We start from the raw sequence: 55,005 nt of genomic DNA on the forward strand, positions 1-55,005 counted from the left end.
CGAGGTGGCCGCCCGCCTCACGCGCTCCTGATCGCGCACCCCCCGGGGGACCCGTCCTTGTGCCCCACGTCGGACGTCAGCGCGCGGGCGGGCGCACCGTGAGGGTGCCGCTGCCGGTGTCGAGGTCGGCCACCGTGCCCAGCGGGACGGCGCGGGGATCCGGGCCGTGCCCGAGTTCGAGGCCCCCGAGCACGGGGATGCCGAGCGGGACGATCCGGTCGCGAAGAACATCGACGCAGCCGGGTGAGGTCTTCGACCGCGGCGAGGTCGGGGAAGCCGGCCGGAGAGACGAGGGCGACGTGGTCACCGACCCGTAAGCGCGGCCAGGTCGTTTCCGCCGGCTGGTTCGACGTGGTCATCATCGCACTTTTTCATGCCTTGCCCGGACGCGTCTCGTCCGTCACGCCATCGGTGCAGGTGACAGGCCCATCCCCTACCAAAGTCGGAGCCGCTCCCCACCGGGGAAGGGCACGGCGCGACCGCGCGCCCGATGTGGCGGACCGGGCCGGCGGGAGAGGCTGACCGACATGAACACCTCCCCGAACGCCCCCGTGCACCCCGCCCCCTCCATGAACACCCCCGTCAGAAGGATCCTCACCGTGATCGGCGCGTCCGCGGCCGCCCTGGCAGGCTGGGTCCTGGCGGTCCCGGTGGCCGGAATCGCGCTGACCGCGCGGATGGGCGGCGGCGCCGAGCAGGTCGGACCGGCGGCGGTCGTGGTGGCGAGCCTGGTGGCCGGGCTGGCTGGCTGGGCGCTGCTGGCCGTTCTCGAGCGGTTCGTCTCCCGGGCCGGCCGGCTCTGGACGATCGTCGCCCTGGCCGTGCTCGCCCTGTCCCTGCTCGGCCCGCTCGGCAGCGCCGTCGGCGCCGCCTCGACGCTGGTGCTGGTGCTGCTGCACCTGATCGTCGGCGCCGTCCTCGTTCCCGGCCTGCCACGGCGATGACCGCACCCCTGCCGGCCCCACGACACAGGAGACCCGACATGACAGTCCTCGCCAGGGCGATCGACGCCACCCGCCGCTACGGCGACGTGCTCGCACTCGACCACGTCTCGCTCGACATCAGAGCGGGGGAAGTGGTCGGCCTGCTCGGCCCGAACGGCGCCGGCAAGTCCACCCTCATCAACCTCTTCGTGGGGCTGCGCCGGCCCACCTCCGGCACGGTGGAGCTGTTCGGCGGCTCGCCGCTGGACCCGGCCATGCGGCGCGGCATCGGCATGACCCCCCAGGAGACGGGCCTGCCCGAGTCGCTGCGCGTCGGCGAGATCGCCGGCTTCGTCTCCGCGCACTTCCCCGACAGCGTCGGGACAGGCGAACTGCTCGACAGGTTCGGCCTCGGCGACCTGGTCAGGCGGCAGGTCGGCGGCCTGTCGGGCGGGCAGCGGCGGCGGCTGGCGGTGGCGCTGGCGTTCGCGGGCAGGCCGCGGCTGGTGTTCCTCGACGAGCCGACGACCGGCCTGGACGTCGAGGCCAGGCGGGCGCTGTGGGAGGGCATCAGGTCCTTCCACGAGGAGGGCGGCACCGTCCTGCTCACCAGCCACTACCTGGAGGAGATCGAGGCCCTGGCCGAACGGGTCCTGGTGGTCGGCAACGGCCGCGTCCTGGCCGACGACGGCGTGCGGGCCGTACGCGGCATGGTGGGCACCCGGCGCGTCTCCCTCGTCGCCGAGCACCTGCCGCACCTGCCGGGCGTGCTCGGCGCCGAACGCTCGGGCGACCGGATCGACCTGGTCGTCAACGACCCCGACCGGCTCGTCGTGGAGCTGGTACGCAGCGGGGTGCCGTTCTCCGGCCTGGAGATCAGGCCGGCCACGCTGGAGGAGGCCTTCCTCACCCTCACCTCGAAGGAGCCCGCACATGTCTAACCTGGTCCTCGCCCACACCCGCTACCTCGTGATCGAGCAGATCCGGGTGCCGATCGCCATCCTGGCCAGCGCGTTCTTCCCGGCCGTCTCGATGGTGGCGTTCGTGGTGCCGTTCGCGGGCCAGGACCCCGTGGCCGCGACGACGGCGACGGGCTCGCTGATGTTCTTCGGCGCCATGTCGGCCGCGCTCATGGGGCTCAGCAGCGCGGTCGCGCAGGATCGCGACCTGCCGTGGAACCCGTACCTGCGCACGCTGCCCGCGGGCCCGTTCCCGCGCTTCGCCGGGCGGATCCTGTCGACGCTGGTCGTCATGCTGCTCTCGGTGATCCCCGTGCTGGTGGTGGCGGCGCTGTTCACGCAGGCCACGATCACGCCGGCCGGGCTGCTGCTGGGGATCGGCGCGCTGGTCGCAGGCGTGGTGCCGTTCATGCTGATGGGGTTGTGCGTCGGCTTCCTGCTGGCCTCGAAGGCCGCCATGGCGGTGTCGCAGCTGCTGTTCTTCCCCATGGCCATCCTCGGCGGGCTGCTGCTGCCGCCGCAGGTCCTGCCGGGGTTCGTGCAGGCCGTCTCGCCGTACGTGCCCACCAGGGGCGCGGCCGAGCTGATCTGGTGGGCGATCGCCGGCGCCCGGCCGGGCGTGGTGCCGCTGGTCATGCTGGCCGTCTGGACCGGCGCCATGGTGGCCGCCGCCGCCTGGGCCTACCGCCGCGACGAGGGCAGGCGCTTCACCTGACCGGCCGGCCGGGAACGGCGAAGGAGGCCGGCCGGGGTCCGCTCCATCGGGCGGCGCGAACACTTAGCCCTTGCGCTAACCATGACGGCACGCAATACTTAGCCGCATGGCACAGTATTCGGCACAGCTGGACGGGGTGTTACTCGCCCTCGCCGACCCGACCCGGCGCGCCGTCGTCCAGCGCCTCGGGCACGGGCCCACGAGCGTCGGCGACCTCGCCCGCGACTTCCCCATCACCCTCCCGTCGTTCATGAAGCACGTACGGACCCTCGAATCGAACGGGCTCATCCGCACGACCAAGACCGGCCGGGTACGCACCTGCGTGCTCAACCGCGAACGCCTCGCCCTCGTCGACGACTGGCTCGGCGAGCAGCGCCGGATCTGGCGGGAACGCACAGACCGCCTCGAACAGTTCGTCACCGACCAGCAGGAGGACACGCCATGAACCCCGACCTCGACCTCGGCCTGGAGCGGATCATCCGCGCCCCGCGCACCACCGTGTGGAGCGCCTGGACCGACCCGTCCAAGCTGGAGCAGTGGTGGCTCCCCGCACCCTCCCGCTGCCAGGTGGAGCGCCTGGACCCGCGGCCCGGAGGAGCGTTCGTGACGCGGATGAGCGACGGCGGGCCGGAGTTCGTCCCCCACCTGGACGCCTGCTTCCTCGCCGTGGACGAGCCCGAACGGATCGTGTTCACCAACGCCGTCACCAGCGCCTGGCGCCCCGCCGCCCCCGCCCCCGTCGCCATGACCGCCACGATCACGCTGAGCGACCACCCCGACGGCACCGACTACCGGATCGTCGTCCGGCACGGCGACCCGGAATCCCGTGCCCACCACGAGAAACTCGGCTTCGCCGACGGCTGGGGCTCGGTCACGCGCCAGCTGGCCGCCTTCGCCGAGAGCATGGCACCGTGACGAGCGGCCCGACCGCCGATGAACGAGCGCTTGAGTTGCGGGAATCGTCCGCCGAAACGCGCAGTCACGACGATCGACCGTTACGGGGCGCCTAGCCGGCTTCGAGAACGAAGAACAAGAAGCACAGGAACCTCGTGCGGGTGGGCTCGATCTCACGGAGCTCATCGGGGAACAGCTCGCGGGCTTCCGGCACGAAGGGCGGTTCGCTGACGACGCTGATGCGAAAGCCCGCCGCGGTGAAGGCTTCGGTCATCGCGTGCAGCGGCCGGTCCCAGAACCTCATCCGGACGGTCTGCCCACCCATGACCCATTCGTCGGTCCGGCTGCGGGTCTCGAAGTACGTGGGCCTTTCCCCGGCCATGTGCTGGAAGAGAGCGACGGAGAAAGGATGGTCGACCGAGACGAGGAGTCTGCCACCAGGCTTCAGCACGCGTCTCAACTCGGCCAGTGTCGGTCCCCAGTCTTCCAGGTAGTGCAGCACCAGCGACGCGACGACGTCGTCGAACGCGCCATCGGGAAAGGGCAGCGGGCCGGCCAGGTCGGCGACCTGCAGATCCGCGTCGGCGCCCAGCCGCTGCCGGGCCTGCTCCAGCATCCCGGCACTCGCGTCGACGCCGGTCACGATGGCGCCTCGATCGCGCAGCTCGGCGAACAGGGGACCCGCGCCGCAACCGGCATCGAGGATGCGCCTTCCGGTGACGTCCCCGGCAAGCTCCAGCATCGCGGGCCGCTCGTAGTACGCGTTCAGGAGGCTCGTCTCGTTCTCGGCCGCGTACCCCTCAGCCATCCTGTCGTAGTCGTTGATCGGGGAGGGCTGTGCGGTCTCGACGTGATCCTCGGGCATGGTAGGCATGCGGGCCATTGTGGCCCAGCGATCTCGGCGGCACAGACATACGGCAGATCCTGACCAAGGCGGACACGCAGGGCCAACTGTCGCGCCGTTCGGACCGCCGCCGTTTGGCTTCACATTTCGTCAAATGGCTCGATGCCGGACGGGCTCGGCGAAGCCTGGTCAGGCAGCGACAGTGCTGCGGATGGAGCGTCCAGCAACCCGTGATCCAGCCGGACGCCGCTTTCCAGCTCGACCACGGTTAAGCAGGCCACGAGCATGTCCACTGCGGCCTCGGCCTCCTCGCTGTCGTAGCCGCTTGCGAAGAAGTCGGCGTAACCGATCAGAGGGCCGAGAAACCCAGTCCAATGGGCGAAAGGCAGGTTGGCCGGTTCGGGATGTTCAACCCAGCCCTCGTCAGGCCCGTAACGCACAAACATCGAGGTGTTGCACGCCATGTCCAAGGTCACGCGCCAGTGCCGGAAGCCCTCGCCGGCCAGCCGGTCAGTCACCTCCTGGCGCGCCTCTGTCGGATTGATCCAGTCCAGGGTGACGATGCCTGCGCCGACTTGGTGAAGGGAAAGACTGCCCAAGCTGTGCGGCTGCCCAGGACCGCGCAACGCGGCCGGATCGAGTCCCATGCGCCTCACCGCGTCCTCGATGGTGAGGACGCCGGAGCGGGGCATCGTCACCGTGTAGGCGATGGTGTCCAACCCGAGGTCCTCCAGCATGTCGGCGTAGCGCGTAACGATCTCATCGAGCACGATCGAGTCACCTTTCTGAGGTCGACTGACAAGTAGGCGCGCTTTCACCGGGGAAAGCGCAGCTCGATCTTGGCATCAAGGCGGGGGGAGAGATCATGCGGGATCGCCAGCCCTCGCCGGTCAGCAGTGCCTGCTCGGAGCACCCGGCTATCCCATCGGGTAGGGGCCAGATTCCCAAGGGCGTCATCCTTCGCCAGCCAGTCGTGGAAGGTCCACCCAAGGTGGACGTCGGTGCCGGTGGGGAGCATCTCCGGGGTGCCGAAATAGATCGCCAGGCGGAACAGCAGCTCATAGAGGTCCCAGAACGCCTTGGTGGGTTCGATGGGGACATCGCGGGGGCGGCGTAGCCGGGCCAGGAGGTCCTGCTGGATGCACGGATCTCTCGCTTCCGACCGGCTGGCTGGGGAGTTGGGCGTTGCCGGCGGCAGTTGCGGGCGCCGATGATGCGCCCTTGAGGGCCGAACGGTCCGTTGCATTCGCGCCGGTAGGGGGTGTCGCCGACGCTGATCCGGGTGTGGCAGGTCGGGTACCAGCCGGTCAGACAGACGCGATGCTGGGGGCAGACCACGCAGAGCAGCAGGTGCCAGGAGATGCGCCAGATCGGGTCGGGTCCTGCCGGGCAGCGGGGGCAAATAGCCGCGGTGTCAGCGCGCCAGGGCCAGGGCCGGGTGGCGGTGGTGCCGGTCCAGCTGTAGGTGATGAACTGGCCGCCTTGACCGGACAGTGCCATGCGCATCATGGCGCGGGCGCGCAGGCCGGTGGCGTCGCGACACGTTCTCGAAGACGTACTCGCCGTCGAAGATGGTGAGGAAGTCCTCGCCCAGGGTGTAGCGCGGCGGGGTGTAGTGAGGCAGACCGAGCAGGGACGCGACGGTGTCGCGGCGACCTCGGAGCTCACGCCTGTAGCCGCCTCGATCGCCCTGCGCATCTCCGGCGTCGCGACGATGCCGTACGCCAGTGTACGGACGTCACCTGACGTCCGTAGATCGAGCCCCAACGCCTCGACCATCGACCACGGCGGGCATCCGTTCAGTTCTCTGACATCTCCCGTGCCGTTCTGACATCTGCAAGCGCGCCAGACAACAGCTGTCCAAAGCCACCGAACATGACAGTGGGGCCCGCGGTTGACCTCGGCACTGCCATTTCGACGAGTGTCGAAATACCAGGCTTCGCGTCATCGAAGTTGACAGTACCCAGCCGAAGATCACGTTTCCTGACCGTGGCGACGCCGCATCCGTCTTGGATCCCCTGGCATATTCGTCGCCCCTACGATCGCCGTTGGGCGGGTGGCGATCGCTCTGCTGCGTGACGCCGTTGCTGTGATCTAGAGATTCCCCACGTAGATCCTTTGCTGGCGTTCGTTATAGGTCGCATGCCGTTCCAGACTGAGCCCGAGCTTCTCCGCCACCCGTTGAGAGGGCACGTTGTCCGGATTGATGATCGCAATGAGCTTGTCGAGGTGAAGGACGTCCCGGGCGTAGTCACGGCAGGCAGCCGCAGCCTCGGTGGCGTAGCCGTTGCCTTGGAGCTCGGCTCGGACCAGATAGCCGATCTCGATGTGAACGGTCCCCTCGACGTCCTGCGGCGTCAGGCCGCAGTTGCCGACGAACTCGCCGGTGTCCCGGAGTGTGATCAGCCACAATCCATGGCCGTACTTGCGGTAGAGACGCTGATTCCCTTCGATCCATCCCGAGGCTTCTTCACGTGTCTTCGGCCGCGGGTAGTACTGCATGACCTCGGGGTCGCCCAGAAGAGCCGCCATGTCATCAAGGTCTTCCCCAGTCATCTCGCGGAAGCTGAGTCTCTGAGTTGGACCTGGGAGGGAGTGCTGGCTCACCATGTTCCTTTCGTCAAGATCGCTTAGCTCATGAACGGATGTCATGTGGCAGGGCAAGGTTCTCACCGGTGGCTCCGAACGGTGGAGACCTGTCTGGGAGCGACATTTGCTTCATCGCTTTAGTGGCTGCGGCTCAGCCACCAGTGCGAGACGCCGGGGAAGATCAACTATCACGTTAAGTTCTCACTATCAGGTCAACTATCAAGTACCGCGCCGAACTGTCAGGTTGAGCGACGCCAGACAGCCACGCCGGTGCCGGGTGCCCTTGACGAATGAAATGAACGACTTTTTAATTCGCATATGGGGCGCATCGCCGGTGTCACCGCCGCGGAGACACGGGAGCGGCTGCTGCGCGCGGCCGCCGACGCCTTCGCCGAGCGCGGATACGACGGCACCCGCGTCGCCGACATCGCGGCCGCGGCCGGGGTGAGCAACGGCGCGCTCTACGCGCACTTCGGTTCGAAGGCGGACCTGCTCGTGGCGGCCCTGCGCGCGCACGGCCGCAGCATGCTCGCCGACCTGCTGGCCGCCGACCCGAACCGGCCGGTCACGGAGCTGCTCCTCGTCATCGGCCGCCGGCTCCCCCGTAGGCCCGACGTCCGTGGCCGGCTCATCGTCGAGGCGCTCGTCGCGGCCCCCCGTGACCAGGACGTCGCCCTGCCGATGCGCGACTACATCGGCGAACGCGCCGGGCAGATCTCCGGGCTCGTCCGCGGGGCCCAGGACGACGGCGAGCTCGATCCCGCGCTGTCGCCCGACGCGCTGGCGCACTTCTGCCTCCTGCTGGCGATGGGCAGCGTGCTGGTCACGCCGGACCTGCACGCGGTCGCCGACGAGGAGTGGGCCGAGCTGCTCGCCCGTGTCGTGACGGTCCTCGGCCCCGCGGGCATCACAGAGAAGAAGGAGTCGACCCCGTGAAAGTACAGATCAACCCCGAACGGTGCCAGGGGCACGGGCGCTGCTACGACCTGGCTCCGAGCCTGTTCGGCGAGGACGACGAGGGTTACGGGCAGGTTCTCGGCCACGGCATCGTTCCGCCGGGCGAGGAGGAGGCGGCGCGCCTGGCGGTGGCCAACTGTCCCGAAAGGGCGATCGACGCGCACGAGGAGACCTGACATGGCCGTTGACGAGCGCTTCACGCAGGACTACCGGGACGGGCAGGACGACGAGTTCGTCGGCACCCGCAGCGAGATCGTCACCGGTCCCGTCTCCGACTGGACGACCGACTTCTCCCATCTGGAGCCCGAGTGGGCCGCCGACCCGTACCCCATCCAGGACGAGCTGCGGCAGGGCTGCCCGATCGCGCACACCGGGCGGTTCGGCGGCGGCTGGCTGCCGACGCGGTACGAGGACGTCGCCGCGATCGCCTACGACACCGAGCACTTCTCCTCGCGCGCGATCGTCATGAGCAACTACCGGCCGCCGCTCGACCTGGCGCCGGTCGGCGGCGTGCCCCCGATCTCCTCCGACCCGCCGTTCCACCGCGACGCGCGCAGGCTGCTGCTGCCCGCGTTCACCAAGAGCGCCGTCGCCAGGCGGGAGGCGGCCACGCGGGCCTACTGCCACTCGCTCATCGACGCCTTAGAGGGCCGGGGGGACGTCGACGCGGCCCGCGAGTACGCGCAGCACATCCCGGTACGCGTCATCGCCGACATGCTGGGCTTCCCTCCGGAGGACGGGCCCCGCTTCCGCGCGTTCATCGAGCATTCGCTCGAAGGCGTCAACCTGCCGCCCGAGGAGCGCATGGCGCACATGGGGGAGCTGTTCGACTACCTGCTGGAGCAGATCCGCGACCACCTCGACAACCCGCGCGACGACCTGACCACCTACCTCATCGAGGCGGAGCTGTACGGCCAGAAGCTGCAGCCGGCGCACGTGTCCGGCACGATGGCCCTGCTGCTCATCGCCGGCATCGACACGACGTGGAGCGCGATCGGCGCGTCCCTGTGGCATCTGGCGAAGACGCCGGCCGACCGGGAGCGCCTGGTGGCCGAGCCGGAGTTGTTGCCGACCGCGATGGAGGAGTTCCTGCGGGCGTACGCGCCGGTCACGATGGCGCGGCTGGTCAAGCAGGACATGCACTGGCGCGGCGTCGACATGAAGGCCGACGACTGGGTGCTGCTGTCGTTCCCCGCGGCCAACCGTGACCCGGCGCACGTCGAGCGGGCGGACGAGGTCGTCATCGACCGCGAGGTCAACCGGCATGTCGCGTTCGGCCTGGGCATCCACCGCTGCGTGGGCTCCCACCTGGCGCGCATGGAGTTGCGGGTCGCCCTGGAGGTGTGGCTGGAGCGGATCCCGGAGTTCACCCTGGCCGACCCGGCGGCGGTGACCTGGGCGACGGGGCAGGTCCGCGGGCCGCGGACGCTGCCTCTGCGCGTCGGGCGGGTGTGACTCCGGACGCCTGCGCGTCCCGGGACCGCTCAGCCGGAGAAGAGCTGGGTGAGCTTGAGGAACAGCTGGTAGACGCCGTACGTGAACGGCACCCCCACCCACGCCCATGCCAGCACCATCAGTCCCGTCCGCCGGTTCGCCGTGTCCGCGGCGCCCGCCGTGGCCGTCGTGTCCGTCATACCGCCTGCCCCTTCTCCGTCACGTTCTCCTGCCGTGGCCGCTCGTGGTACCTCTCGTGCACCGGCCGGATCAGCTCGTTGGCGACGAAGCCGACCGCGAGCAGGCCGATCATGATGTAGAGGGACGTGGTGTAGAGCGCGGGTCCCGACCGCCCCGCGGCCTCCTGCCCGTCGGCGATCGCGTTGATGATCAGCGGGCCGAGCACGCCCGCAGTGGACCAGGCGGTGAGCAGCCTGCCGTGGATCGCCCCGACCTCGTACGTGCCGAACAGGTCCTTCAGGTACGCGGGGACCGTCGCGAAGCCGCCGCCGTAGAAGGACAGGATGCCCAGCGCGCAGATGATGAACAGCGGCTTGGAGGTGTCGCCCGCCAGCGCGATCGCGAGATAGAGCACCGCGCCCACGCCCAGGTAGACGCGGTACATGTTCTTGCGCCCGATCAGGTCGGAGGTGGACGACCAGCCGAAGCGCCCCGCCATGTTCGCCAGCGACAGCAGCGCGACGAAGCCCGCCGCCCCTCCCGCCGCGACGGGCGTGGAGGTGCCGGAGAAGAAGTCGGCGATCATCGGCGCGGCCTTCTCCAGGATGCCGATCCCTGCGGTGACGTTCAGGCACAACACCAGCCACAGCAGGTAGAACTGCGGGGTGCGGACGGCGTTGCGCGCCGAGACGTCGGCGGTGGTGACCAGCCGGCGCGTGGCCGCCTCGCGCGGTTGCCACCCTTTCGGCGCCCACCCGTCGGCGGGAACGCGCACCAGCAGCACGCCCATGGACATGAAGACGGCGTAGACGACGCCGTGCACGACCAACGTCGTGGCGATCCCGCCCGTGCCGGTGCCGAACGTGCCGAGCATCTGCGCCGACCACGGCGAGGCGATGAGCGCTCCCCCGCCGAACCCCATGATCGCGATGCCGGTGGCCATGCCCGGCCGGTCGGGGAACCACTTGATCAGCGTGGAGACCGGCGAGATGTAGCCGATCCCCAGCCCGATCCCGCCCACGAAACCGTAGCCGAGGACCACCAGCCAGTACTGTCCCGTGGCCACGCCCAGCGCGGACAGCAGGAACCCGGAGGAGAAGCAGGCCATCGAGACGAACATCGCCCAGCGTGGCCCGTTGCGCTCGACCAGCGTGCCGCCGAAGGCCGCCGACAGGCCGAGCATGACGATGCCCAGCTGGAACGGCAGGGCGCTCTGGGTGCCCGACAGGCCGAGGGAGGATTCGAGGGGCGGTTTGAACACGCTCCACGCGTACGCCTGCCCGATCGCCAGATGCACGGAGAGGGCGGCGGGCGGCACCAGCCACCGGCTCCATGTGGGCGCCGCCACGGTACGGGAACGACTCAGGAAACCTGTGGGACTCGCGAACCTCGTACTGATTGCCACGAAGATACGGGTAACACATACGGTATGCCGTATTTCGCATCCGGAGCGGGTTTACGGCGAGCGGTCAAAACTGGTCGGCGAACGGCGTACGAAGCCCTCGCACGGGCGGCGGTCGGAGCTGTGATCAGCATGGGGAGAAAATGGGCGGCATGTCGTGATCTAGCCGAGTAAGGTGCCGGACAGGCGGCTCCTGGGCGTGCTTCCTTCTCCATCACCTTGGCTGAACAGCGCGCCCGCTCTCCGCCTCGCAGGCCGCGCGGGGTGCCCCCGCGCGGCCTCACTCACGTCCCGGGGGAGGTCACGTGAACGGTCCTGGCGAGATCCTGCTGCGCCGCCGCCGGACGGTCGCGCCCGGGCTGCTGGCCGCCGGATCCTCCATGCCGCCACCGGTCGGCAAGCTGCCCAGGCGGCTCGGCATGGTGCGCGCGGACGTGCCGTCCGGAGTGGCGGCGCTGGAGTTCGAGCTGCTGCAGCTCGGGTTCCTGATGTCGGCGGAGCTGTACCGGGCGCTGGCGGAGCTGGAGATGGCGGAGCTGGCGCGGGTGGGGCGGCGGTTGTTGCACTGCCTGCGCGACGAGGTCGGGGCGAACGCCACGCACGTGCCGTTGTTCCGGAAATTTCCGGACAGTGTGCCGGCCGACACCTCGGACTTCTACGTGCGCCGGGTGTTCAGCCTGCTGCTGCAGGACCCGGCCCGTCCCTGCGTGCTGTGCGGCGAGACCGGGACCGTGCGCCCCGTGTCGCCCTGTGCCCATCTGGTGTGCCGTACGTGCTGGGACGGCGCCGACTTCAGCGCCTGCCCGATCTGCCACCGGCGGATCGACCTGGACGACCCCTTCCTGCGCCCGTCGGAGAGAAGCGTCTCCATGCACCGGGAGGCCGTGACCACCACCGTGCTGCTGGGGTCGTGCCCCGACCCCGGCGCCGCCTGCCGCGAGCTGGCCACGGCCATGCTGGCGCGGCGCACCCCCATGCCGGCGCACGAGCGGGCCGAGCTGGAGATCCTGCTGGACGCCTGCTGGCCCGCGGCGCTCTCCTGGCTGCCGGAGACGATCCCGGTGAAGGAGACCAGAGCGGTGGTGCTGGCGCACGCGCTGCGCAGGGGAGCCGGCGAGCTGCTGCCCCGCCACGCCGGCACCGCCACCGACGTGCTGCGGATGCTGTCCACGCTGATGGGGGGCGACCCCGGGCTGCGGATCCGGCCGGAGCGCCGCACGTCGCTGCCCCGTGCGGTGCGGCGGGCCGTGCTGGCGTGCCTGGACGGGATGCCGTACCTGCTGGAGGACCTGCTGCGCCACCGGGAGCGGTGGAAGCACATGGCCGAGGTGCTGCACCCGCACGAGCAGCACGCCCGCTTCCCCGGCGCCGCGCTGGCGTTCGCGGCGCTGCGCGGCACCAGGCTCGACCCCGGCACGGCGTTCGGGCGCTCCCTGCTGGAGCGCGCGGCCGGCCATCCCGAGCTGGAGGTGCTGGACGGGCGCGTGCGCGCGAGGACGTTCTCGTCCCGCGTGGAGACGGCACTGGCGGACGGCCGCCACGCCGACGCCGTCACGCTGCTCTCGCACCGTCCGGGCGAGCTCCTCCGCCGCCTGTCCCACCTGCTGCGCGTGACGTACGCCCGCGGTGACGCGGCCGGCGAGCGCGCGACGTACGCCGGCGACGGCCCCGCGGACGGGCCGCGCGCCGCCGGGACGCCGCTGGAGACGCTGGAGGGCGCCGTGCGCCGGGTCGCGCCCGGGGTGCTGCTGGCCGCGCTCGGCCAGATCAGGACCCCGCCCGGCGGGACCAGGCTGTTCCTGCCGCGCGGCGGCACGGCGCGGTTCTGGACCATGCCCGACCGGCGGCCCGCACTGCCCGACGAGGTGGTGCTGGAGGCCGAGCGGCTGCTGTCCGGAGAGCTGCTGCGGCGCGCCGGCGAGCTGCCGCCGCTGCGCCGGGCCCTGCTGGACGAAGGGCTGGCCGACCTGGTCGCGCCCACCTCCGAACGTACGGCGGGCGCGGCGCTCGTCCGCCTGGCCCGCGGCAGCACCCAGCCCATCCCGCGCACCGAGCGGATCCGGTTCTTCCTGCACTGGGCCGAGCCGCCCGGCACCCGGGTGGACCTGGACCTGTCGGTGGCGGTGTTCGACGAGGACTGGCGCTTCGCGGGCCTGTGCGACTACACGCGCCTGCGCCTGGGCAAGGGGCTGGTGCACTCCGGCGACCTGACCTCCGCGCCGGAGCCGCTCGGGGCGTCGGAGTTCATCGACGTGGACGTGCGCGCCCTGCCCGCCCGCTACCTCGTCCCGGTGGTGTTCAGCTACAACGACGTGCCGTTCGAGGAGCTGCCGCGGGGCTTCGCCGGGTTCATGGAGCAGCCGGACGGGCTGTTCGACCCGCTGGCGGTGCGCCAGAAGTTCGACCTGGCGGGGCCGGCGAAGATCCTCGTGCCGCTGGTGGCCGACCTGTGGACGCGCACGATGCGCTGGACCGACCTCAATCTGTCCGCCGCCGGCTACGGCCACAACGTGGCGGGCAGCGCCGACGAGGTGGCCGCGCTGGGCGCCGCGATGGAGAGCGCGTTCGCCGGCCGGGTGACGTTGTGGGAGGTGGCCTGCTGGCACGCCGCCGCCCGCGCCGCCGACGTCGTGGTGCGCCGCCGCGACGGCTCACTCCGCCGGTACGAGCGCCGCCCCGGTGAGGACGTCGAGGCGTTCGCCGCGCGGCTCACCGCCCGCGCCGCCGGGCAGCCGTTCGCGCAGCCGTCGGGGTGCCCTCCGGAGGGCACCGACCTGGCGGTGCTGGTCTCCGGCGATCTCGGGCTGCCGGGCGCGCAGGTGTACGCGCTGCACCCGTACGGGCTCGGCGCGGCCCGCCTGCTGGACGCCGCCGACCTGCTGAGCGTTCTGGCTCCGGCGCCGGCGGCCGTCACGGCCCGTCACTGATCGTCCGGCGGGCCCTGGTCGGGGCGTCCCAGGCCTTCGAAGAGCAGCAGGAGCAGGCGATCGCCGGGGACATCGGCCCCCGCCATCTGCTCGCGCGCCCATGAGGTGCCCGCGACCAGGGCCAGGAACTCCAGCGGCGCGACGTCGGCGCGGACCTCGCCCGCCCCCTGCGCGCGGGTCAGCAGCGCGGTCGCCGCGCCGCGCATCGTCTCGCAGGATGCGTGCAGGGCGGAGGCCGGGTCATGCAGCGTCGCCGTCACCGCCGCGGTCAGCCCCCGGTAGACGGTGGTGGTCCGCACGAAGTCGAGCGTCCAGGTGATCAGCGCCTCGCGGGGCGACGGGTGGGCGGCGAGCTGCCGCGCGCCGGCGGCGAGGGCGTCGAACCGTTCGCGCAGCAGCTCTGCCAGCAGCGCCTCCCGCGTGGGGAAATGCCGGTAGAGGGTGCCGACGCCGACCCCGGCGCGCGCGGCGACGTGCTCCAGCGAGGCGTCGGTGCCGTGGTCCAGGAACGCGGTGCGCGCCTCGGCCAGCAGCCGGTCGCGGTTGCGCCGCGCGTCGGCCCGCATGGCGCGCCGGGTGGTGGTGTCGCCCATATCCGCCTCCTGGGGTTCGCGAACCGGAGCCTCCTTCCGTATCGTAGACTCCAGATAAGCGGAGGCTGGCTCCGCTAAGGCCCCGGACAGGAGTGACGATGACCCCGACACAGGACCGCCTCGGCCGCTTCGGCGTGTGGATCGCGCCGATGACGCTGCTGCACACGCCGGTGGTTAGGCAACGGGAGCAGTTCGCGCGGATCGAGCGACTCGGGTACGGCTCGGTGTGGACGGGCGAACCTCCCGCGGCCTCCCCCATCGCCGGGCGCGACATCCTCACCCAGCTGGCCGTGGTGCTCGCCGCCACCGAACGGCTGGTCGCCGGCGCCGGCGTCGCCAACATCGCGATGCGCGACCCGCGGGCGGCCCACAGCGGTGCGGCCACGCTCGCCGAGGCGTACCCCGACCGCCTCATCCTCGGCCTCGGCGGCCACGGCGGCGAGCGTCCGCTGGCCGGGCTGGGCGCCTACCTGGACGCCATGGACGAGGCCGCCACCCGCATCCTGCCGGAAGCCCGCTACCCGCGCGTCCTCGCAGCCCTCGGCCCCAAGGCGCACCGGCTGGCCGCCGGACGGGCCGGCGGCGTCCACCCCTTCCTGCAACCCGTCGAGCACACCCGGGCCGCGCGCGACGCTCTGGGCCCCGGGCCCCTGCTGATCCCGCATCTGGCCCTCCTCCCGGACACCGACGAAGCCCGCGCCAGGGGACGGATCCGCGCCCTCTTCGACGCCGGCGGCCGCGAGAACGCCTACACCGCCAACTACCGCAGGCTCGGGTACGGCGACGCCGATCTCGACGGCGGGTACAGCGACCGCCTCGTCGACGCCATCGTGGCGTGGGGGGACGACGAGGCCATCGCCGCCAGGGCAGAGCGGCACCTGGCCGCCGGCGCCGACCACGTCCTGCTCCACCCGCTGGCCGACGACCTGACGGCCACGGTCGACCAGCTGGCGCGGCTCGCCCCCCGCCTGCTCCCCCGCGCCTGACCACGGGCGGTCGGACGGGGCGGTCGGACAGGCCCGTCAGGCAGGGCCGTCAGACAGGGCGGGCGGCGCGCCGGTCGGCTCGCTGGGCGAGTTCCTCGTCGTCCACCAGGGTGAGCATCGGCTTGCCGGGCTCGCACAACATCGTCACGAGGAACCGGAGCGGGATGTCGTCGCGGTTGTTGCCGTCCTGGTAGTGGATGACGTCCCCGCCGGGCTCCCAGAACGCCTCGCCGGCGCGTACGACCCGCTCCGGCTCGCCTTCGAGCTCAAACAACATCTCGCCTTCCAGCACGTAGCCGAAGGCTGGTCCGTAGTGGCGGTGCGGCGGCGCGCCGGGGTCTCCGGGCGGATATTCGACGACCAGGGTCGTCTCGTGCGCCCCCTCGGGAATGTACGGCGGTTCCGCCTCCTGCACGATGGTGATCGCCGTCTGCCAGGCGTTCGATCGGTGTTCCCCCATGACGGTTTCCTCCTTGACGGGATGGGCGGGCTACTCGCCGAGCCAGCCGTTGTAGGTGATGTCGCCGCGGATCATGTCCTCGACGGGCACCAGCGTGTCCTGGTCGAGGTGGAGGCCGAAGTAACGGGCCTCCGGGTCGGTGACGACCTGGCGCGGGTCGTTCCAGGCGGCCAGGGCGTCGCGGAAGAAGTCGTCCATCAGCACCCGCTCGGGCCCGGCGACCTCGAGGCCGCCGTTCAGCGGGGCGCTCTCCGCGACCCTGCTGACCGCCGTGGCGACCTCCTCGCCGGCGATGGGCTGGAACCACACCGGCGCGATCCGTACGGCGCCGTCCTCGGTGGCGCCGTCGGCGATGCCACGGGCGAACTCGAAGAACTGCGTGGCGCGCACGATCGAGAACGGGATCGAGGACTTCTCGATCAGTTCCTCCTGGGCGGCCTTGGCCCCGAAGTAGCCCTGGCCCGGCCGCCGCCGTGCGCCGACCACGGACAGCGCGACGTGGTGCCCGACTCCGGCCGCCGCCTCGGCGGCCAGCAGGTTACGCGTGGAGGTCTCGAAGAACTCCCGCACGGCGGTGTCCTCGAACGACGGCGAGTTCGACACGTCGACCACCACCTGCGTGCCGGCCAGCGCCTCCTCCAGCCCTTCCCCTGTGAGCGTGTTGACGCCGGTGTTCGGCGAGGCCGGCACCGCCTCGTGACCACGTTCGCCGAGCTTGGCCACGACTTTCGACCCGATCATGCCGGTCCCGCCGATGACCACGATCCTCATGACGTTCCTCCCTGTCCGCCGGGAGCACAGCTCGCCCCCGCTCGCGAGCTAAGACAGGGCGGCGCACCCGCCTGTGACGCCCTCGCGGAAGATTTTGCGTTCCCCTGACCTGCTGTGCCCAGGCGCACACAGGCGTCACGAGATTCGCTAAAGGGGGTATACGGGTGCAGATCACATCAAGCCTCCCCTTACAGTGAGGAGCGCATGCAGTGAGCTGAGGAGTACGTGTTGCACGAGAAGCTGTCGTCGATCTACGACAACGTCCTTCGCCGCAACCCTGGTGAGACGGAGTTCCACCAGGCTGTGCGCGAGGTGCTCGAGAGCATCGGCCCGGTTCTCGGGAAGCACCCCGAATACGCCGAGTCGAAGATCATAGAGCGCATCTGCGAGCCCGAACGGCAGATCATCTTCCGGGTGCCGTGGGCCGACGACCGTGGCGAGGTGCAGATCAACCGCGGCTTCCGGGTGGAGTTCAACGGCGCTCTGGGGCCGTACAAAGGCGGGCTGCGTTTCCACCCGTCGGTCTACCTCGGCATCGTCAAGTTCCTGGGGTTCGAGCAGATCTTCAAGAACAGCCTGACGGGCCTGCCGATCGGCGGCGGCAAGGGCGGCTCCGACTTCGATCCGAAGGGCCGTTCCGACCGCGAGGTCATGCGCTTCTGCCAGAGCTTCATGACGGAGCTCTACCGGCACATCGGCGAGTACACCGACGTGCCCGCCGGTGACATCGGCGTCGGCGGGCGGGAGATCGGCTACCTGTTCGGCCAGTACAAGCGCATCACCAACCGCTACGAGTCCGGCGTCATCACCGGCAAGGGCCTGGCGTACGGCGGCGCGCAGGTCCGCACGGAGGCCACCGGCTACGGGTGCGCGTTCTTCGTGGACGAGATGCTCAAGGCGCGCGGCACGTCGTTCGACGGCCGGCGGGTCACGGTGTCCGGCTCCGGCAACGTGGCGGTCTACACCATCGAGAAGATCGAGCAGCTCGGCGGCCGGGTCGTCGCGTGCTCCGACTCCTCCGGCTACGTCCTCGACGAGAAGGGCATCGACCTCGACCTGCTCAAGCAGATCAAGCAGGTCGAGCGCGGCCGCCTGAACGCCTACGCCGAGCGCCGCGGCAACAACGCCACCTTCGTGGCGGGCCGCAGCGTGTGGGAGGTGCCGTGCGAGGTGGCGATGCCGTCCGCCACGCAGAACGAGATCACCGGCCGCGACGCCGCCGTCATGGTCGGCAACGGCTGCATCGCGGTCGGCGAGGGCGCGAACATGCCCACCACTCCGGAGGGCATCAAGGTGTTCCTGGACGCCGGCGTGGCGTTCGGGCCGGGCAAGGCCGCCAACGCGGGCGGCGTGGCGACCAGCGCGCTGGAGATGCAGCAGAACGCCAGCCGCGACTCCTGGACGTTCGAGTTCTCCGAGCACCGGCTCGAGGAGATCATGCGCGACATCCACGACCGCTGCCTGCAGACCGCCGACGAGTACGGCATGCCGGGCGACTACGTGGCCGGCGCCAACATCGACGGGTTCCGCCGGGTCGCCGACGCGATGCTGGCCCTCGGCCTGATCTGAGCGGGCCCCGCGGGCGAGGCCACGAGCCCGGGGACAGGAGGAACGCCTCCCTCGTGCGCGGCCAGGGCTCGCAGTAGTGCGTGGTGACGGCCATGTGCGACTGCCCCGGGAAATAATCCGTGCCGCCCAACAGGAGGTTCCACACCCGCGCGGAGTGCGGGACGGTGGTGTCGACACGGGACCGGCCCGGCGTGGCGTCGTCGTGGTCCGTCACGGCGCTCCTGTCCGGAGGTTCATCGGACGGTTCGCCACGACACCCGCGGCGAACCCGGGTCCGTACGCCTCCCCGTTACATTGGACCTGTGTTCGACGACCAGCACGGCCTGGCGATGAGCGGGGCGGGCGCCGCCGCGGCGCGGCACTACGATCGGGCCGTCCACGAGCTGCTGCACTTCCGGGCGGAGGTCGCCGCGGAGGCGAAGGCGGCGCTGGCCGGCTCCCCCGGCTTCCCCATGGGCAACGTCCTGTCGGCTTACCTGGGGCTGCTCACCACCGAGGCCGGCGACGCGCGCAAGGCCAGGGCGCGGTTCGGGGCGTTCCGCCGCACGGTCGACGAGGCGTCGCTGCTCCCCCGCGAGCGCGCGCACGTGGCCGCCGTGCAGGCGCTGCTCGACGGCGACTTCCTGCGGTGCGGCACGCTGCTGGCCTGGATCACCGTGGAGCACCCGCGCGACGCCCTGGCACTGGTGGCGGGTCACCAGATCGACTTCCTCACCGGCGACGCCCGCTCCCTGCGCGACCGCGTCGGCGGCGCCCTGAACGCCTGGCACGACGACGACCCGCATTACGGGCACGTCCTGGGCATGTACGCCTTCGGCCTCGAAGAGGCGGGCCACTACGACCGGTCGGAGGAGGTGGGGCTGCGCGCGGTCGAGCTCAACCCGCGCGACGTGTGGGGCATCCACGCGGTGGCGCACACGTACGAGATGCAGGGCCGCTTCGGCACCGGCCTGCGCTACCTCGACGCGCGGCTGCCCGACTGGTCCACCGGCACGTTCTTCAACGTCCACACCTGGTGGCACTACTGCCTGTACGCGCTGGAGTCCGGCGACCTGGCACGGGTGCTGGAGATCTACGACGCGGTGCTGGCGGACGGGCAGTCGTGCATGGAACTGCTCGACGCCGCCGCCCTGCTCTGGCGCCTCCATCTGGAGGGTTCGGAGCAGCACGAACGCTGGCGCGCGCTGGCCGACGCCTGGCCGCCGCGGGTGGCGGAGCCGTTCTACGCGTTCAACGACATGCACGCGGTCATGGCGTACGTCGGCGCCGGCCGCATCGGCGACGCCGAGCGGCTGATCGCGGGGCGGGAGGCGTACGTGCGGGAGCCGCGTCCCGGCGTCACCAACCACACCATGACGCTGCAGGTCGGGTTGCCGGTGTGCCGGGCCGTCGTGGCGTTCGGGCGCGGCGACCACGCCTCGGTGGTGGAGCTGCTCTACCCCATCAGGCATCGGGTCAACGAGTTCGGGGGCAGCCACGCCCAGCGGGACGCCGTGCAGAAGACGCTGCTGGAGGCGGCCCTGCGGGCGGGGCTTCGTGACGTCGCGCGGGCGCTGGTGAGCGAGCGGATCAACGTGCGGCCGTGCAGCCCGTACAACTGGCTCAAGCAGGCGGCGCTGGCCGACCGCCTCGGCGACCGCGCCGCCGCCGCGGCCGCCCGGCTCCGCGCCGGCGACCTGGCCAGGACCGGCGGCCGCGCATGACCGCGCCCGCGGCCGGCTGTGACGGGCGGCCGCCGGACGCGCCCCCGCGCCCGGACCCCGAGCGCCTTCGGCGGCCGGCGCAGGTCGCGGGCGGGCCGTAACTGTCGGAACCGGCCGCTAGTGTTCCGGTCATGGATCCGCAACTCACCCTGATGATCGTGCACGCCCACCCCGACGACGAGTGCCTGAGCACCGGCGGCATCCTTGCCCGCTACGCCGGCGAAGGCATCCGCACCGTCCTGGTCACCTGCACCAACGGCGAGCAGGGCGACGCCGAGGGTGGCGTCAAGCCGGGCGAGGCCGGGCACGACGACGCCGCGGTCGCCGAGCGGCGGCTCGCCGAGCTGCGCGAGTCGGTCACCCACCTGGGCGTCGACCATCTGGAGCTGCTCGGCTACCGCGACTCCGGCATGGACGGGTGGGAGGGCAACGGCCACGCCGACGCGTTCGCCAACGTGCCGGTCGAGGTGGCGGCCGCCAGGCTGGGCACCCTGATGGAGCACTACCGGCCGCAGGTCGTGGTGACCTACGACGAGACCGGCGGCGGCGGTTACGGCCACCCCGACCACGTCCAGACACACCGCGTCACGGTCGCGGCCACCGAGGCGACCGGCATCCCCGACAAGCTCTACTACACGGCCATGCCCCGAGCCGCGATGAGGAAGATGTTCGAGCTGCTGCGCGAGCACGGCGTGGAGCTGGGCTTCGAGCCCTCGGGCGACTTCGGCACCCCGGACGAGCGGGTCACCACCCTCATCGACGTCAGCCCCTATACCGAGCGCAAGCTCAAGGCGCTCAAGGCGCACGAGAGCCAGGGGCAGAGCATCTTCGTGCTGGACATGCCTGAGCACATCCAGCAGCAGGCGTTCTCCCAGGAGGCCTTCGAGCGCAAGCTGTGCAAGGTCGACGCCCCCGCCCACGAGGATGACCTCTTCGCCGGCCTGCGCCCCACGTGACCCCGGCCGCGGCCCACCACGTGACCCGTCCACCACGCGCCGCGCGGCTCCAACCGCCGTGCGCCGCCGTCCCGTGCCGGCCGGAGCCGGCCGGATCATGCCGGAGCGGGCGCCCCACGGTCCTGCCGGGTCGCTCGTTTCTGGGTCATCGCGGGGCCGGGGTGGTGAGGTGGTGCGACCAGGGAGGGTTGGCGCCTGCCACCGAGCAGGTCAGGGCCGCCACCCGGGTGGCGAAGCCGGCCGCCGCCACCGCCGTCGCGAGGTCCAGATCGTCGAGGCGCCCGCCCAGGTGGCCCTGGGCGTCCAGGGCGTGCAGCAGGCCGGCGGTGAAGGCGTCGCCGGCGCCGACCGTGTCCACCACGTCCACCTCCGGCGCCCGCACGCCGGCCCGCTCGCCGTCCACGGACACCAGCGCGCCCGCCGCGCCCCTGGTGACGACGATCAGGCGGGCGCCGGCGGCGTGCCAGGTGTCGCAGGCGCGCTCCATCGACGTGCCGGGCAGCAGGAAGTCCAGGTCGTCGTCGCTGAGCTTGAGGATGTCGGTCCACTCGCACCAGCGGGTGACCTGATAGTCGTCTCTGGTGGCGAAGCTGGGACGCGCGTTCGGGTCGATCGAGATCGTCGCATGCTCGGCCGCGGAGCTCGCGAACTCCTCGACCGCGTCCCGTCCCGGCTTCCCGACCAGCGCCATCGAGCCCGTGTGCAGGCACCTGAAGGGGCCCGCGCGGCGCGCGTCCAGCTCGTGCGGCCGCCACTGCCAGTCCGCCGCGCCGTCGGTGTAGAACGTGAAGGCCGCCCGCCCGTGCGGGTCGAGGGCGGCGACGGAGAGCGTGCTCGGCTCCTCGGCTTCGACGCACGCCGACAGGTCCACGCCGGAGGCGGTGAAGCGGTCGCGGAACATCTCGCCGAACACGTCACGCGAGAGGCGGCCCAGGAAGCGGGTGGGAGTGCCGAGCCTGGCCAGCGCCACCGCCGTGTTCGCCGGCCCTCCACCCGGGAGCACCCGCAGCGCCAGCCCTTCCGCCTCCTCGCCCGGGAGCACCTCACCACCGGCCGGCCGGCCGCTCTCCCTTGACGGCCCACCACCGGCCGGCCGGCCGCCCCCGCCCGACCGCCCGCCGGGTTGCGAGGCGCCGCCGGCCGGGGCGGGCGGGTCTCCGGCGGGTCGTGAAGGGTCGGCGGGCAGGGTGGGGGCGGGCCCGCCGGGCGCGGCCGGGTGGCGCGTGGCGAAGCTGTCGGCGACACACTCGCCCAGGACGGCGATCATCGGACCTGCCTCTCTGGCATGTTGCCGATTCGTTACGGCAGCAGGGCATTGACGTTTCCAGGATCGGAGTCCATCATCGCAGCACGGAAGATGTCAACGTTGACATATGTCAACGATGACATCGGATCCCCCCTGATAGGACAGCGCCATGAATGCAAAGCTATCGGCCGGCCTCCTCGTCACCGCGCTTCTCGTCACCGGCTGCGGCGGCAGCGGCGGGGGAAGCGACTCCGCCGCCCCCAAGGTAGGACTGATCACCAAGACCGAGACCAACCCGTTCTTCGTCAAGATGAAGGAGGGCGCGCAGAAGGCGGCCCAGGCCGGCGGCATGGAGCTCATGAGCGCGGCGGGGAAGTTCGACGGCGACAACGCCGCCCAGATCACCGCCATCGAGAACATGGTCGCCGCCGGCGTGAAGGGCATCCTCATCACCCCGAGCGACACCAAGGCCATCGTCCCGGCGATCAAGAAGGCGCGCGACGCGGGCGTGCTCGTCATCGCCCTCGACACCCCCACGGAGCCGCAGGAGGCCACCGACGCGCTGTTCGCCACCGACAACCTCAAGGCGGGCGAGCTGATCGGCCAGTACGCCAAGGCCGCGATGGCCGGCAAACCCGCCAAGATCGCCACTCTTGACCTCGCCCCCGGCATCACGGTCGGCAAGCTGCGGCACGACGGCTTCCTGAAGGGGTTCGGCATCCAGGAGGGCGACCCGTCGGTCGTCTGCTCCCAGGACACCAGGGGCGACCAGGCCAAGGGCCAGACCGCGATGGAGAACTGCCTGCAGAAGGCCCCCGACATCAACCTCGTCTACACCATCAACGAGCCCGCCGCGCTGGGCGCGTACACGGCGTTGAAGGCCAAGGGCCGCGAGAAGGAGGTGCTGATCGTCTCGGTGGACGGCGGCTGCACCGGCGTCAAGGCCGTGCAGTCCGGGCAGATCGCCGCGACCAGCCAGCAGTACCCGCTCAAGATGGCCGAGGACGGCGTCAAGGCGGTGGCCTCGTACGCGAAGGGCGGGCAGAAGCCCTCCGGCTACACCGACACCGGCGTCACCCTGATCACCGACAAGGCGGCCGACGGCGTCGAGGCCGAGGACACCGCCTTCGGCCTGGCGAACTGCTGGGGCTGATCGTGGCCGTGATGGAAGCGTCGCTGCCGCGCCGCCTGATCAGCACCCCCGTCGCGGGCCCGCTCGCCGCGCTCCTGCTGGCCTGCCTGTACTTCGGCCTGAACACCGACCAGTTCTTCTCCGGGACGAACTTCTCGCTGATCATCCAGCAGGTCATGGTGGTCGGCACGCTGGCCATCGGGCAGACCCTGATCATCCTCACCGCGGGCATCGACCTGGCCAACGGCGCGATCATGGCATTCGGCGGCATCGTGATGACGAAGCTGGCGGTGGACAGCGGCCTGCCCGCGCTGCTCGCGGTCGCCGCCGGGCTCGTGGTCTGCGCCGGGTTCGGGCTGGTCAACGGGCTGCTGGTGACGCGGATCTCGCTGCCGCCGTTCATCGTGACGCTCGGCATGCTGAACGTGGCGTTCGCGCTCACCCACATCTACTCCGGCGAGCAGACCGTCACGGACCTGCCGCCGCTGCTGACGTTCCTCGGGCAGACGTTCCAGGTCGGCCAGACGAACGTGACCTACGGCTCGCTGCTGACGATCCTGCTGTTCCTGCTGTTCGCGTACCTGCTGGGCTCGACCGCGTGGGGCCGGCACGTGTACGCGCTGGGCAACAACCCCGAGGTGGCCCGGCTGACCGGCATCAGGACGCGGCGGCTGACCGTGGGCGTCTACACGCTGGCCGGTTTCGTGTACGGCATCGCGGCCCTGCTGCTCGTCTCGCGTACCGGCGTGGGCGACCCGCAGGCCGGCCAGACCGACAACCTCGACAGCATCACGGCGGTCGTGCTCGGCGGCACCAGCCTGTTCGGCGGCCGGGGCATGGTGCTGGGCACCCTGGTCGGGGCCCTCATCGTCGGGGTGTTCAGGAACGGCCTGCAGCTGATGGGCGTACCGTCGATCTATCAGACGCTCATCACGGGCATCCTGGTGATCCTCGCCGTCGCCGTCGACCAGCTCTCCCGCAGGAGGACCCGATGACCACACCCGTGCTCCAGGCGCGCGGCCTGGTCAAGAAGTACGGCCATGTGACCGCGCTCGACGGCGCCGACTTCGACCTGATGCCCGGCGAGGTGCTCGCGGTCATCGGCGACAACGGCGCCGGCAAGACGAGCCTGATCAAGGCGCTGACGGGCGCGCTGCAGCCGGATTCCGGCGAGATCCGGCTCGACGGGAAGCCGGTGCGCTTCCGCGACCCGCTCGACGCCCGCAGGCACGGCATCGAGACCGTCTACCAGGACCTCGCGGTCGCGGCCTCCCTGGACATCGCGACGAACATGTTCCTGGGCAGGGAACTGCGGAAACCGGGCATCCTCGGCCGCGTCTTCCGGATGCTCGACAAGAAGCGTATGCGCGAGGAGTCGGCCAGGCACATGGCCGAGCTCAAGATCGGGCTGCGTTCGCTCACCCAGCCGGTCGAGTCGCTGTCGGGCGGGCAGCGGCAGGGCGTGGCCGTGGCGAGGGCGGTGGCGTGGGCCACGAACGTCGTGGTGATGGACGAGCCCACGGCGGCGCTCGGCGTCAAGGAGTCCGGCCAGGTGCTCGACCTGATCAGGCAGGTACGAGACCGCGGCACGCCGGTGGTGCTGATCAGCCACAACATGCCGCACGTGTTCGAGATCGCCGACCGCGTCCACATCCAGCGCCTCGGCCGCAGGGTCGCCGAGATCGTTCCGGGCGACCACAGCATGGCCGAGGTGGTCGCCATCATGACGGGCGCCATCCAGATGTCGGAGGGCAGGTCCGTGGTGACCGACAAGGACGCGGCGGAGGCGATCGGGCTGTCGTGATGCGTCCCCGTACTCCGCCTGCCGCTGAGACGGGCCACTAGCATGGGCGGGATGCGGCGTCCGACGATGACAGATGTGGCGCGCGAGGTCGGCGTCACCGCCAAGACCGTCTCGCGGGTGCTCAACGACGACGGCCCGGTCGCCGTCGAGACGCGTGAGCGCGTCATGGCGGCCGTCAGGAAGCTGGGCTACCAGCCCAACCTGATGGCCCGCAACATGCGGGTGGGCGCGCGTGACGCCGCGATCGGCCTGGTCATTCCCGAGATGGGCAACCCCTTCTTCGGCACGGTCGCGGGCGGCGTCGAGAGCGCCGTCCGGGCCCGCGGGCTGACGCTCATCGTCGGCTCGTCGAGCGAGACGGCCGCCCTGGAGCAGTCGCTGATCGCGACGTTCCTGGCCCGCAGGGTGAGTGCCCTCATGATCGTCCCCTCGGCCACCAGCGAGCACCGCCGGCTGCGCGGCGAGCGGCTGGCCGGGCTGCCCATCGTCTTCCTCGACCGCCCGGCGGTGGGCCTGACCGCCGACAGCGTGGTCAGCGCCAACCGGGAGGGCTCGCGGGCCGGCGTCGCGCATCTGATCGCGTACGGCCACCGCCGCATCGGCTTCGTGGGCGACCTGCCCGCCTCTCTCTACACCCGCCGCGAACGTTTCCAGGGCTACCGCGACGCGCTCGAGCGGGCGGGGCTGCCGTTCGACCGCTCCCTGGTGGAGACCGGGCACGACCAGGATGCCGCGGCCCAGGCCACCCTGCGGTTGCTTGCGCTGGGCGACCCGCCGACGGCGTTGTTCGCGGCCAACAACCTCGCCTCGATGGGCGCGGTGGTGGCGCTGGCCCGGGCGCGGCGCACCGACGTCGCGCTCGTCGGGTTCGACGACCTGCCGCTGGCCGAGGTCCTCGACCCGCCGCTGACGGTGGTGGCCCAGGATCCGGCCGGGATGGGGGCCGCGGCGGCGGAGCTGGTGTTGTCGCGCCTGGACGGCGACCGCTCCAAGGCCCGCAGGCAGGTGGTGCCCACCCGCCTGATCGTCCGGGGCTCCGGCGAGCTCGCTCCAGCCCCTTGACCGGTCGGCCCCTGGTTGACCGTCCGGTCCCGGGAGGGCGCGGGGACGTCTGGAGGGGCGAGCCGCTCCTCCCCCGCGCGGGCAGGAGCGGCTCGCCGGTCTCAGCGCCTGACCGTGAACCGCCCCGACAGCGGCCCGAGCTCGACGGTGTACGTGCCGTGCTCGCCGCGCCGCACGTCGAACGAGACCCGTTCGCTCCGATCGGGCCGCAGCGAGACGGTCCGCCGCTGGTCCTCCTGGCCGTTCACGTGCAGCACGGCCGCGTACTCGCCGGCCCGCTCGCCCACGTTCTTCACCCGGGCCCGCACCCGTACGCGCCCGGACCGGGAGTTCTCCGGGGTGATCTCCAGGTCGCTCAGCGCGAACAGCGGCTCGGGGCCGGGGGCCAGGTCGTGCACGAACACGTCGGAGCGGTGGTTGGTGTCGCCCTCGACGAGGTTGGCCGCGGAGCTCTCGAAGGTCACGAACCTGCCGTCGTCGCTGATCGACGGCAGGTCGGACCCGCCGTCGCCCTCGGCTCCCCTGGGCGCCACGGAGACCTTCCTGCTGGTGCCCGCCTCGACGTCACGCACGAACACGTCGTTCGACCTGTTCGTGTCACCTTCGACGATGTCGTCGGCGAGGCTGTAGAAGGCGACCAGGCGCCCGTCGGCGCTCAGTGACGGCGCGAACGACATGTTGGAGGCCTCGCCCCCGTCCTTGTTGGCCGACACCAGCCGGGACGTGCCGGTCGCCAGGTCCTGGACGTAGATCTGGCCGAGTCCGACACCGTTGGTGAAGGCCAGCGCGTTGCCGCCGGCGCTGAGCACCGGGGACCTGGTGTCGGTCTCCGGGTGCGGGGCCACGACCAGCTTGAGCGCGCCGGTCACGCGGTCGAGGACGAAGGCGTCCGTCCTGCCGTTGCCGTCGCCCGGCACGAGGCCGTCCGCGTCGCTCTGGAACGCCACGAACCGGCCGTCGGCGCTGATGGACGGCTCGCGGGACTGGTCGGCCGCCTGTGAGCCGTCCTGGGCGACGGAGATCCGCTCGGTGGTGCCCGCCTGCAGGTCGCGCAGGAACACGTCGGCGCGGCCGTTGGTGTCGCCGGGCACGAGGTTGGTCGCGTCGCTGACGAAGACCGCGAGCCGGCCGTCCGCCGAGAACGCGGGCGCGCCGGAGATCCCGTCACCCTGGACGCCGTCGGACGACACGGAGATCCGCTCCGTCGTCCCCTCCTGCCGGTCGTGCACGAAGGTGTCGGTCTGGCCGTTCGTGTCGCCGGGCACCAGATTGGCCGCCCCGCTGTTGAAGCCGACGTACCTCCCGTCGCGGTTGACCGTCGGCGAGAGCGAGAACGAGTCGCCCAGGCCGCCGCCGGTCGGCACCGAGACCCGCTCGGTCGTCCGGGTCCGCAGGTCGGTGGCGAAGATGTCCAGCTCGCCGTTGGTGTCCTCGTCGGTGACGAGGTTGGAGGCGAAGCTGGCGAACACCACGACGTTCCCGTCGCCGCTCACCTCCGGCCACCACGCCTCGTGGTTGCCCTGGCGGCCGTCGGGGCCGAGCGACACGCGCTCTGTGCCGGGCCGCCGCGGGAGGGTCAGGTCGGCGGTGTTCCTGCCCCTGCCGACGCTCGCCTCCACGGGCTCCGACCGCGAGATGCCGGCGGCGTTCGCCGAGACGCGGTAGCCGTCGCCGAAGGGAACGTCCTTGATGGTGTAGCGGCCGTTCCTGTCGGTCGTCGCCGACAGGTCGTCGGGCACGCCGAGCACCGTCACCGTGGCGCCGGGCACCGTCGAGTCGGTCGGCCCGTACACCACCCGGCCGGAGAGCGTCCCCCAGCGCGTCCGCTCCAGCTCGAAACGCTCGCCGGTGAGCCGGCCGGCCGGGACGCGTACGGTCTCGGTGCTGGTCTCGTAGCCGAACCTGGACAGCGTCAGCTCGTGCCTGCCCTCGGGCAGCCGCAGCTCGAAGCTCCCGTCCTCGCCGGTCTGGACGTTGCGCCCGTCCGCCCTGGCCACCTTCACCCCGGCCAGCGGCGCGCGGGTGCGCTCGTCGGTGACGACGCCGCGCACGCCGCTTTCGAGCGCGGCCTCCGCCACGGCGGCGTAGGCGTCGATCCGGCCGGCGCCGACGCGGGGGTTCGGGCGCGGGCCGTAACGGTCGTCGGAGACGGACGTGCCGGTCAGGATCTCCAGCGCGGCGTCCGCGGTCAGGCTGGGACGCGCCTCCATCATCAGGGCGACGGTGCCGGACACGTGCGGGGTGGCCATCGAGGTGCCGTTGAGCGCCCTGTATTCTCCGCCGGGCATGGACGACAGCACGTCGACGCCCGGCGCGGACAGGTCGGGCACGACGTACGAGTCCGGCCACTCCGGAGGCGCGGCGAACCAGTCGGTCTTCCTGACCACGCCGCCGCAGGAGAAGTCGGGCACGTCGTCGTTGACGTCGGTCGCGCCCACGGCCACGGACTCGTAGACGTTGCCCGGGCTGCTCGACTGGCCCGGCGAGCAGTCGTTGCCGATGGCGAAGGAGGGGAACGCGCCGGCGTAGGCGATGTTCCTGGCCGGCTGGATCATCTCGTCGGCATAGCCCTGGCCGCCCAGCGACATGCTGACGATGTCGGCCGGCTCGCCTGCCTTGGCGCCGTCGGCCGTGAACGGCGCGACCGCCCACTGCATGCCGGCGATCACCTGCGCGAAGGTGCCCTGGCCGCCGGGGATGACCAGGGCGCCCATCAGCGTGACGCCGGGCGCGACGCCGATCCGGGTGCCCGAGGCGTCCCCGCCCGCGATCGTGCCCGCCACGTGCGTGCCGTGGTAGCTGCTGTCGTGCGGCTGCGAGGCCACCGGCTTGCCGTCGGGGCCGAACTCGATCCAGCCGCCCGGGTGCTTCGGGTCCGAGGGGTCGGTGGTGGCGAGCTTGCCCTGGAGGTCGGGGTGGGTGATGTCGATGCCGGTGTCGAGCACGGCGACGCGCACGCCCTTGCCGGAGAGCCCGCGCTCGTCGCTCGCCCGGTCGGCGCCGATCTTGGCGATGCCCCACGTGGTGGCGCCGGCCGCCTTGGGGGTGGCGCCCTCCTCGGGCTCGGGCGCGGACAGCGTGAAGTTGGGGATGATGCGCTCGACCGTCTCGAGCTCCGCCAGGGCGTTCAGGGTGCCTTGCGTGGCCCGTACGAGGACCATGTTCTTCAGCCAGAAGGTGTTGACGACCTGGTCGCCGCGTGAGGTGACCAGCCGGACCACGGGATCCTGGGTGGCCTCGGCGCTCCTCGCCAGCGTGTCCCGCGCCTGGGCGCGGGACGCCGGCGCCGCCGCGGGGGTGTGCGGGGCACGCAGGACGACGGCCGCTTCGACGCGGGCACCGTCGCTCTTCAGCTGCGCGGTCAGCTTCTGGTCGATCTTCGGCACGGCCTCCGGCTCCGCGGTACGGATCTCCGCCGCGGCCGGGCCCGCCGCCAGGGTGCCGAGCAGGACGGCCGGTAACAAGGCGGTGAGCAGGCGTCGTCTGGCGGATCGGCGGGGGGATGGCGGCATGACGCTCCTTCGGTGCTGTGGCCACGGGGGCCGATGGTGCACCTGGAACGCTGACATGTAGCGATATTTCCTGACAAGATCGATTTGCGGCGAGTTTCCGTCATATGACGTAATTCCGACAGTCAACCGGAGGAGGAGCGGCATGCTCGAGGCCATCGGACTCAGCCCTCAGGACGAGGAGGTGTACGACGCCCTGGTCCGCCGGACGCAGGCGACGGTGACCGAGATCGTCGGAGACTGCCATCTGCCCGCCACGGCCGCGCGGCGCGTTCTGCAGTCGCTGGTGGGGCTCGGGCTCGCCACCCGCTCGGACGGCCGGCCCACCCGCTACGTCGCGGTCTCGCCCGACAGCAGCCTGGAGGCCATCCTGCGCGAGCGCGAACGCGAGCTGGACGGCGTGCGCGCGCACATCAGGTCGCTGGTGGACGTCTACCGTGCCGGTACCCGCTTCGCCCACCCCGGCGAGCTGATCGAGGTGATCTCGGGCCGCGACGAGGTCAACCACCGGTGGGTGCAGATGCAGCAGGACACGCGGGCGCAGGTGCGCGGGTTCGACCGGCCGCCGTACGCCGCTCGGCAGCAGCACAGGGAGTCGAACCCGATCGAGCTCAACCTGCTGCGACGTGGCGTGAAGTATCGCGTCATCTACGACACCAGCGTGCTGGATCTCCCCGGCTGGCTGGAGGACGTGACGGCCGGAATGCGACACGGGGAGCAGGCCAGGATCGCCGCCGGCCTGCCGATGAAGCTGGCCATCTCCGACGACCGGCTCGCCATCATCCCGCTGCTGCGGGCCGGCGACGACGCGGTCACGGCGTCGTACCTGATCCACCCGTCACCGTTGCTGGACGCCCTGGGGGCGTTGTTCGAGGCGCTGTGGGAGCGCAGCGTGCCCGTCCGGATGACGGCGGGGGACGGGGAGTTGTCCGGCGACGAGGAACGGCTGCTCACGCTCCTGGCGTCGGGCGCGACGGACCGCGCGGCCAGCCGGGCGCTGGGATGGAGCGAGCGCACGGTGCAGCGGCACATCACGAAGCTGATGCGGCGGCTGGGCGCGCGAACCCGCTTCCAGGTGGCGATGGAGGCGACCCGGCGCGGCTGGATCTGAACCTTCGCGTACGGTGCCATGCGACCTCGCCCACCGGCTCGACCGACCGCGCCAGGAGTGCCGCACCCGCGAGCGCCGGAAAGTGTGGATTGCACGCTAAGAACTGTGCATCACGAGCCGATGACCTCGACCGCCGCACCTGCGTAGCCTCCTACGGACACGGAGAGAGCGAGGAGCACCCTGATGGTTCACGTAAGGCTCGCGGCCGCCCTTGCGGCAGGTGTCGTGGTGGTACCGCTGATCGCCCTGCCTGCGCAGGCGGAAACGTCGCTCAAGTGGTGGTGCACCACGAACGTCGTGGGAACCCTGTGTGGCACGCGCGACGGCGACCGGCTGAAGGCCAAATACTATCCGCCGTCCGGACAGGACGGTGAGGGAATCTTCGGCATCCGCACGGGAAAGTCGAATTACAAGTACAAATACTCCAAGCTGAGGTATGTCAAGGTGGGAGAGCTCACCAAATTCACTTGGCGACATCAATGCAACACGTACTTCAAAGTCTCCTGGCACTCCAACAAGGGCACCGATCCCGAGGATCTTTCGACAGCGCAGTTCAAATGCTCGAAGTTCTAGCGAACCTGGTCTCGCTTTTCTCGAAGATGCGCCGGCGAAGCCGGCCGCCGGGCGCCGGAAACGCGGGAGGGCCGGCTCCCCGCGCAAGCCGGGAGCGCGTCAACGGTCGCGAGGTCCTGCGAGAGGATGATCCGCGTCTGACGGCGGCACCTGGAGAGAGGTCAGGCGCGCCGGCGCGGGTCAGTGACCGAGAACCACACGATCTTGCCGCCGTCGGCCGCCCGCACCCCCCAGTCGTCGGCGATCGCCGCGACGATCCGCAGGCCCCGGCCTGACGGCGCGTCGGGCCCCGGCGAGCGCGGGCGCGGCACGCCGTCGCCGGGGTCGAACACCTCACCGTAGACGCGGCCGCCGCGGTCCTCCAGCCGGAGCGCGTACGCCGACCCGCCGTACAGGACGGCGTTGGTGACGAGTTCGCTGACGATGACGAGGCAGTCGTCGATCAGGTCGTCGTGGCCCCATGCGGCCAGGTCCGCGCGGACCAGGGCGCGCGCCTCTCCGACGCCGGCCGGCACCGAGGGCAGCAGGTGCTCCGCCGTCCGGATCGGCGTCGCGGGCGGGGACCCGTGGCGGAGGGGCATGCGCATCACATCTCTCGGTTTTGGGAGCGCTCCCACACTACGGTAAGCTGTTTCCGCACGGATGGGAATCCGTGACGGCACACATTGTTGCGAATCCGTGTCCGGCCCGGACCTCGCTGGTGCGAGGACGGTCATTCGGCGGGCAGCGTACGGTAGCCGTTCCAGACGAACCGGGCCGTGGTCACCGCGTCGTCGCCGTCTCCCGTGATGAGCTGGTGGATCGCGATCCCGTCCAGTTCCCGATATTCGCACCACTCGTGGTCGGACGTGAGCACCAGGTCCAGCCCCAGGTCCACCAGCAGGTCGAACACCTGTCCCCGGTTGGTCCTGTCGACCCCCACGAACACCTCGTCGAGCAGGATGAAGCGCGGGCACCCCGGATCGGTCTGGTAGTGCGCGGCCACGGCGGCGAACAGCGGCAGGTGCAGGGCGATGGCCTTCTCCCCGCCGGACAGCGCCCCGTGCAGTTTCCTGGTCAGATCCTGCCAGCCCTGCCCGTCGCCCCGCTCGAGCCTGACCACGAAACGGTGCCAGGAGGTGTAGTCGAGCACCTTCATGAGCTGGTCCTCCCAGCTCGCCGACGAGTTGTCGGCCCGCGCCTCCTCCACGCGGTCCCTGAAGAAGACGTAGAGGGCCTCCTTGTCGGCCTCGCTCAACCCGGCGGGATCGCGCAGCAGCAGGTCGCGGGCGGCGCGGGTGCCGGGCGACTGGGCGGGATCGACCTGCCACACCAGCCGCACGGCCACCCGCGAGGCGGTGCGGACCCGTTCGAGGCGCTGGTTCATGCCCTCGACCAGCGCACCCGCCTGCCTGATGCGGTCGGCCAGGTGCCGGCGCGTGTCGCCGGCCAGCGTCCGGTCGAACAGGTCGCGCTCCGCCTCGGTGATGTCGGAGCGCCGCCCGTCGCGCTCCTTGCGCAGGGCCGCGCTGAGAGCCGCGGCACCCGCCCGCACCCCGCTGACGGTTGCGGTCAGCATCTGCACGTCGTCGTCGGGCGCCAGCTCCAGGTCGGCCCGGCCGGCGAGGACCTCCCTGGCGTGGTGGAAGGCGTCCTGCAGCCGTGCCTCGGCCTCCCTGACGTGCTTCTGCTCGTACGGCACGGCCGCCAGCTGCTCGGCGACGGTCCTGGCCGACTCCAGCACCGCCCTGGCCCCGGCGCCCGCGGGCGGCTCGGCCGTCACCCGCGCGTCCGCCGGCAGGTGCCCGGCCGCCAGCCGCCGGAACCGTTCGCACGCCTCGTCGCGCGTCCGCCCCGCCTCGGCGTGCTTCTCCTCCGCCGTGCCGAGCTCTCCCCTGAGCCGGCCGAGCCTGGCGTTGAGCCTGGCCAGGCTCTCGTTGACCGACTTGATGAGCCGGCGGCAGGCCTGGTAGGCGGCCTGGGTCTCCTGGAGTTGGTCGAGCATCTGATGGTGCTCGGCGCCGACGGCGGACTCGACGGCGGTCAGCTTCTCCGCCAGGACGACGGCGGTGGCCGCGGCCTGCTCGGCGCGTTCGACGGCCGCCACGGCCAGAGCCTGGTATTCGCGGGCGGTCTCGCGCGCGTGCCCGGCGCGTTCCCTGGCGGTGCGGGCGGCGGCGCGCCGGTCGTGCCAGACGGTGCCGGTCATCTCCGCGGCGCGCAGGGCCTCCTCCAGGTTGTCGAGCGCGGGCGCGCCCGTGGGCAGCGCGTGGCTCGCGGCCAGCTCGGTGAGCCGCCGCAGCGACGCGGCGACGTCCCGCTCGCGCTCGTGCAGGCGCTGCTCGCAGGCGTGGAGCCGGTCCTCGAGCAACGCGACGCCTCGTACCGCGCCGTCGAGCTCCTGGATCGCCTCGGCGTACGGTGTCCTGTCGGGCCTGCGCCGCAACTCGGCGGCGAGCGTGTCGCGGTCGCCCTCGACGACGGCGAGCAGGTGGTCGCACTCGGCGATCGTGCCCGCGAGCTCGCCGAGCCGGTCGTCCAGCTCGGCGACGCGGCGGCGCCTGGCCCGCTCGCGGGCGGTGGCGCCGATGTAGGAGGGCTCGGGCTTGACCCAGCGGCCCGCCGCGAGGCCGAGCCGCCAGGTGCCGTCGGCGCCGATGACCGCCGGATGGTCGACGCCGATCGCGCTGGGCGCGAACGCGATGCCGGACAGCACGGTGTCGGCGGGCACCGGCGAGTCCGCCTCCGTGAACAGCACGTGGGCGAGGCTGTAGCCGGGCGCGGGCCTGGCCAGCGAGGCCACGGCGAAGGCGTCGTGCTCGCCCGCGTCGAACCCGCCGTCGGGCAGCAGCCACAGGTCGAGCAGGCCGGCCGCTTCGAGCGCGGCCTCCACGCCCGCCTGGGCGACCGGGTCGAGCCCCGACCTGAACGCCACGGCCCGCCACAGCGGCGCGCCGGGGCGGCCCTGCCGGCTCGCGGTACGGGTGGGCGGGGCGGAGGGCGACAGGACGGTCTGGTCGTTGAGGCGCTCGCGCTCCTTGGTCAGATCGGCGCGCTCGGCGACCAGCCGGTCGCGCAGTCCCGTCAGGTGCTGCTCGCGGGCGGCGTGGCGGACGGCCGCCGCGGTGCGGGCGGCGCCGACCAGCTCGTCCGCCTGCTCGAACCGGTCGGCCAGGTCGGCCGCCTCGCCGGGGTCGAGCTTGAGCTGGGTGCAGCCGCCGGCCCACTCGGCCAGGGCCGTGGCCAGGTCACGGGCCCGCTCGTCGCGCAGGCGCTCGGCCTGCTCGTGGGCGGCCCTCGCGGCGGCGAGGTCATCCCTGGCGCCGTCGCGTTCCTGCTCGGCGGTGGAGCGGCGATCGATCGCCTCGTGGTGTTCCGCGGCACCCGCCCTGACCTCCCGGATCTGGGCGGCCCTGCTGGACACGGCGGCGCGCAGCAGCTCCCGCGCCCTGCGCACGTCCTCCTCGCCGTCCGGCCCGCCCGGCGGAGCGCCGGCCGCCTCGCCGTCAGGCCCCTCCTCGAGCTCCGCTCGGGCGTCGTGGGCGGCGGCGCGTGCGCTCTCCTCGTGGACGCCGAGCAGGCCGGCGCGTTCGGCCGCCCTGCGGGCCTCGCCCCTGGCGCGGCCGGCCAGCGCGGCGGCCGTGCGGGCGCCGTCCCGGGCCAGGGCGGCCAGCTCCTCCTTGGCGGAGGAGGCGCGGGCCGCCGCACCGGCCTGGTCACGCAGCCGGGCCGCCGACTCGTGCGCGGCCTGCGCCTCCGTACGCAGCCGGTGCAGCTCGCCACCGGCCTGGTACGCCTCGCTCTCCTTGAGCCCCTCGATCTGGGCGGCCAGCGCCAGCTCCTGCGACTCCTCCTCCGCCAGCCGCACGGTGGCGGCGTCCAGCTCGCCCTCGGCCTCCTCGAGCGCCTCCCGCTTGGCCCGGACCTCGGCCGCCAGCGCGTCCAGTGTCCGGCCGGCGGACGTCACGGCCGCGGCGGCGGCCCGCAGGACGCGCTGGGCGTACCCGCGCTGCCTGGCGGCCAGCCGGTCGGCCTCCTCCACGTCGCGGTCGAGCAGCCGCAGCTCCTCGCGCTGCCGGTCGAGCCGCTCGAAGCCCTCCGCGATCTCATGGATCTCGCCCTCGCCGAGCGGCGGCAGCGCGCTGGACAGCAGCTCCGACAGCAGTCCGGGGTCGAGGCGTTCGGACAGCTTGGGGGTGCGGAGCTGGCGCAGCGCGGTGAGCAACGAGTCGTAGCGCTGCTCGTTGAGTCCTCGGTAGAGGGTGCGGCGCACGACGGCGCGGTAGGCGTCGGCGGACTCGTGCACCGTGCCCGAGGCGCCGAGCTCCTCGGCGAGCTGGGCCTTGGTCAGCGGCTGGCCGCTCTCGCCGCTGAGCAGGATGCCGTCGGGGGCGCCGACGCGGGACTCGGTCGTGAAGTAGGCGGCGGTGACGTTCTTGGTGTGGACGGTGGCCTGCAGCCGGGCGCCGCAGGTGAACCAGCGTCCGCCGGAGTGCCGGAACTCGATCCACACGTAGCCGACCCGGGTGGCGCCGGCGGCGCCGTCGCCCATGAGGTTCCAGTGCATGGTGCGTTCTGTGCCGCCGAACGTCGACAGCCTGCTCGGCTTGAGGCTGGCGTCGAGCAGGTACGGCAGCAGCAGCTCGAGGACCTTGGACTTGCCGCTGCCGTTGGGCCCGCGCAGCAGCAGCCGCCCCCGGTGGAACTCGAAGACCTCGTCGTGGTAGCGCCACACGTTGAGGATCCCCGCGCGTACGGGAACCCAGCGGTCCTCCCCGGCCTGCGCGGTGCGCGAGGGCGTGAGCTCGGTGACTGTCATGCATCCTCCTGGACGGCCGTGCCGCGGTCGACCCGGTAGCGGGCCGCGGCGGGCAGCGCGGCGACCCGGTCACCCGTGCGGCGGGCCAGCCCGAACATCGTGAGCACCTCAAGGGCGTCGGCGGCCAGCCGCACCCCGCCACCGTCGGACTGGTACGCCTTCGCCCACTGCGGGAAGCGGCGCAGCAGCCCGCCCGCCTCGGCGTGGAGCCGCCGGGCGGTGATGGGCCCGGCCGAGACGAGCAGGTCGAGCAGCAGCAGGGCGGCCACCTTGGCGTGGCTGCCGTCGTCGGGGAACCGGGTGTCGGTGGCGGTGCCGTCGGGGTCGATGAGCAGGAACCCCTCGGCGCGCTCTTCGAGCACGAAGCCGGCCTCCTCGGCGGCGCGGCGCAGGATCCGGCGGCCGGTGAGCGAGGCGGCGTAGCCGGACTCGGCGGAGGTCAGGTCGGCGCGGTAGACGACGGGCTCGTCGAGCAGCCGGCGGATGAGCGAGTGGCGGGCCCTGAGCGTGCGCTGGGTCTCGGTCGGCTCGTCGGCGCCGTAGCGGGACTCGGCGACGAGCGCCGCGGTGAGCTCGGCGAGCGTGCCGGGGCGCGTCTCCCCGGCAGCGATCCTCGACGGCGGCACGGGCGCGGCGAGCAACCTGATCACGCGGGTGGTGTCGACCCGGTAGAGCACCTTGGCGTCCTCGTCGTCCAGGTAGGAGTCGGTCGCGCCGTCCATGACGGCGATCGCGCCGAGGTGTTCGAGCAGCTTGAGGGCGTCGACGAGGGCGGCCCGCTCGGCCGCCTTGACCGGGTCGAACACGGGCACGTCCGCCTCGACGGCGGCCGCCTGCACGACCCGCTGGGCGAGCATGCCGATCGTGGTGACCGGCGAGGTGAGCAGCTCGGCCGCGCACAGGCAGAACAGGGTGTAGCGGCGGCGGTCGAAGGGCGCCCTGGTGGCGCGGCGGCGGCGGGCGGGCCGGGTGGCGCTCGGCTCGGTCCTGACCTTGACCAGGCGGGCGTAACCCTGGCGCGGCTCCACGACCAGCCGCCAGCCGCAGAAGTAGTCGAACCACTGGATGAGCGGCTGGCGGCGTTTCCTGATCAGGTCGAAGGCGGCGGGGTCGCTCCGCCGGGACACCAGCGGCCGGCCGAGGAGGGTCCTGATCGCCCGCGCGATCTCCTCCTTCTCGGCCCTGACGAGCTGGTTGGCGAGGGTGCTCATGCGCCCACCCGGTGCTCACCGGCGGGCGCGGCGGCGCGGGAGTCGCCGGGCGCGCGTACGTCGATGAGGTAGTCGGGACCGCGGAACCACCCTTCGGAGGTGCGCAGCACCGCGACGGCTCCGTCGCCGGGCGTCCTGAGCACGATCTCGACCCGCCCGTCGGAGGTGACGGCCCGCCGGAGGCCGGTCGCGTCGGGGCGTTCGGCGAGGGCCCGGCCGAGCAGGTCGAGCAGCCGCCCGAACGCCTCGTGGTCCAGCTCCCCCAGCTGCGACAGCCGCATCGCGCCTGTGGTGGCCAGCGCCGCCCATGCGGTCTCCAGCTCGGCGCGCTCCTTCTCGGCCCGCGACCGGCGCCCGGCCCGCAGCTCGGCCACGTCGCGGACCCTGCCCGTGCGGCCCATCCGCTCGGTGCGGCCGCGCGAGCGCAGCAGCGCCGACACCTCCACGGGCTCGGCCTCCGCCCAGGGAACCCCCGAGGGGATCAGCTCGGCGTCGGGGTGCCCGAGGTGCGCGTGCCGGGCGGAGCCGAGCCCGAACGCCGCGTCCCACAGCCGGTGCGCGTCGTGCTCGGCGGGCGCGGTGGCGAACCAGCGGGCCAGCGTGCGGAAGTCGGCGGCGGCGCTGGAGGAGCGGCGGCGGGAGTCGGTGATCCGGTCGAGCACCTGCAACAGCGCCACGATCGCCTGCCTGGCCACGTCGTGCAGCTGCCGCACCCGCGGCACGACCCGCTCCCCGGCCCCGCGGTCGGCGCTGCGGTCGGCGCTGCGGTCGGCCCTGCTGTCGGCGCTGTCGGCGGCGCCGTCGTGGTGGGCGAACCACGACCGCAGCCCGTCCCACCTGGCCGCCCGCTCCGCCAGCCACGGGGTGGCGTGGTCGGCGCCGGGCGTCCTCGGCAGGTCGGCGCCGTCGAGCGCCCGTGCGTGCAGCACGCCGACTCCGTGCTCCTCGACCTTCTCCAGGGCGGCGGCGACGGCATCGCCACGCTGCTCCAGGTGGGTGGCGAACTCCTGCAGATAGGTCACCATGGCGGACTTGACCTCGTGGAACGTGGCGAGATCGGCGCCTTCGAGGCGCAGCAGCCGCTGCAGGTCGCCGTTGAACCGCCTGGTGCCGGCGCGCAGCCCGTCGAGATGCCCCTCCAGCTCCCGCAGGCCGGTGAAGATGCGCCGATTGTGCCCCGGATCGGGGTCGCGCAGCAGGATGTCCAGCTCCCCCAGCCGCTCGGCGATGGCGTCGAGCACCGCGGTCTGCAAGGCGCCTGCCGAGCCCAGCGTCGCCATCGCGTGCCGCAGCCCGGCGAGCGCCGCCTCCCCGCGCCTGGTCAGCGCATAGTGCAGGTTCCTGCGCTCGTACTCCTCGGCGGTGGCGAAACCGCCGGCGTGGTTGAAGATCACGTCGAGCAGCCCCCAGCCGGCCAGCTGCTTGAGCGTGCCGGACAGGTCGTGGTCGGCGACCGGGGCGTACCATCCGACCGATCGCAGCCGCTCGCGCACCTCTTCCGAGGTCAGCGCCGTCTCGAGCCGTTCGGCGGCCTCGCCGAAGGCGCAGAGGACGGCGGTGTGCAGGTCGGCCCGCTCGGTGGTGGTGAACCGGAACATCTCCGGCGGCACCCGTGGCAACTCCGCCATCGCCCCGCTCCCCTCCCCGCGACACACCCGCACGACTCGAGCCGACAGCAAAGGTAGCGGCAGGACCCGGCGGACCGGCGGCTGTTTGCCCGCACATCACACGGGTACGGCGGGAGCATTGACCGGGGAGTGTGCCGGGGGGTGTCATGGCGGAGTTCGAGGCGACGCGCGGCATGCCGGCCGACAGCATGATCGTGTACGGCGTCGCGTCCGACGTGGAGATCATGGACAGGTGGCTGCCGCAGGGCCTGACGGTGACCGGCAGCGGCCCCGGCACCGTGGAGGCGGGCGGCGACCTGGTGCCCGGCCCAGGCCCGCACGAAGGGTTGTTCCGGGCCTCGGACGAGCAGCTGCGTGTGGAGTGGGGCGGGCGCGACCATCCCCGCTACGCCGGCTGGCTGCAGGTCTCCGACGCGGCGAGCGGCGCGAGCGAGGTGACCGTGCACATCTCGCTGCTCGACGAGCCCGGCTCGGGGGCCCATGCCGACGAGGTGCGCGAGCTGCTCGACCGGTCACTCGGCCAGCTGGCCGACGAGGTGCGCCGGCGCGTCGACGACGCCGGCTGAACGCGCTGACGGCTACTGTCGCCGGCAGGCGTACGGCGTCCCGGTGCTCGGAGGCGCCGCAGCGTTGACGGCGCCGTCCCACCCCCGGGTGTGGGAGTGGTGAGGTTCGGGTCAACCCCGGCCGTGCCTGCGCGGCGGCGGGGGCACGGCGGGAGAGATTGGGCGGACGTAACCGGAATTTCCCGCCCGAGGAGCCCATGGAGCTGCTGCTGGTCCTCCACGCGGTGGCGGCGATCTGCGCCCCCTGGCTGGCCGCCCGCATGGGACGCGCCTCCTTCACCGTGCTGGCCGTGCCGCCGGCCGCCGCCTTCGTCTACACGCTCTGGGTCGCGGTGCGGGGGCTGCCCGCGCGGGAGGCCACCACGTGGTCGCCGGTGATGCAGCTGGAGCTGGACTTCCGCGCCGACCCGCTGGCCGTGGTGATGATGGCGCTGGTGACGGGCGTCGGCGTGCTGGTGCTGGGTTACAGCGCCGCGTACCTGCCGGCGGACGACGACGGGCTCGGCCGCTACGGCGGCGTGATGGTGGCCTTCGCCGGGTCGATGCTGGGGCTGGTGACGGCCGACAACCTGCTCCTGCTGTACGTGTTCTGGGAGCTGACCACCGTCTTCTCGTACCTGCTGATCGGCTACGACCCGGTGAGCCGGGCGAGCAGGCAGGCGGCGATGAAGGCGCTGACGATCACCACGTTCGGCGGGCTGTGCATGCTGGCGGGGTTCGTGCTGATCGGTCAGGCCGCGGGCACGTACCGGGTGTCGTCGATCGCGGCCGATCCCCCGGCGGCCGGGCCGGTCGCGCTGGTGCTGGTGCTGACGGGGGCGCTGGCCAAGTCGGCGATCTTCCCGTTCAGCACGTGGCTGCCCGCCGCGATGGCCGCGCCCACGCCTGTGTCGGCGTACCTGCACGCGGCGGCCATGGTGAAGGCGGGCGTGTACCTGGTGGCCAGGCTCGGCCCGGCGTTCGGCGACGTGGCGCTGTGGCGGGCGGTGGCCGTGCCACTCGGGCTGGTCACGATGGTGCTCGGTGGCTGGCGGGCGCTGCGCGAGACGGATCTCAAGCGGCTGCTGGCCTACGGCACGGTCAGCCAGCTGGGCTTCCTCGTGGCGCTCTTCGGCGCGGGAACGCGGGCGACCGCGCTGGCCGGGGTCGCCATGCTGGTGGCGCACGCGCTGTTCAAGGCGGCCCTGTTCCTCGTGGTGGGCATCGTCGACCACGCGGCGGGCAGCCGCGAGACGGGCGAGCTCAGCGGGGTGGGCCGGGCGATGCCCTGGGTGTGCGCGGCGGCGGTGCTCGCGGGGGCGTCGATGGCGGGTCTGCCGCCGCTGGCCGGGTTCGCCGCCAAGGAGGCGGCGCTGGAGGCGCTGCTGGACGCGCCGTTCGCGCTGGCGGGCGTGGTGGCCGGGTCGGCGCTGACGGCGGCGTACACGCTGCGCTTCCTGTGGGGGGCGTTCGCCGCCAAGCCGGGCGTGCCGGCGCGGCCGGTGCACCGCGTGCCCGCGGCCATGTTCGTCCCCACCGCGCTGCTGTCGGTGCTGGGGCTGGCGCTGGCGCCGGCGGCCTCCTGGTACGCGAGCGCGATGTCGGCCTACACGGAGGCCTTCCGCGATCCCGGCCACGAGACCCACCTGGTGGTGTGGAGCGGGTTCGGCCTGCCGCTGCTGCTGTCGGCCGCGGCGCTGGCGGCCGGCGTGCTGCTGTTCGCGGCCAGGGAGCCGGTGGCCAGGGCGAGGGCGGTGCTGCCCGCGCTGGACTCCAGCCAGGTCTTCTGGATCATCCTGCGTGGGCTCGACCGCTTCGCCATCCAGCTGACCGGCTTCGTGCAGCGCGGCTCGGTGCCCGACTACCTGATGCTCACCATGCTGGCCACGGTCGGCGTCGGCGTGTTCTCCCTCGCCTACGGAGGCGCGCCGCGCCTGGACGTGCCGGTCGTCGCCTGGCAGCGGACGGAGCAGCCCGTCATCACCGCGCTGGTCGCGGCGACGGCCGTGCTGGCGCTGCTCGCCCGCGCCTCCATCTTCCTGGCCGTCGTCGTCGGCATGCTGGGGTACGGGACCGCGCTGCTGTTCCTCGTGCACGGTTCGCCCGACCTGGCGCTCACCCAGTTCCTGGCCGAGACGCTGCTCCTGGTGGTCTTCGCCCTGGTGCTGCGGCGGCTGCCGATCGACCCGGGCAGGGGGCGGCTGCCGTTCCCGGTCAGGATCGGGCTCGGGCTGGCCGTGGGGGTGGTCCTCTCCGGCGCGGGCATGCTGGCGAGCAGCGCGCGCGACGTCGTGCCGGTCGGCGCGCACATGGCGATGGCGGCCGGCGAGGCGGGCGCGCGCAACGTCGTCACCGCGCTGATCGTCGACATCCGCGCCTGGGACACCCTGGGCGAGAGCACGGTGCTCGTCGTGCTGACCCTGGGCCTGACGAGCCTGGTGTTCCTGCGGCGCAGGTCGTACCGGATCGAGCCGGTGGAGGCGGAGCATCCGCCGGCGGAGCCGCACTGGCTGGCCTCCACGCTTCCGCGCGGGCAGCGGGTGCTGGCGTTCGACGTGGTGGCCAGGCTGACGTTCCACACGGTGCTGCTGCTCTCGGTGTTCCTGCTGTTCGTCGGGCACAGCGGGGTCGGCGGCGGGTTCGCCGGCGGCATCGTGGCCGGGCTGGCGATCGCCGTGCGCTACCTGGCCGGCGGGCGGAACGAGCTGGCCGTGGCGGTGCCGGTGCACGCGGGCGTGCTGATGGGCGCCGGGCTGACGCTGTCGGCGGGCACGGCGCTGATCGGGCTGCTGTTCGGCTCGGCGGCGCTGGACATGCTGGCCACGGACGTGAGCGTGCCGCTCGTCGGGCACGTGCACCTGTCCACCGGGCTGCTGTTCGACCTCGGCATATACCTGTCGGTGATCGGCATGGTGCAGGACGTGCTGCGCGGCCTGGGCGCCGAGCTGGACCGGCAGATCGACGCCGAGGAGGGCGCGTGACCGTCTCCCTGGCGCCGTTCCTGGCCTGCCTCGTGATGATCACGACGGGCGTGACGCTGCTGCTGGAGCGGAGCCTGGTACGCGCGCTCGCCGGCGTCATCGTCCTCGGCAACGGCGTGAACCTGCTGATCGTCACGGCGGGGAGCAGCGCCGGCGGCCCGCCCATCCTGGGGTTCACGCCGCCCGCCAGGATGGCCGATCCGCTGCCGCAGGCGATGGTGCTCACCGCCATCGTGATCACCATGGGCGTGACGGCGTTCCTGCTGGCCATGGTGCACAGGACGTGGCAGCTGACGGGGTCCGACGAGGTGCAGGACGACACCGAGGACCGGCGCGTACGGCTGCGCTCGCGGCGGGGCGAGCTGGGCGACGCGGTGCGCCGCAGGGTGGACGACTACCGCCGGCTGGTCGTGCGGCAGCGGGCCGAGCTGGCGAACCTGCAGACCGAGCAGGCCGAACGGGAGCGGCTGCAGGAGGCCGACCTGGAGCAGCGCCTGGCCCGGGTGTACGAGGAGCTCGAGGAGTGGATGCGCCTGGGACGGGAGCAGGGACTGTCGGAGGAGGATCTGCACCGGCGCTTCGAGGAGGCCGGGCTGCGGGAGGAGGCGCGGGCGGAGGACAACCTCGCACGCATCGAGGAGTTGCGTGACGAGCACGTCCGCCGGCGGGCGGCCCAGGCGGCCGAGGTGAAGGAACTGCGCAGGAGGTTGCGGGTGCGGCAGCGCGAGGCGCGCAGGCAGATGCGGGCGGCCATCAGGGAGGAGCGCGAGCGCCAGGCCCTCGCGCAGGACCCCGACCTGGAGGGGGACGACTGATGGACCGCCGCTTCGACGCGGAAGAGGGCTGAGCGTGGTGCCGTCCCTGCCCGTGGAGAGCCTCATCTGCGTGCCGGTGCTGCTGCCGCTGCTGGCCGCCGGGGTGAAACTGGCCATCGGCGGCCGGCTGCGACGGCTGCAGTCGGTCATCAGCCTCGTCACCCTCGGCCTGTCGCTCGCCGTGTCCGTGGTGCTGCTGGTGGCGGCCGAGTCGCGCGGCCCGCTGGTCACCGAGTTGGGCGGGTGGCCGTCGCCGATCGGCATCTGCCTGGTCGCCGACCGGCTCTCGACCCTGGTGCTGGTGATCTCGTCGGCGGTGACGTTCTGCGTGATGGTGTACTCGGTCGCCAACGCCTACGACGAGCAGGAGCACGACGCTCCCATGGCGATCTTCCATCCGGCCTTCCTCGTGATGGTTGCCGGGGTGGCGGACGCGTTCCTGTCCGGCGACCTGTTCAACCTGTTCGTGGCGTTCGAGCTGCTGCTGAGCGGCTCGTACGTGCTGCTCACGTTCGGCGGCACCGAGGCCAGGATCCGGGCCGGCGCGACGTACACGCTGATGGCCCTGGCCTCGTCCATGTTGTTCCTGGTGGCGCTGGCGATCACCTACGGGGCGACGGGGACGCTGGTGCTGGCGCAGCTCGCCGAGCGGTTCCCGCCGCTGCCCGAGCAGGTGAAGCTGCTGGTGGAGCTGACGCTGCTGCTGGCGTTCGCGATCAAGGCGGCGATCTTCCCCATGTCGGCGTGGCTGCCCGACTCCTACCCGACCGCGCCGACTCCGGCCACGGCCGTGTTCGCCGGCCTGCTCACCAAGGTCGGCGTTTACTCGATCATCAGGCTGGAGGCGCTGCTGTTCCCCGGCGGCCCGGTGTCGACGCTGCTGATGTGGCTGGCGCTGGCCACCATGCTGGTGGGCGTGCTGGGCGCGGTCGCGCAGACCGACCTCAAGCGCATGCTCTCGTTCACGCTGGTCAGCCACATCGGCTACATGGTGTTCGGCGTGGGGTTGTCCACGCGGGCCGGGCTGTCCGGCGCGATCTTCTACGTGGTGCACCACATCACCGTGCAGACGAGCCTGTTCCTGGTGACGGGGATGATCGAGCGGCGTCTCGGCACGACGTCGGTGATCAGGCTCGGCGGCCTGATGAAGGCCACGCCGCTGATCGCGGTGCTGTTCTTCGTGCCGGCCATGAACCTGTCGGGCATCCCGCCCATGTCGGGCTTCCTGGGCAAGCTGCTGCTGGTGCAGGCCGGGCTGGCGGCCGGCGGCTGGCAGGCGGGCATGCTGGTGGCCGCGAGCCTCGTCACGAGCCTGCTCACGCTGTACGCCCTCGCCAAGGCCTGGAACAGGGCGTTCTGGAGCGCTTCGCGCGCCGAGCGGGTGGGCACGGTGGTGGAGAGCGAGGAGGACACCGGCGAGGACCCGATGGTGACCACGACGTCGCTGCCGGCGGCCCTGACCGCGTCGGTGACGGCACTGGTGGCGCTCGGCCTGTCGTTCACAGTGCTCGCCGGGCCGCTGTCGGCGCTGGCCGAGCGGGCGGCGAGCGAACTGATGGCGCGCGAGCCGTACATCTCGGCGGTCCTGGGGAGGCAACGGTGAACCTGAACGTGCTGGCGCCGCGGGTGTTCGGCAGGCGGGTGCCGCTGCCGCTGGTCGCCTGGCTGACGCTCGTGTGGACGGCGTTGTGGGGGGACGTCAGCGCCGGCAACCTGCTGGGCGGGCTGGCCGCCGGAGCCGTGGTGACCTGGCTGCTGCCGCTGCCCGCCGTGGACCCCGGCATCAGGGTGAACCCGGCCGGCCTGGTGCGGTTCCTGCTCTGGTTCGCCGCGGAGGGGGTGGTCTCGACCCTGCGGGTCGTGTACTGGGTGGTCCACCCGGGCCCGCCGCCGACGCAGGTCGTCCGCGTGCGGCTGCGCACCTCGTCGGAGTCCATGGTCGTCCTGACCATGGTCGCGATCACCTCCGTGCCCGGCAGCCTGGTGGCGGAGCTCTACCCCGAGGAACACGAGGTGGCGGTGCACGTGCTGGGGCTCCCAGGCGAGGTCACCGAGGCCGTGCGGGCGGACATCACCGCGCTGGAGAGGCGCATAGTGGAGGCCTTCGGCACCCGGGCCGACAGGGAGGAGCTGCGGTGAAGGCGGTGTACCTGGTGGCGATCGGCCTGCTCGGCTGCGGGGCGGCCGCCACGCTCTTCCGGCTGTGGCGCGGGCCCTCGATGCTCGACCGGGCCGTGGCCCTGGACGTGCTGACGGCCATGGCGATGTGCGGCGCGGGGGCGTTCGCGGTGGTCATGGACGACTACTCGGACCTGCCGATCCTGCTGGTGCTGTCGCTGCTGGGGTTCGTCGGCTCGGTGTCGCTGGCCCGCTTCTTCTCGGGGAGGTCGCGGTGAGCGCGCTCGACGTGGCGGCGGCGGCCTTCCTGCTGCTGGGGTCGGTGCTGGCGCTGGCGGCCGGCATCGGCCTCGTACGGTTCCGCACCACGCTGGATCGTATGCACGCCGGCACGAAACCGCAGGTGCTGGGCGTGCTGCTGGTGCTGTTCGCCATGTGGCTGCACCGGCCCACGTGGGCGACCGCCGGCCCGCTGCTGCTGGCCGGGATCTCCCAGGTGATCACCGTGGCGGTGGCGGCCTACATGGTGGCCAGGGCGTCCTATGCCCGGGGGTCGTCGGCGCCGCCCGACGACGGCTCGACGGCGCCGCCCGGCGACTGATCCGACCTGGTCAGCGCCGGCTGGCCGAACCAGGTCCACAACGCCAGCAGGGCCAGCACGCCCGCGGTGGCCCCCGCCAGCACGGCATCGAACAGGTGGTCGATCACGAACATCGTGGCCGTGGTCATGGACACGGCCAGGGCGAGCGCGCCGGCCAGGCCGGAACGGTTGGAGCGGCGTACCAGCGTCTCCTTGCGCCCCTGCCGGAACAGCACGCGGTGCTGCGCGGTCGGCGCGATGTACCAGATGGACGCGAGGGCGGCGCTGACCAGCGCCGCGTAGTAGAGCCACTGGTCGGCCCGGTCGATCCGGGTGAACCCGGGTGAGAACGGCACCGTCAGCAGGAACGCGAACAGCACCTGCACCCCGGTCACCGCCACTCGGGCTCCCTGCAGGAGCTCGACGAAGTTCCGATCCGCCCGCTCCCCGTGCGACTCCTCTTTCACCGCACCCTCCCACCCGTGACGCGCGGCCCCTCTCCTTCCTCCGGCGCGGCGGCTAAAACCTTGACAGAACCTTGACCGGCGTAATGGGCAGGTCGCGCACACGATGGCCGGTCGCGTGGTGCACGGCGTTGCCGATGGCCGCGGCCGTGCCGACGATGCCGATCTCGCCGATGCCCTTGCTGCCCATCGGGTTGAGCTCGCCGTCCTGCTCGTCCAGCCAGACCGCCTCGACGTGCGGCACGTCCGCGCAGGCGGGCACGTGATACTGCGCCAGGTCCCTGCGCAGGAACCCGCCGAACTCCTCGTCGGTGAGCGTCTCCTCCATCAGCGCCATCCCGAGGCCCATGGTCATCCCGCCGACGAACTGCGACCTGGCCAGCTTGGGCTCCACGATGCGCCCGGCGGCGAAGACGCCGAGCAGGCGCGGCACGCGGATCTCGCCGGTCACGGAGCTGACCCTGACCTCGGCGAACTGCGCGCCGAAGGCGTGCCTGGCCAGCTGCGCGTCGTTCCCGACCTCGCCGGTGGTGTCGGCCCGGCCCTCCTTGCCGTCGCCGTTCATGAGCTCCTCGCAGGCCCGTACGACGGCCGACCCCCACGAGGCCGTGCCCATGGAGCCGCCGGCGACGGGCGCCTCCGGCAGGTCGCTGTCGCCGAGCTCGACGTGCACCTGATCGGGTGGGACGCCGAGCGTGTCCGCGGCGATCCTGGCCAGCGTGGTACGGGCGCCGGTGCCGATGTCGGCGGCGGCCACCTGGACGACGTAGTCACCGTCGCGCACGAAGACGAACGCGCTGGCCGGGCGGCGCCTGGACGGATAGGTGGAGGCGGCCACGCCGGTGCCGACCAGCCACTCCCCCTCGCGCCTGACGCCGGGCTCGGGGTCGCGGTGCCGCCAGCCGAAGCGGCGGGCGCCCTCGCGCAGGCACATGACGAGGTTGCGGGAGCTGAACGGCAGCCCGCCCTCCGGCTCGGCGTCGGCGTCGTTGACGACGCGCAGCTCGACGGGGTCCATGCCGAGGGCGCAGGCGAGCTCGTCCATGGCGGACTCGAGCGCGTACATGCCGGGGCACTCCCCCGGCGCGCGCATCCACGACGGGGTGGCCACGTCCAGCCGGACCAGCCGGTGCGCGGTGCGCAGCGCGGGCGTGGCGTACATGACGCGGGCCGGGGTCGCGGTCTGCTCGGCGAACTCCACCAGCGTCGAGCTCTGCTCGTACGCCACGTGCTCCACCGCCGTGAGCCGGCCGCCGGCGTCCGCGCCGAGCCGCAGCCGCTGGATCGTCGGCGTGCGGTAGCCGGTGACGTCGAACATCTGCTGCCGGGTCAGCGCGATCTTGACCGGGCGGCCCGCGGCCCTGGCCGCCAGGGCGGCGAGCACGGCGTGCGGCCTGGTGGAGCCCTTCGCCCCGAAGCCGCCGCCGACGTGCCTGGACACCACGCGCACGTCCTCCCGCGGCAGGCCGAACGTCTGCGCGATGGTGTCGCGGTCGGGGGACGCGCCCTGCGTGCTGTCGTAGACCAGCAGCCTGCCCTCGGGGTCCCACACGGCCACCGCGGCGTGCGGCTCCATCGGGTTGTTGTGCAGGACAGGGGTCGAGTAGGTCACGTCCACGCTCGCGGCGGCGCCGGCGAGGCCCGCCTCGACGTCGCCCTTCACGGTGTCGGACGGGTAGTTGGGGTTGACGACGTCCGGCCGGTAGAAGCCGGGATGATCGGTGCGCAGGGCGACGTCGTGGTCGTCCGGCTCGTACTCGACGCGCACGGCCGCGGCGGCGGCTCGGGCGTTCTCGTAGGTGTCGGCGACGACGGCGGCGACGATCTGGCCGCGGTAGGCGACGTCGCGGCTCTGGAAGAGCGCCAGCTCGGCGTCGGCGTCCTCGGCCAGCGGGGGCGGGTCCTCGCAGGACAGCACGGCCAGCACACCGGGCATCTCGCGGGCCCCGGCGTCGTGGACGCGGACGATGCGGCCCTTGGCGACCAGCGACTGCACGGGATAGGCGTAGGCGACGGCTTCGACCGGGTATTCGGCCGCGTACGTGGCCAGCCCGGTGACCTTGACGCGGCCCTCGACGCGGTTCACGGTGCCAGCTCCTCGAGGGTCGCGACGATCAGGTTTCTGGCCAGCGGCAGCTTGTAGGCGTTGCGCGGCAGCGGGCGGGCCTGCTCGAGCTCGGCCTCCGCGGCCTCCAGGAACGCCGCGCCGGTGGCGGGCCCGCCGATCAGCAGCCGCTCGGCGCGCGTGGCACGCCACGGGACGTGGGCCACGCTGCCGAGCGCGATGCGGCAGTCGCTCACGACGCCGTCGGAGCCGACGTCGAGCGAGGCGGCGATGGACACGAGCGCGAACGCGAACGACGCCCGCTCGCGCACCTTCCGGTACGCGGAGGCTCCCGGCGGCGGCGCGGGCAGCTCCACGGCCGTGATCAGGTCGCCGGGTTCCAGCACCGTGTCGCGTTCCGGCTCGTCGCCCGGCAGGCGGTGCAGCCCGGGCATGGGAATGATCCGGTCGCCTCCCTGTCCGGTGACGTGCACCTCGGCGTCCAGCGCGGCCAGCGCGACCGCCATGTCCGACGGGTGGGTGGCCACGCACGCGCCGGAGGCGCCGAGCACGGCCAGGTTGCCGTGGTCGCCTTCGATGGCCGGGCAGCCGGAGCCCGGCCGGCGCTTGTTGCACGGCCTGCTCACGTCCTGGAAGTAGGCGCAGCGGGTGCGTTGCAGCAGGTTGCCGGCCACGGTCGCCATGTTGCGCACCTGCCCGGACGCCCCGGCCAGCACCGCCCGCGCGAGCATCGGGTAGCGGGTGCGCACGAGCGGGTCGGCGGCGAGATCGGTGTTGCGCACGGCCGCGCCCACGCGGAGCCGGTCGCCGACCGGCTCGATCACGTCGAGAGGCAGCCGGCTGACGTCCACCAGCTGGTCGGGCTCGGCCACGCCGAGCCGCATGAGGTCGACCAGGTTGGTGCCGCCGCCGAGGTACATGGTGCCGGGCCGGAACCGGCGCACGGCGTCGGACGGGCTGCCGGGGCGGGCGTACTCGAAGCGCTTCACGGGGCGGCCTCGGCGATCGCCTTGACGATGTTGACGTAGGCGCCGCATCTGCACAGGTTGCCGCTCATCCGTTCCCTGATCTCCTCGGGCGTCAGCTCTGGATCGAGCGCGACATCGCCGGTGACGGCGCTCGGCCCCGGCTCGCCCAGCATGGCCACGGCCGAGCAGAGCTGGCCCGGCGTGCAGTAGCCGCACTGGAACGCGTCGTGTTCCATGAAGGCCGCCTGCAGCGGATGCAGGTCGTCCCCCTCGGCCAGTCCTTCGACGGTGACGACCTCGCAGCCGTCCACGGCGACCGCCAGCGCGAGGCACGCGTTGGCCCGCCGCCCGTCGATGAGGACCGTGCACGCGCCGCACTGCCCGTGGTCGCAGCCCTTCTTGGCGCCGATCAGCCCCAGCCGCTCGCGCAGCAGATCGAGCAGCGACATCCGCGGGTCGACGTCGACCGCGTGGGGTGTGCCGTTCACCTTCAGGGTGATGTCCATGGCGCACGACTACCCGACGCCCTCACCGAGCAATCCTGAGGACGCCAAATCCAGACGGAGCCTTGATTTGCCCAGTTTTGCGGGACCGCTGCCGGGTAGCGCGGCGGTCATGGGGCGGGCCATGGACGAACAGACGACGGACTCCGCGGCGATCCTGACCGTGAACGCCGGCTCGTCGAGCCTGCGCCTCGATCTCGTCCAGGGCGGCAGCGTGCTCGACAGCGCGCACGCCGAGCGCGCCGCCGACCCGGGCGCCGCGGGGGAGGCGCTGTCGGCGTTCCTCGGCGGCCACTTCGACCGCGACATCCGGGCCGTGGCGCACCGGCTGGTGCACGGCGGCGACGTCGTCCGCGCCCCGGCGGTCGCCGACGACGAGACGGTCGCCGCGTTGCGCGGCGTCACGGGCCTGGCGCCGCTGCACCTGCCGCCCGCGCTGGCCCTGCTGGACGCGGCCCGCGAGCAGCTGCCGGCCGTGCCACACGTGCTCTGCCCCGACACCGCCTTCCACGCCGGCCTGCCGGACGCGGCGGCGGTCTATCCGCTGCCGTCCGAATGGCGCCGGCGGCACGGCCTGCGCCGGTACGGCTTCCACGGCCTGTCGTACGCCTGGGCCGCGAGACGGGTGGCCGACCTGCTCGGCAGACCGCTCGAGGAGCTGGACCTGGTGCTGGCGCACCTGGGCGGCGGCTGCTCCGTGTGCGCGGTGTCGGGCGGGCGCAGCCTGGACACCTCGATGGGGTTCACTCCGCTCGACGGGCTGCCCATGAGCAAGCGCTCGGGCAGCGTGGACCCGGGGATGCTGGTGTGGCTGTTGTCGGAGGGCCACCTGTCGGTGGCGGAGCTCGGCGAAGGGCTGGAACGGCGGTCGGGGCTGCTCGGCCTGTCCGACGGCCTGTCCGGTGACACGCGCGACCTGGTCAAGGCCGAGCGTGACGGTGACGACGCGGCCGGGCTGGCGCTGCGCGTGCTCGCCCACCGGGTGAGCAGGGAGATCGCCGCCGCGGCCACCTCGCTCCGGCGGATCGACGCCCTCGTGTTCACCGGGGAGATCGGCTGGGACCAGCCCGAGGTGCGCGAAGCCGTCTGCGGCCGTCTCGGCCTGCTCGGCGTGCTGCCGCCCGTACGCGGCAACCGCCACGACGACGGGCCGGTCAGCGCGCCCGGCGCCGCCGTGCCCGTCCTGGTGGTCCAGGTGCGCGAGGAGCTGCAGCTCGCCCGCGAGTGCCTGGACGTCCTCGCGGACACGGATTCCTGACGGAGCGCCACCAGGCCCGCGGGCCCGCGCCGACGCTGTCCGCGGCGCCCGGCGTTTGGACGACTGTCGGTGGCGGGTGATTGGATCCCTGCTGTGGAGGCGTCGGTCGAGCAGCTCGTCTACGTCCGCGAGGACGCATACACCGTGGCGCGCATGAGCGCCGACGGTGTGCCCGGCTTCGTGGCCACCGGGCGGGCGCTGGGCGGGGTGCAGCCGGGCGAGACGCTGCGGTTGTCCGGCGACTGGAGCAGGCATCCGCGCCACGGCAGGCGGTTCGCGGTGAGCGCGTGCGAGCGGGTGACGCCCTCCTCGGTCCGCGCCATCCGCATCTATCTCGGATCGGGGCTGATCAGGGGCATCGGGCCGCGGCTGGCGTACGCGATCGTCGACCACTTCGGCGAGGCCACGCTCAAGGTGATCGACGCCGAGCCTGAGCGGCTCACCGAGGTCGTCAACATCGGGCCGCAGCGGCAGGGGCAGATCGTCCAGGCGTGGCAGGAGCAGAAGGCGATCGCCGCGCTCATGGTGACGTTGCAGGGCCTGGGGGTCAGCCCGCTGCTGGCCGCGAAGATCTACCAGGTGTTCGGTCCCGACGCCGACGAGGTCCTGGCCACCGACCCGTACGCGCTCATCGGGCGGGTCAGGGGCATCGCCTTCCGGGTCGCCGACAGGATCGCGCTGCAGTCGGGGGTGCCCGAGCGCAGCCCGCAGCGGGTCAAGGCGGCCCTGCTCGACCGCGTCGAGGCGGCGGGCAACCGCGACGGCCACTGTTTCGTCCCCGTCGCCGCCCTGGTCAGAGAGACGGCGGAGCTGATCGAGCAGGATGAGGAGCTGGTGCGGCCGATGGTCGACGCGCTCGTGGGCGAGCGCCGGCTGGTCGTGGAGACCGCCCCCGACCGGCCCGGGCAGGCGGTCGCCTACGCCAAGCACGTCCACGCCCGCGAGGTGGCGCTGACCGAGCAGCTCACCCGGCTGGCGCGCGCCCGCTCCACGCTGCCGCTGCGTGCCTTCCGGGAGGACCCTGAGCTCCACGACGACCAGCGCGCCGCCGTCAACATGGCGCTGACCAGCACGCTCTCCCTCCTCACCGGCGGCCCGGGGTGCGGCAAGAGCCACACGGTGAAGGCCATCGCGACCACCGTCAGGGCCGCGGGCGGCACGGTGACGCTCACCGCGCCCACGGGCAAGGCGGCCAAGCGGTTGTCCGAGCTCACCGGGCTGCCGGCCATGACCGTGCACCGGATGCTCGCCCAGCAGCCCGATCCCGACCCCGAGACGCTGTTCGACGAGCGGCCGGCCCGGGCCGACCTCATCGTGGTGGACGAGGCGTCCATGCTCGACCTCCACCTGGCGACCCGGCTGACCGCGGCCGTGCCGTCCGGCAGCCACCTGCTGCTGATCGGCGACAGCGACCAGCTCCCGAGCATCGGTCCCGGCGACGTGCTGGCCGACCTGCTGCGCGTCACGGAGATCCCGCGGGTCCAGCTCACCCACGTCTTCCGGCAGGCGGGCGGCAGCGGCATCATCGACGCCGCCCACCGCATCCGCGCCGGCCGGTCGCCCGCGGTGGGGGGCGGGTTCTGGTTCGAGGAGCTCGACGATCCCGAGCAGGTCGCCCGGCGGGTCGCCCACCTGGCGATGGTGGCGATCCCGCGCAAGCAGCAGGTCGAGCCCGGCCAGGTCCAGGTGTTGTGCCCGATGCGCCGGGGCGAGACGGGCGCCGCCGCGCTCGGGCGGCTGATCCAGGACCAGCTCAACCCCGCCGCCGACGGCAAGGCCGAGCACTGGTCGGGGGCGACGGTGTTCAGGGTGGGCGACCGGGTCATGCCGATCCGCAACAACTACGACAAAGGCGTCTTCAACGGCGAGACGGCGACCGTCACCGCGGTGATCCCGGAGGAGCGGATGATCGAGATCCGCACCGACGACGGCGAGAGCGTGCGCTACGGGTTCGACGAGCTCGACGATCTGACCCATGCCTACGCCATCAGCGTGCACCGCTCGCAGGGCAGCGAATACCCGTTCGTGGTCGCGCCGATCGTGGCCGAGGCCGGAGGCGTCATGTTGCGGCGCAAGCTGCTCTACACGCTGGTCACCAGGGCCAAGGCGTGGGTCGTGCTGGTGGGGCAGCGCGAGGCGCTGGAGCTGGCGGTGCACCGGGTGGGCCGGCGCAGGAACACCGGCCTGGCCCGGCGCCTGGCTCTCAGCCTCGAGAGCTGACGTCGCCCGCCATGGCCCGTCGCACGGCCGTTGAATGGCCCCGTTGAATGGCTGGGGCAAAGCGGTTGACGGGCGCGGGACGATGGGGTGGTGGACGAGCGTCGCCAGACACGGATCTCGAAATACCTGGCCCGGCACCTGCGGCACGACCCGCAGCGCATCGGGCTGGCGCTCGACGCCCAGGGATGGACGCCGGTCGACGAGCTGCTGCGGGCCGCCGCCGCGCACGGGTTCCCGTTCACGGAGGCGGAGCTGGGCCAGGTCGTCGCCACCAACGACAAGCGGCGCTACACGATGGCGGACGGCCGCATCCGGGCCAACCAGGGGCACTCGGTGCCGGTCGACCTCGATCTGCCCGCCGTCGCGCCTCCCGAGACGCTCTATCACGGCACCGTGCGGCGGTTCGTGGCGCCGATCAAGGAGGAGGGGCTGCGGCCGATGAGCCGGCACCACGTGCACCTGTCGCCCGATCGGGAGACGGCTACGCGGGTGGGCGGCCGCCGGGGCGTTCCCGTGGTGCTCGTGGTGGCGGCCGGGGCGATGCACAGGGACGGGCACGTGTTCCTGCGCAGCGCCAACGGGGTGTGGCTGGCCGACCACGTGCCGCCCGGCTACCTCCGCTTTCCCTCCGGTTGATCGGCGGTGAAGCGACGGTGTGGCCGCGGCGTCACGACCAGGGCGCGACGGGGTGATCGCGGCCCGGCGGCGGGAGCGTCCGGCGCGAGGTGATCGCGGTCATGGCGTGGTGGCTTGGCGGAGCGCGTCGCGGGCGGCCATGAGAGCGAAGCCGAGCAGGTTGAGGCCCGGCCACGTCGCGGGCGAGGCGGCGCGCTCGTCGGTGGCCGCCAGTCCGATGCCCCACACCCGGTCGAGCGGGCTCGCCTCCACCAGCACCCGGTTCGACGTCCCCCGCAGGAACGCGGCCAGCTCCGCGTGCTGCCCGAACTTGGCGATGCTCCCCCGCACCACGATGCCGTAGCGGTGGGTGCCCCATGTCGCCTCGTCGAAGCCGCGCACGGTGCGGCCGAGGGCTTTCGCCTCACCCGGGTGGCCGGCGGCGAGGATCTTGGCCGCGCTTTCCTCGTCACCGAACAACCACGCCTTGTGCGCCATCATGTAGTGCTCGGCCGAGGCGTACGTGTGCCCGTCCTCGTGGAACGTGACCGGCCACCACTGGCTGAGGCAGCCCGGGCCTGGGCCGCCGTCGCGGGCCGGCCGGTGGCCCCAGAAGAAGAGGAACTTCAGTGGCCGGCCCGCACGTTCCGCGGCGATCGTCTCCGCGACGGTCATCGGAAGGGGAGCGTCGTCTGGCATGGCCTCAACCTACGGGACCGGCTCCGGCCGGGCAGCGTGACCCGCGTCCGGGTAAAGAACGGGTGCGCCGGGGCTACCCGCGTGGGCGCCGGGTAGCCGGAGCGCATGGCAAAGAAGAAGGAACCGGCCGAGGGTGACGAGGTCACCTGGCGCAGCCACGGCTCCACCGCCAAGGGCAAGGTGGAGAAGAAGCTCACCAAGAGGCAGAAGGAGGCCGGCCGCACGGTCGCGGCCTCTC

Annotated in this window: 53 protein-coding genes and 1 pseudogene (2 of these 54 only partly in view); 32 read left to right on the forward strand and 22 right to left on the reverse strand. The window is 72.4% G+C overall.

The window, feature by feature from the left end; genetic code table 11:
* Positions 1-31, forward strand: the final stretch of a protein-coding gene (locus tag ACTWPV_RS34275; RefSeq protein ID WP_443154935.1) for an amidase. 1,388 nt of this gene lie to the left of the window's left edge; the window shows 31 of its 1,419 coding nt (coding positions 1,389-1,419); its start codon lies off the left edge, out of view; the stop codon is at positions 29-31.
* A gap of 45 nt (positions 32-76) precedes the next feature.
* Here the strand turns inward: ACTWPV_RS34275 and ACTWPV_RS34280 are convergent, their stop codons facing one another.
* On the reverse strand, positions 77-307 hold the full coding sequence (locus ACTWPV_RS34280) for a hypothetical protein (RefSeq protein WP_443154936.1): 231 nt from the start codon (positions 305-307) through the stop codon (positions 77-79).
* Between the two features lie 220 nt (positions 308-527).
* On the opposite strand from ACTWPV_RS34280, the gene ACTWPV_RS34285 reads away from it, so the two are divergent.
* The 5 genes from ACTWPV_RS34285 (at position 528) to ACTWPV_RS34305 (ending at position 3,512) form a co-directional block, all read left to right on the forward strand.
* The gene (locus ACTWPV_RS34285) at positions 528-944 is read left to right on the forward strand and encodes a DUF6069 family protein (protein WP_443154937.1); all 417 of its coding nucleotides are present in this window, start codon (positions 528-530) and stop codon (positions 942-944) included.
* Positions 945-982: 38 nt separating this feature from the next.
* On the forward strand, positions 983-1,864 hold the full coding sequence (locus tag ACTWPV_RS34290) for an ABC transporter ATP-binding protein (RefSeq protein ID WP_443154938.1): 882 nt from the start codon (positions 983-985) through the stop codon (positions 1,862-1,864).
* Positions 1,857-2,597 carry an ABC transporter permease gene (locus ACTWPV_RS34295; RefSeq protein ID WP_443154939.1) on the forward strand — a complete coding sequence of 247 codons (741 nt, stop codon included), beginning with the start codon at positions 1,857-1,859 and terminating at the stop codon, positions 2,595-2,597. The genes ACTWPV_RS34290 and ACTWPV_RS34295 overlap by 8 nt, the downstream gene beginning before the upstream one ends.
* A gap of 106 nt (positions 2,598-2,703) precedes the next feature.
* Positions 2,704-3,042, forward strand: a complete 339-nt coding sequence (locus ACTWPV_RS34300) for an ArsR/SmtB family transcription factor (RefSeq protein WP_443154940.1) — start codon at positions 2,704-2,706, stop codon at positions 3,040-3,042.
* Complete coding sequence (locus tag ACTWPV_RS34305; RefSeq protein ID WP_443154941.1) at positions 3,039-3,512, forward strand: SRPBCC domain-containing protein; 474 nt, start codon at positions 3,039-3,041, stop codon at positions 3,510-3,512. The genes ACTWPV_RS34300 and ACTWPV_RS34305 overlap by 4 nt, the downstream gene beginning before the upstream one ends.
* 91 nt (positions 3,513-3,603) lie before the next feature.
* On the opposite strand, the gene ACTWPV_RS34310 is transcribed toward ACTWPV_RS34305, so the two are convergent.
* From ACTWPV_RS34310 to ACTWPV_RS34320, 3 genes are all read right to left on the reverse strand, one after another.
* Positions 3,604-4,374, reverse strand: a complete 771-nt coding sequence (locus ACTWPV_RS34310) for a class I SAM-dependent methyltransferase (RefSeq protein WP_443154942.1) — start codon at positions 4,372-4,374, stop codon at positions 3,604-3,606.
* Between the two features lie 101 nt (positions 4,375-4,475).
* Entirely contained in the window at positions 4,476-5,105 is a 630-nt protein-coding gene (locus tag ACTWPV_RS34315) for a hypothetical protein (protein WP_443154943.1), read from the reverse strand.
* A 44-nt stretch (positions 5,106-5,149) separates the two neighbouring features.
* The gene (locus ACTWPV_RS34320) at positions 5,150-5,581 is read right to left on the reverse strand and encodes a hypothetical protein (protein WP_443154944.1); all 432 of its coding nucleotides are present in this window, start codon (positions 5,579-5,581) and stop codon (positions 5,150-5,152) included.
* 252 nt (positions 5,582-5,833) lie between these two features.
* On the opposite strand from ACTWPV_RS34320, the gene ACTWPV_RS34325 reads away from it, so the two are divergent.
* Positions 5,834-6,166, forward strand: coding sequence for a hypothetical protein (locus tag ACTWPV_RS34325; RefSeq protein ID WP_443154945.1), 333 nt, complete (start codon positions 5,834-5,836; stop codon positions 6,164-6,166).
* A 263-nt stretch (positions 6,167-6,429) separates the two neighbouring features.
* On the opposite strand, the gene ACTWPV_RS34330 is transcribed toward ACTWPV_RS34325, so the two are convergent.
* Entirely contained in the window at positions 6,430-6,987 is a 558-nt protein-coding gene (locus ACTWPV_RS34330; RefSeq protein ID WP_443155103.1) for a GNAT family N-acetyltransferase, read from the reverse strand.
* Positions 6,988-7,242: 255 nt separating this feature from the next.
* Between ACTWPV_RS34330 and ACTWPV_RS34335 the strand changes: the two genes are divergently transcribed.
* The 3 genes from ACTWPV_RS34335 to ACTWPV_RS34345 are packed head-to-tail and all read left to right on the forward strand — an operon-like array spanning position 7,243 to position 9,336.
* Positions 7,243-7,860, forward strand: coding sequence for a TetR/AcrR family transcriptional regulator (locus tag ACTWPV_RS34335; protein ID WP_347647480.1), 618 nt, complete (start codon positions 7,243-7,245; stop codon positions 7,858-7,860).
* Entirely contained in the window at positions 7,857-8,057 is a 201-nt protein-coding gene (locus ACTWPV_RS34340) for a ferredoxin (protein ID WP_347647479.1), read from the forward strand. Before ACTWPV_RS34335 ends, ACTWPV_RS34340 begins: the two co-directional genes overlap by 4 nt.
* A gap of 1 nt (position 8,058) precedes the next feature.
* Entirely contained in the window at positions 8,059-9,336 is a 1,278-nt protein-coding gene (locus ACTWPV_RS34345; RefSeq protein ID WP_443154946.1) for a cytochrome P450, read from the forward strand.
* 29 nt (positions 9,337-9,365) lie between these two features.
* Here the strand turns inward: ACTWPV_RS34345 and ACTWPV_RS34350 are convergent, their stop codons facing one another.
* The gene (locus ACTWPV_RS34350; protein WP_347647477.1) at positions 9,366-9,515 is read right to left on the reverse strand and encodes an MFS transporter small subunit; all 150 of its coding nucleotides are present in this window, start codon (positions 9,513-9,515) and stop codon (positions 9,366-9,368) included.
* Complete coding sequence (locus ACTWPV_RS34355) at positions 9,512-10,813, reverse strand: OFA family MFS transporter (RefSeq protein WP_443154947.1); 1,302 nt, start codon at positions 10,811-10,813, stop codon at positions 9,512-9,514. Before ACTWPV_RS34355 ends, ACTWPV_RS34350 begins: the two co-directional genes overlap by 4 nt.
* Before the next feature lie 389 nt (positions 10,814-11,202).
* On the opposite strand from ACTWPV_RS34355, the gene ACTWPV_RS34360 reads away from it, so the two are divergent.
* Positions 11,203-13,824, forward strand: a complete 2,622-nt coding sequence (locus ACTWPV_RS34360) for an MXAN_6230/SCO0854 family RING domain-containing protein (protein ID WP_443154948.1) — start codon at positions 11,203-11,205, stop codon at positions 13,822-13,824.
* On the opposite strand, the gene ACTWPV_RS34365 is transcribed toward ACTWPV_RS34360, so the two are convergent.
* Positions 13,818-14,417 carry a TetR/AcrR family transcriptional regulator gene (locus ACTWPV_RS34365; protein WP_443154949.1) on the reverse strand — a complete coding sequence of 200 codons (600 nt, stop codon included), beginning with the start codon at positions 14,415-14,417 and terminating at the stop codon, positions 13,818-13,820. The two genes, ACTWPV_RS34360 and ACTWPV_RS34365, sit on opposite strands and share 7 nt — an antisense overlap.
* Before the next feature lie 98 nt (positions 14,418-14,515).
* On the opposite strand from ACTWPV_RS34365, the gene ACTWPV_RS34370 reads away from it, so the two are divergent.
* A complete protein-coding gene (locus ACTWPV_RS34370) occupies positions 14,516-15,403 on the forward strand; it encodes a TIGR03620 family F420-dependent LLM class oxidoreductase (protein WP_443154950.1) in 888 nt (295 codons plus the stop codon).
* A gap of 49 nt (positions 15,404-15,452) precedes the next feature.
* Here ACTWPV_RS34370 and ACTWPV_RS34375 read toward each other — a convergent pair whose 3' ends face one another.
* Positions 15,453-15,863, reverse strand: a complete 411-nt coding sequence (locus ACTWPV_RS34375; protein ID WP_347647471.1) for a cupin domain-containing protein — start codon at positions 15,861-15,863, stop codon at positions 15,453-15,455.
* A gap of 30 nt (positions 15,864-15,893) precedes the next feature.
* Entirely contained in the window at positions 15,894-16,634 is a 741-nt protein-coding gene (locus ACTWPV_RS34380) for an SDR family oxidoreductase (RefSeq protein WP_443154951.1), read from the reverse strand.
* Positions 16,635-16,859: 225 nt separating this feature from the next.
* Between ACTWPV_RS34380 and gdhA the strand changes: the two genes are divergently transcribed.
* Positions 16,860-18,203, forward strand: coding sequence for an NADP-specific glutamate dehydrogenase (gene gdhA, locus ACTWPV_RS34385; RefSeq protein ID WP_443154952.1), 1,344 nt, complete (start codon positions 16,860-16,862; stop codon positions 18,201-18,203).
* Between the two features lie 88 nt (positions 18,204-18,291).
* On the opposite strand, the pseudogene ACTWPV_RS34390 reads toward gdhA, so the two are convergent.
* Positions 18,292-18,417, reverse strand: a pseudogene (locus ACTWPV_RS34390) (SAM-dependent methyltransferase); the annotation flags it as partial.
* An 88-nt stretch (positions 18,418-18,505) separates the two neighbouring features.
* Between ACTWPV_RS34390 and ACTWPV_RS34395 the strand changes: the two are divergent.
* Positions 18,506-19,906 carry a tetratricopeptide repeat protein gene (locus tag ACTWPV_RS34395; protein ID WP_443154953.1) on the forward strand — a complete coding sequence of 467 codons (1,401 nt, stop codon included), beginning with the start codon at positions 18,506-18,508 and terminating at the stop codon, positions 19,904-19,906.
* 131 nt (positions 19,907-20,037) lie between these two features.
* A complete protein-coding gene (locus tag ACTWPV_RS34400; RefSeq protein WP_443154954.1) occupies positions 20,038-20,862 on the forward strand; it encodes a PIG-L family deacetylase in 825 nt (274 codons plus the stop codon).
* A 145-nt stretch (positions 20,863-21,007) separates the two neighbouring features.
* On the opposite strand, the gene ACTWPV_RS34405 is transcribed toward ACTWPV_RS34400, so the two are convergent.
* The gene (locus ACTWPV_RS34405) at positions 21,008-22,129 is read right to left on the reverse strand and encodes a carbohydrate kinase family protein (protein ID WP_443154955.1); all 1,122 of its coding nucleotides are present in this window, start codon (positions 22,127-22,129) and stop codon (positions 21,008-21,010) included.
* Positions 22,130-22,277: 148 nt separating this feature from the next.
* Between ACTWPV_RS34405 and ACTWPV_RS34410 the strand changes: the two genes are divergently transcribed.
* The 4 genes from ACTWPV_RS34410 to ACTWPV_RS34425 are packed head-to-tail and all read left to right on the forward strand — an operon-like array spanning position 22,278 to position 26,106.
* A complete protein-coding gene (locus ACTWPV_RS34410; RefSeq protein WP_443154956.1) occupies positions 22,278-23,261 on the forward strand; it encodes a sugar ABC transporter substrate-binding protein in 984 nt (327 codons plus the stop codon).
* 11 nt (positions 23,262-23,272) lie between these two features.
* Positions 23,273-24,235 carry an ABC transporter permease gene (locus ACTWPV_RS34415; protein ID WP_347647461.1) on the forward strand — a complete coding sequence of 321 codons (963 nt, stop codon included), beginning with the start codon at positions 23,273-23,275 and terminating at the stop codon, positions 24,233-24,235.
* Positions 24,232-25,044: an ATP-binding cassette domain-containing protein gene (locus ACTWPV_RS34420; protein WP_347647460.1), complete on the forward strand. Its 813-nt coding sequence runs from the start codon at positions 24,232-24,234 to the stop codon at positions 25,042-25,044. Before ACTWPV_RS34415 ends, ACTWPV_RS34420 begins: the two co-directional genes overlap by 4 nt.
* 51 nt (positions 25,045-25,095) lie before the next feature.
* Complete coding sequence (locus ACTWPV_RS34425) at positions 25,096-26,106, forward strand: LacI family DNA-binding transcriptional regulator (RefSeq protein WP_443154957.1); 1,011 nt, start codon at positions 25,096-25,098, stop codon at positions 26,104-26,106.
* Positions 26,107-26,207: 101 nt separating this feature from the next.
* On the opposite strand, the gene ACTWPV_RS34430 is transcribed toward ACTWPV_RS34425, so the two are convergent.
* Positions 26,208-29,618 (reverse strand): S8 family serine peptidase, encoded by a 3,411-nt coding sequence (locus ACTWPV_RS34430; protein WP_443154958.1) that lies wholly within the window; start codon positions 29,616-29,618, stop codon positions 26,208-26,210.
* Between the two features lie 142 nt (positions 29,619-29,760).
* Between ACTWPV_RS34430 and ACTWPV_RS34435 the strand changes: the two genes are divergently transcribed.
* Together ACTWPV_RS34435 and ACTWPV_RS34440 are read left to right on the forward strand one after the other, a co-directional pair.
* Positions 29,761-30,726, forward strand: a complete 966-nt coding sequence (locus ACTWPV_RS34435) for a helix-turn-helix transcriptional regulator (protein WP_347647457.1) — start codon at positions 29,761-29,763, stop codon at positions 30,724-30,726.
* A 183-nt stretch (positions 30,727-30,909) separates the two neighbouring features.
* Positions 30,910-31,299 (forward strand): hypothetical protein, encoded by a 390-nt coding sequence (locus ACTWPV_RS34440; RefSeq protein WP_443154959.1) that lies wholly within the window; start codon positions 30,910-30,912, stop codon positions 31,297-31,299.
* Positions 31,300-31,460: 161 nt separating this feature from the next.
* Here the strand turns inward: ACTWPV_RS34440 and ACTWPV_RS34445 are convergent, their stop codons facing one another.
* The 4 genes from ACTWPV_RS34445 to ACTWPV_RS34460 all read right to left on the reverse strand — a co-directional run bounded on the left by ACTWPV_RS34445 (position 31,461) and on the right by ACTWPV_RS34460 (position 38,936).
* Entirely contained in the window at positions 31,461-31,886 is a 426-nt protein-coding gene (locus tag ACTWPV_RS34445) for an ATP-binding protein (RefSeq protein WP_443154960.1), read from the reverse strand.
* 125 nt (positions 31,887-32,011) lie between these two features.
* A complete protein-coding gene (locus tag ACTWPV_RS34450) occupies positions 32,012-36,097 on the reverse strand; it encodes a TIGR02680 family protein (protein WP_443154961.1) in 4,086 nt (1,361 codons plus the stop codon).
* Positions 36,094-37,308, reverse strand: a complete 1,215-nt coding sequence (locus ACTWPV_RS34455; protein WP_443154962.1) for a TIGR02678 family protein — start codon at positions 37,306-37,308, stop codon at positions 36,094-36,096. Before ACTWPV_RS34455 ends, ACTWPV_RS34450 begins: the two co-directional genes overlap by 4 nt.
* Entirely contained in the window at positions 37,305-38,936 is a 1,632-nt protein-coding gene (locus ACTWPV_RS34460; RefSeq protein WP_443154963.1) for a TIGR02677 family protein, read from the reverse strand. The genes ACTWPV_RS34455 and ACTWPV_RS34460 overlap by 4 nt, the downstream gene beginning before the upstream one ends.
* A gap of 146 nt (positions 38,937-39,082) precedes the next feature.
* Between ACTWPV_RS34460 and ACTWPV_RS34465 the strand changes: the two genes are divergently transcribed.
* The 7 genes from ACTWPV_RS34465 (at position 39,083) to ACTWPV_RS34495 (ending at position 45,996) form a co-directional block, all read left to right on the forward strand.
* Entirely contained in the window at positions 39,083-39,502 is a 420-nt protein-coding gene (locus ACTWPV_RS34465; protein ID WP_443154964.1) for an SRPBCC family protein, read from the forward strand.
* Positions 39,503-39,699: 197 nt separating this feature from the next.
* Positions 39,700-42,462 carry a Na+/H+ antiporter subunit A gene (locus ACTWPV_RS34470; RefSeq protein WP_443154965.1) on the forward strand — a complete coding sequence of 921 codons (2,763 nt, stop codon included), beginning with the start codon at positions 39,700-39,702 and terminating at the stop codon, positions 42,460-42,462.
* Positions 42,459-43,277: a Na(+)/H(+) antiporter subunit C gene (locus ACTWPV_RS34475; protein ID WP_443154966.1), complete on the forward strand. Its 819-nt coding sequence runs from the start codon at positions 42,459-42,461 to the stop codon at positions 43,275-43,277. Before ACTWPV_RS34470 ends, ACTWPV_RS34475 begins: the two co-directional genes overlap by 4 nt.
* A gap of 34 nt (positions 43,278-43,311) precedes the next feature.
* On the forward strand, positions 43,312-44,880 hold the full coding sequence (locus ACTWPV_RS34480; RefSeq protein ID WP_443154967.1) for a Na+/H+ antiporter subunit D: 1,569 nt from the start codon (positions 43,312-43,314) through the stop codon (positions 44,878-44,880).
* Positions 44,877-45,416 (forward strand): Na+/H+ antiporter subunit E, encoded by a 540-nt coding sequence (locus ACTWPV_RS34485; protein WP_443154968.1) that lies wholly within the window; start codon positions 44,877-44,879, stop codon positions 45,414-45,416. Before ACTWPV_RS34480 ends, ACTWPV_RS34485 begins: the two co-directional genes overlap by 4 nt.
* Positions 45,413-45,673, forward strand: coding sequence for a monovalent cation/H+ antiporter complex subunit F (locus ACTWPV_RS34490; RefSeq protein ID WP_347619116.1), 261 nt, complete (start codon positions 45,413-45,415; stop codon positions 45,671-45,673). The genes ACTWPV_RS34485 and ACTWPV_RS34490 overlap by 4 nt, the downstream gene beginning before the upstream one ends.
* Positions 45,670-45,996, forward strand: a complete 327-nt coding sequence (locus ACTWPV_RS34495; RefSeq protein ID WP_347647446.1) for a cation:proton antiporter — start codon at positions 45,670-45,672, stop codon at positions 45,994-45,996. The genes ACTWPV_RS34490 and ACTWPV_RS34495 overlap by 4 nt, the downstream gene beginning before the upstream one ends.
* Here ACTWPV_RS34495 and ACTWPV_RS34500 read toward each other — a convergent pair.
* Genes ACTWPV_RS34500 through ACTWPV_RS34515 form a run of 4 tightly spaced genes read right to left on the reverse strand, consistent with a single transcriptional unit; the run spans position 45,936 to position 49,978 of the window.
* The gene (locus ACTWPV_RS34500) at positions 45,936-46,442 is read right to left on the reverse strand and encodes a DUF6328 family protein (RefSeq protein ID WP_443154969.1); all 507 of its coding nucleotides are present in this window, start codon (positions 46,440-46,442) and stop codon (positions 45,936-45,938) included. The two genes, ACTWPV_RS34495 and ACTWPV_RS34500, sit on opposite strands and share 61 nt — an antisense overlap.
* Before the next feature lie 52 nt (positions 46,443-46,494).
* Positions 46,495-48,525 carry a xanthine dehydrogenase family protein molybdopterin-binding subunit gene (locus tag ACTWPV_RS34505; protein WP_443154970.1) on the reverse strand — a complete coding sequence of 677 codons (2,031 nt, stop codon included), beginning with the start codon at positions 48,523-48,525 and terminating at the stop codon, positions 46,495-46,497.
* Positions 48,522-49,493 carry an FAD binding domain-containing protein gene (locus ACTWPV_RS34510; RefSeq protein ID WP_443154971.1) on the reverse strand — a complete coding sequence of 324 codons (972 nt, stop codon included), beginning with the start codon at positions 49,491-49,493 and terminating at the stop codon, positions 48,522-48,524. Before ACTWPV_RS34510 ends, ACTWPV_RS34505 begins: the two co-directional genes overlap by 4 nt.
* Complete coding sequence (locus ACTWPV_RS34515; RefSeq protein WP_347647442.1) at positions 49,490-49,978, reverse strand: (2Fe-2S)-binding protein; 489 nt, start codon at positions 49,976-49,978, stop codon at positions 49,490-49,492. The genes ACTWPV_RS34510 and ACTWPV_RS34515 overlap by 4 nt, the downstream gene beginning before the upstream one ends.
* A gap of 121 nt (positions 49,979-50,099) precedes the next feature.
* On the opposite strand from ACTWPV_RS34515, the gene ACTWPV_RS34520 reads away from it, so the two are divergent.
* The 3 genes from ACTWPV_RS34520 to ACTWPV_RS34530 all read left to right on the forward strand — a co-directional run bounded on the left by ACTWPV_RS34520 (position 50,100) and on the right by ACTWPV_RS34530 (position 54,089).
* Positions 50,100-51,233 carry an acetate/propionate family kinase gene (locus tag ACTWPV_RS34520; RefSeq protein WP_443154972.1) on the forward strand — a complete coding sequence of 378 codons (1,134 nt, stop codon included), beginning with the start codon at positions 50,100-50,102 and terminating at the stop codon, positions 51,231-51,233.
* Positions 51,234-51,326: 93 nt separating this feature from the next.
* Entirely contained in the window at positions 51,327-53,453 is a 2,127-nt protein-coding gene (gene recD2, locus ACTWPV_RS34525) for an SF1B family DNA helicase RecD2 (protein WP_443154973.1), read from the forward strand.
* A gap of 90 nt (positions 53,454-53,543) precedes the next feature.
* Positions 53,544-54,089 carry an RNA 2'-phosphotransferase gene (locus ACTWPV_RS34530; RefSeq protein WP_443154974.1) on the forward strand — a complete coding sequence of 182 codons (546 nt, stop codon included), beginning with the start codon at positions 53,544-53,546 and terminating at the stop codon, positions 54,087-54,089.
* Positions 54,090-54,188: 99 nt separating this feature from the next.
* On the opposite strand, the gene ACTWPV_RS34535 is transcribed toward ACTWPV_RS34530, so the two are convergent.
* On the reverse strand, positions 54,189-54,767 hold the full coding sequence (locus tag ACTWPV_RS34535; protein WP_443154975.1) for an NADAR family protein: 579 nt from the start codon (positions 54,765-54,767) through the stop codon (positions 54,189-54,191).
* Between the two features lie 105 nt (positions 54,768-54,872).
* On the opposite strand from ACTWPV_RS34535, the gene ACTWPV_RS34540 reads away from it, so the two are divergent.
* Positions 54,873-55,005, forward strand: partial view of a DUF2945 domain-containing protein gene (locus ACTWPV_RS34540; protein WP_443154976.1) — the 5' portion only. The gene runs 89 nt beyond the window's last position; 133 of the gene's 222 nt are visible here — the first part of the coding sequence; its start codon is at positions 54,873-54,875; its stop codon lies off the right edge, out of view.

The sequence above is a fragment of the Nonomuraea sp. KM88 genome, from assembly GCF_052245635.1.
Classification (GTDB): domain Bacteria; phylum Actinomycetota; class Actinomycetes; order Streptosporangiales; family Streptosporangiaceae; genus Nonomuraea.

What these genes read in the sequence shown, in the direction of transcription:
- ACTWPV_RS34380 (WP_443154951.1), bottom strand. Translation starts at nt 16,634, where the DNA reads ATGAGGATCGTGGTCATCGGCGGGACCGGCATGATCGGGTCGAAAGTC.
- ACTWPV_RS34305 (WP_443154941.1), top strand. Translation starts at nt 3,039, where the DNA reads ATGAACCCCGACCTCGACCTCGGCCTGGAGCGGATCATCCGCGCCCCG.
- ACTWPV_RS34430 (WP_443154958.1), bottom strand. Translation starts at nt 29,618, where the DNA reads ATGCCGCCATCCCCCCGCCGATCCGCCAGACGACGCCTGCTCACCGCC.
- ACTWPV_RS34455 (WP_443154962.1), bottom strand. Translation starts at nt 37,308, where the DNA reads ATGAGCACCCTCGCCAACCAGCTCGTCAGGGCCGAGAAGGAGGAGATC.
- ACTWPV_RS34445 (WP_443154960.1), bottom strand. Translation starts at nt 31,886, where the DNA reads ATGCGCATGCCCCTCCGCCACGGGTCCCCGCCCGCGACGCCGATCCGG.
- ACTWPV_RS34465 (WP_443154964.1), top strand. Translation starts at nt 39,083, where the DNA reads ATGGCGGAGTTCGAGGCGACGCGCGGCATGCCGGCCGACAGCATGATC.
- ACTWPV_RS34345 (WP_443154946.1), top strand. Translation starts at nt 8,059, where the DNA reads ATGGCCGTTGACGAGCGCTTCACGCAGGACTACCGGGACGGGCAGGAC.
- ACTWPV_RS34420 (WP_347647460.1), top strand. Translation starts at nt 24,232, where the DNA reads ATGACCACACCCGTGCTCCAGGCGCGCGGCCTGGTCAAGAAGTACGGC.
- ACTWPV_RS34310 (WP_443154942.1), bottom strand. Translation starts at nt 4,374, where the DNA reads ATGGCCCGCATGCCTACCATGCCCGAGGATCACGTCGAGACCGCACAG.
- ACTWPV_RS34410 (WP_443154956.1), top strand. Translation starts at nt 22,278, where the DNA reads ATGAATGCAAAGCTATCGGCCGGCCTCCTCGTCACCGCGCTTCTCGTC.
- ACTWPV_RS34535 (WP_443154975.1), bottom strand. Translation starts at nt 54,767, where the DNA reads ATGCCAGACGACGCTCCCCTTCCGATGACCGTCGCGGAGACGATCGCC.
- ACTWPV_RS34350 (WP_347647477.1), bottom strand. Translation starts at nt 9,515, where the DNA reads ATGACGGACACGACGGCCACGGCGGGCGCCGCGGACACGGCGAACCGG.
- ACTWPV_RS34470 (WP_443154965.1), top strand. Translation starts at nt 39,700, where the DNA reads ATGGAGCTGCTGCTGGTCCTCCACGCGGTGGCGGCGATCTGCGCCCCC.
- ACTWPV_RS34400 (WP_443154954.1), top strand. Translation starts at nt 20,038, where the DNA reads ATGGATCCGCAACTCACCCTGATGATCGTGCACGCCCACCCCGACGAC.
- ACTWPV_RS34440 (WP_443154959.1), top strand. Translation starts at nt 30,910, where the DNA reads ATGGTTCACGTAAGGCTCGCGGCCGCCCTTGCGGCAGGTGTCGTGGTG.
- ACTWPV_RS34405 (WP_443154955.1), bottom strand. Translation starts at nt 22,129, where the DNA reads ATGATCGCCGTCCTGGGCGAGTGTGTCGCCGACAGCTTCGCCACGCGC.
- ACTWPV_RS34520 (WP_443154972.1), top strand. Translation starts at nt 50,100, where the DNA reads ATGGACGAACAGACGACGGACTCCGCGGCGATCCTGACCGTGAACGCC.
- ACTWPV_RS34330 (WP_443155103.1), bottom strand. Translation starts at nt 6,987, where the DNA reads ATGACATCCGTTCATGAGCTAAGCGATCTTGACGAAAGGAACATGGTG.
- ACTWPV_RS34295 (WP_443154939.1), top strand. Translation starts at nt 1,857, where the DNA reads ATGTCTAACCTGGTCCTCGCCCACACCCGCTACCTCGTGATCGAGCAG.
- ACTWPV_RS34285 (WP_443154937.1), top strand. Translation starts at nt 528, where the DNA reads ATGAACACCTCCCCGAACGCCCCCGTGCACCCCGCCCCCTCCATGAAC.
- ACTWPV_RS34450 (WP_443154961.1), bottom strand. Translation starts at nt 36,097, where the DNA reads ATGACAGTCACCGAGCTCACGCCCTCGCGCACCGCGCAGGCCGGGGAG.
- ACTWPV_RS34300 (WP_443154940.1), top strand. Translation starts at nt 2,704, where the DNA reads ATGGCACAGTATTCGGCACAGCTGGACGGGGTGTTACTCGCCCTCGCC.
- ACTWPV_RS34415 (WP_347647461.1), top strand. Translation starts at nt 23,273, where the DNA reads ATGGAAGCGTCGCTGCCGCGCCGCCTGATCAGCACCCCCGTCGCGGGC.
- ACTWPV_RS34370 (WP_443154950.1), top strand. Translation starts at nt 14,516, where the DNA reads ATGACCCCGACACAGGACCGCCTCGGCCGCTTCGGCGTGTGGATCGCG.
- ACTWPV_RS34365 (WP_443154949.1), bottom strand. Translation starts at nt 14,417, where the DNA reads ATGGGCGACACCACCACCCGGCGCGCCATGCGGGCCGACGCGCGGCGC.
- ACTWPV_RS34425 (WP_443154957.1), top strand. Translation starts at nt 25,096, where the DNA reads ATGCGGCGTCCGACGATGACAGATGTGGCGCGCGAGGTCGGCGTCACC.
- ACTWPV_RS34375 (WP_347647471.1), bottom strand. Translation starts at nt 15,863, where the DNA reads ATGGGGGAACACCGATCGAACGCCTGGCAGACGGCGATCACCATCGTG.
- ACTWPV_RS34290 (WP_443154938.1), top strand. Translation starts at nt 983, where the DNA reads ATGACAGTCCTCGCCAGGGCGATCGACGCCACCCGCCGCTACGGCGAC.
- ACTWPV_RS34460 (WP_443154963.1), bottom strand. Translation starts at nt 38,936, where the DNA reads ATGGCGGAGTTGCCACGGGTGCCGCCGGAGATGTTCCGGTTCACCACC.
- ACTWPV_RS34320 (WP_443154944.1), bottom strand. Translation starts at nt 5,581, where the DNA reads ATGCAACGGACCGTTCGGCCCTCAAGGGCGCATCATCGGCGCCCGCAA.
- ACTWPV_RS34435 (WP_347647457.1), top strand. Translation starts at nt 29,761, where the DNA reads ATGCTCGAGGCCATCGGACTCAGCCCTCAGGACGAGGAGGTGTACGAC.
- ACTWPV_RS34325 (WP_443154945.1), top strand. Translation starts at nt 5,834, where the DNA reads ATGCGCATCATGGCGCGGGCGCGCAGGCCGGTGGCGTCGCGACACGTT.
- ACTWPV_RS34335 (WP_347647480.1), top strand. Translation starts at nt 7,243, where the DNA reads ATGGGGCGCATCGCCGGTGTCACCGCCGCGGAGACACGGGAGCGGCTG.
- ACTWPV_RS34515 (WP_347647442.1), bottom strand. Translation starts at nt 49,978, where the DNA reads ATGGACATCACCCTGAAGGTGAACGGCACACCCCACGCGGTCGACGTC.